The sequence below is a fragment of the Pseudomonas sp. KB_12 genome (assembly GCF_052114545.1).
GTDB lineage: Bacteria > Pseudomonadota > Gammaproteobacteria > Pseudomonadales > Pseudomonadaceae > Aquipseudomonas > Aquipseudomonas brassicacearum.
In genome coordinates this window covers 1-44,911 of the sequence record NZ_JBFREY010000040.1, presented here as the reverse complement: position 1 = coordinate 44,911, position 44,911 = coordinate 1, and the positions used below count along the sequence as shown (strand labels likewise).

Annotated in this window: 48 protein-coding genes; 17 read left to right on the top strand and 31 right to left on the bottom strand. The window is 60.6% G+C overall.

What is annotated here, in order from left to right; translation table 11 throughout:
- From AB4Z20_RS24630 to AB4Z20_RS24615, 4 genes are all read left to right on the top strand, one after another.
- Positions 1–748 (top strand): RHS repeat-associated core domain-containing protein (locus tag AB4Z20_RS24630; protein ID WP_442090746.1); only part of this gene is annotated, 748 nt, incomplete at its 5' end.
- A complete protein-coding gene (locus AB4Z20_RS24625; protein WP_413817782.1) occupies positions 748–1,101 on the top strand; it encodes a hypothetical protein in 354 nt (117 codons plus the stop codon). The genes AB4Z20_RS24630 and AB4Z20_RS24625, both read left to right, overlap by 1 nt.
- 52 nt (positions 1,102–1,153) lie before the next feature.
- The gene (locus AB4Z20_RS24620) at positions 1,154–1,522 is read left to right on the top strand and encodes a hypothetical protein (protein ID WP_320389305.1); all 369 of its coding nucleotides are present in this window, start codon (positions 1,154–1,156) and stop codon (positions 1,520–1,522) included.
- A complete protein-coding gene (locus tag AB4Z20_RS24615) occupies positions 1,500–1,916 on the top strand; it encodes a hypothetical protein (protein WP_442090744.1) in 417 nt (138 codons plus the stop codon). The genes AB4Z20_RS24620 and AB4Z20_RS24615 overlap by 23 nt, the downstream gene beginning before the upstream one ends.
- 228 nt (positions 1,917–2,144) lie before the next feature.
- On the opposite strand, the gene AB4Z20_RS24610 is transcribed toward AB4Z20_RS24615, so the two are convergent.
- Together AB4Z20_RS24610 and AB4Z20_RS24605 are read right to left on the bottom strand one after the other, a co-directional pair.
- On the bottom strand, positions 2,145–3,932 hold the full coding sequence (locus AB4Z20_RS24610) for a bifunctional diguanylate cyclase/phosphodiesterase (protein WP_442090742.1): 1,788 nt from the start codon (positions 3,930–3,932) through the stop codon (positions 2,145–2,147).
- Between the two features lie 118 nt (positions 3,933–4,050).
- Positions 4,051–6,129, bottom strand: a complete 2,079-nt coding sequence (locus AB4Z20_RS24605; protein ID WP_214509814.1) for a carboxy terminal-processing peptidase — start codon at positions 6,127–6,129, stop codon at positions 4,051–4,053.
- Between the two features lie 139 nt (positions 6,130–6,268).
- Between AB4Z20_RS24605 and AB4Z20_RS24600 the strand changes: the two genes are divergently transcribed.
- From AB4Z20_RS24600 to AB4Z20_RS24590, 3 genes are all read left to right on the top strand, one after another.
- On the top strand, positions 6,269–7,231 hold the full coding sequence (locus AB4Z20_RS24600) for a zinc-binding dehydrogenase (RefSeq protein ID WP_063324792.1): 963 nt from the start codon (positions 6,269–6,271) through the stop codon (positions 7,229–7,231).
- A 284-nt stretch (positions 7,232–7,515) separates the two neighbouring features.
- On the top strand, positions 7,516–8,151 hold the full coding sequence (locus tag AB4Z20_RS24595) for a DUF1326 domain-containing protein (RefSeq protein WP_214509609.1): 636 nt from the start codon (positions 7,516–7,518) through the stop codon (positions 8,149–8,151).
- Positions 8,151–8,939, top strand: coding sequence for a DUF2182 domain-containing protein (locus AB4Z20_RS24590; RefSeq protein ID WP_442090739.1), 789 nt, complete (start codon positions 8,151–8,153; stop codon positions 8,937–8,939). Before AB4Z20_RS24595 ends, AB4Z20_RS24590 begins: the two co-directional genes overlap by 1 nt.
- Before the next feature lie 110 nt (positions 8,940–9,049).
- Here AB4Z20_RS24590 and AB4Z20_RS24585 read toward each other — a convergent pair whose 3' ends face one another.
- From AB4Z20_RS24585 to AB4Z20_RS24560, 6 genes are all read right to left on the bottom strand, one after another.
- Positions 9,050–9,703: an HAD family hydrolase gene (locus tag AB4Z20_RS24585; RefSeq protein WP_442090737.1), complete on the bottom strand. Its 654-nt coding sequence runs from the start codon at positions 9,701–9,703 to the stop codon at positions 9,050–9,052.
- Between the two features lie 46 nt (positions 9,704–9,749).
- Positions 9,750–10,739, bottom strand: a complete 990-nt coding sequence (locus tag AB4Z20_RS24580) for an ABC transporter ATP-binding protein (RefSeq protein WP_253477113.1) — start codon at positions 10,737–10,739, stop codon at positions 9,750–9,752.
- Positions 10,736–11,536, bottom strand: coding sequence for an ABC transporter permease (locus AB4Z20_RS24575; RefSeq protein WP_013694043.1), 801 nt, complete (start codon positions 11,534–11,536; stop codon positions 10,736–10,738). Before AB4Z20_RS24575 ends, AB4Z20_RS24580 begins: the two co-directional genes overlap by 4 nt.
- Entirely contained in the window at positions 11,523–12,359 is an 837-nt protein-coding gene (locus tag AB4Z20_RS24570; protein ID WP_442090748.1) for an ABC transporter permease, read from the bottom strand. The genes AB4Z20_RS24575 and AB4Z20_RS24570 overlap by 14 nt, the downstream gene beginning before the upstream one ends.
- Positions 12,360–12,364: 5 nt before the next feature.
- Entirely contained in the window at positions 12,365–13,171 is an 807-nt protein-coding gene (locus AB4Z20_RS24565; RefSeq protein ID WP_320389301.1) for an alkaline phosphatase family protein, read from the bottom strand.
- Between the two features lie 185 nt (positions 13,172–13,356).
- The gene (locus AB4Z20_RS24560; RefSeq protein ID WP_442090734.1) at positions 13,357–14,424 is read right to left on the bottom strand and encodes an ABC transporter substrate-binding protein; all 1,068 of its coding nucleotides are present in this window, start codon (positions 14,422–14,424) and stop codon (positions 13,357–13,359) included.
- A gap of 349 nt (positions 14,425–14,773) precedes the next feature.
- On the opposite strand from AB4Z20_RS24560, the gene AB4Z20_RS24555 reads away from it, so the two are divergent.
- On the top strand, positions 14,774–15,520 hold the full coding sequence (locus AB4Z20_RS24555; RefSeq protein WP_253477104.1) for a UTRA domain-containing protein: 747 nt from the start codon (positions 14,774–14,776) through the stop codon (positions 15,518–15,520).
- A 7-nt stretch (positions 15,521–15,527) separates the two neighbouring features.
- On the opposite strand, the gene AB4Z20_RS24550 is transcribed toward AB4Z20_RS24555, so the two are convergent.
- From AB4Z20_RS24550 to minC, 7 genes are all read right to left on the bottom strand, one after another.
- Complete coding sequence (locus tag AB4Z20_RS24550; protein ID WP_214509616.1) at positions 15,528–15,710, bottom strand: hypothetical protein; 183 nt, start codon at positions 15,708–15,710, stop codon at positions 15,528–15,530.
- A 281-nt stretch (positions 15,711–15,991) separates the two neighbouring features.
- On the bottom strand, positions 15,992–17,281 hold the full coding sequence (locus AB4Z20_RS24545; protein WP_014339686.1) for a M18 family aminopeptidase: 1,290 nt from the start codon (positions 17,279–17,281) through the stop codon (positions 15,992–15,994).
- 100 nt (positions 17,282–17,381) lie between these two features.
- Positions 17,382–18,485: a hypothetical protein gene (locus AB4Z20_RS24540; protein ID WP_320389300.1), complete on the bottom strand. Its 1,104-nt coding sequence runs from the start codon at positions 18,483–18,485 to the stop codon at positions 17,382–17,384.
- A gap of 18 nt (positions 18,486–18,503) precedes the next feature.
- Positions 18,504–19,139: an RluA family pseudouridine synthase gene (locus AB4Z20_RS24535; protein ID WP_003204542.1), complete on the bottom strand. Its 636-nt coding sequence runs from the start codon at positions 19,137–19,139 to the stop codon at positions 18,504–18,506.
- Between the two features lie 185 nt (positions 19,140–19,324).
- Positions 19,325–19,579, bottom strand: a complete 255-nt coding sequence (minE, locus tag AB4Z20_RS24530) for a cell division topological specificity factor MinE (protein ID WP_003179111.1) — start codon at positions 19,577–19,579, stop codon at positions 19,325–19,327.
- Positions 19,579–20,391 (bottom strand): septum site-determining protein MinD, encoded by an 813-nt coding sequence (gene minD / locus AB4Z20_RS24525; RefSeq protein ID WP_025214989.1) that lies wholly within the window; start codon positions 20,389–20,391, stop codon positions 19,579–19,581. Before minD ends, minE begins: the two co-directional genes overlap by 1 nt.
- Before the next feature lie 200 nt (positions 20,392–20,591).
- Positions 20,592–21,329 carry a septum site-determining protein MinC gene (gene minC, locus AB4Z20_RS24520; RefSeq protein ID WP_057452460.1) on the bottom strand — a complete coding sequence of 246 codons (738 nt, stop codon included), beginning with the start codon at positions 21,327–21,329 and terminating at the stop codon, positions 20,592–20,594.
- Positions 21,330–21,447: 118 nt separating this feature from the next.
- Between minC and AB4Z20_RS24515 the strand changes: the two genes are divergently transcribed.
- Both AB4Z20_RS24515 and AB4Z20_RS24510 read left to right on the top strand, forming a co-directional pair.
- Complete coding sequence (locus tag AB4Z20_RS24515) at positions 21,448–22,380, top strand: lipid A biosynthesis lauroyl acyltransferase (RefSeq protein WP_057452459.1); 933 nt, start codon at positions 21,448–21,450, stop codon at positions 22,378–22,380.
- A gap of 49 nt (positions 22,381–22,429) precedes the next feature.
- On the top strand, positions 22,430–23,584 hold the full coding sequence (locus AB4Z20_RS24510; RefSeq protein ID WP_258689090.1) for a patatin-like phospholipase family protein: 1,155 nt from the start codon (positions 22,430–22,432) through the stop codon (positions 23,582–23,584).
- A 211-nt stretch (positions 23,585–23,795) separates the two neighbouring features.
- Here the strand turns inward: AB4Z20_RS24510 and AB4Z20_RS24505 are convergent, their stop codons facing one another.
- The 6 genes from AB4Z20_RS24505 to puuE all read right to left on the bottom strand — a co-directional run bounded on the left by AB4Z20_RS24505 (position 23,796) and on the right by puuE (position 29,752).
- Positions 23,796–24,581, bottom strand: a complete 786-nt coding sequence (locus AB4Z20_RS24505; protein WP_214509621.1) for an outer membrane protein OmpK — start codon at positions 24,579–24,581, stop codon at positions 23,796–23,798.
- A 504-nt stretch (positions 24,582–25,085) separates the two neighbouring features.
- Entirely contained in the window at positions 25,086–26,387 is a 1,302-nt protein-coding gene (locus AB4Z20_RS24500; protein WP_253477092.1) for a urate hydroxylase PuuD, read from the bottom strand.
- A gap of 181 nt (positions 26,388–26,568) precedes the next feature.
- Positions 26,569–27,081 carry an ureidoglycolate lyase gene (locus tag AB4Z20_RS24495; protein WP_253477089.1) on the bottom strand — a complete coding sequence of 171 codons (513 nt, stop codon included), beginning with the start codon at positions 27,079–27,081 and terminating at the stop codon, positions 26,569–26,571.
- 153 nt (positions 27,082–27,234) lie between these two features.
- Positions 27,235–28,230 carry an allantoicase gene (gene alc / locus AB4Z20_RS24490; protein WP_253477086.1) on the bottom strand — a complete coding sequence of 332 codons (996 nt, stop codon included), beginning with the start codon at positions 28,228–28,230 and terminating at the stop codon, positions 27,235–27,237.
- A 68-nt stretch (positions 28,231–28,298) separates the two neighbouring features.
- Positions 28,299–28,814, bottom strand: a complete 516-nt coding sequence (uraD, locus tag AB4Z20_RS24485) for a 2-oxo-4-hydroxy-4-carboxy-5-ureidoimidazoline decarboxylase (RefSeq protein WP_442090729.1) — start codon at positions 28,812–28,814, stop codon at positions 28,299–28,301.
- Positions 28,811–29,752 carry an allantoinase PuuE gene (gene puuE / locus AB4Z20_RS24480; RefSeq protein ID WP_214509625.1) on the bottom strand — a complete coding sequence of 314 codons (942 nt, stop codon included), beginning with the start codon at positions 29,750–29,752 and terminating at the stop codon, positions 28,811–28,813. Before puuE ends, uraD begins: the two co-directional genes overlap by 4 nt.
- 413 nt (positions 29,753–30,165) lie before the next feature.
- Between puuE and uraH the strand changes: the two genes are divergently transcribed.
- Positions 30,166–30,519 (top strand): hydroxyisourate hydrolase, encoded by a 354-nt coding sequence (uraH, locus tag AB4Z20_RS24475; protein ID WP_014339674.1) that lies wholly within the window; start codon positions 30,166–30,168, stop codon positions 30,517–30,519.
- A gap of 208 nt (positions 30,520–30,727) precedes the next feature.
- On the opposite strand, the gene AB4Z20_RS24470 is transcribed toward uraH, so the two are convergent.
- The 3 genes from AB4Z20_RS24470 to AB4Z20_RS24460 form a co-directional block, all read right to left on the bottom strand.
- Entirely contained in the window at positions 30,728–31,354 is a 627-nt protein-coding gene (locus tag AB4Z20_RS24470) for a LysE family translocator (RefSeq protein WP_214509626.1), read from the bottom strand.
- 62 nt (positions 31,355–31,416) lie between these two features.
- Positions 31,417–32,766: an NCS2 family permease gene (locus AB4Z20_RS24465; protein WP_003204513.1), complete on the bottom strand. Its 1,350-nt coding sequence runs from the start codon at positions 32,764–32,766 to the stop codon at positions 31,417–31,419.
- 321 nt (positions 32,767–33,087) lie between these two features.
- Positions 33,088–33,525 (bottom strand): MarR family winged helix-turn-helix transcriptional regulator, encoded by a 438-nt coding sequence (locus tag AB4Z20_RS24460; protein ID WP_442090726.1) that lies wholly within the window; start codon positions 33,523–33,525, stop codon positions 33,088–33,090.
- 82 nt (positions 33,526–33,607) lie between these two features.
- Between AB4Z20_RS24460 and AB4Z20_RS24455 the strand changes: the two genes are divergently transcribed.
- The gene (locus AB4Z20_RS24455; RefSeq protein ID WP_258689086.1) at positions 33,608–34,774 is read left to right on the top strand and encodes an aminotransferase-like domain-containing protein; all 1,167 of its coding nucleotides are present in this window, start codon (positions 33,608–33,610) and stop codon (positions 34,772–34,774) included.
- Between the two features lie 143 nt (positions 34,775–34,917).
- Here AB4Z20_RS24455 and AB4Z20_RS24450 read toward each other — a convergent pair whose 3' ends face one another.
- The 5 genes from AB4Z20_RS24450 to AB4Z20_RS24430 all read right to left on the bottom strand — a co-directional run bounded on the left by AB4Z20_RS24450 (position 34,918) and on the right by AB4Z20_RS24430 (position 37,689).
- Positions 34,918–35,289: a glutathione S-transferase N-terminal domain-containing protein gene (locus AB4Z20_RS24450; RefSeq protein ID WP_253478629.1), complete on the bottom strand. Its 372-nt coding sequence runs from the start codon at positions 35,287–35,289 to the stop codon at positions 34,918–34,920.
- Between the two features lie 104 nt (positions 35,290–35,393).
- Entirely contained in the window at positions 35,394–35,939 is a 546-nt protein-coding gene (gene folE, locus AB4Z20_RS24445; protein WP_003204506.1) for a GTP cyclohydrolase I FolE, read from the bottom strand.
- Between the two features lie 77 nt (positions 35,940–36,016).
- On the bottom strand, positions 36,017–36,574 hold the full coding sequence (locus tag AB4Z20_RS24440) for a Smr/MutS family protein (protein WP_003204497.1): 558 nt from the start codon (positions 36,572–36,574) through the stop codon (positions 36,017–36,019).
- 73 nt (positions 36,575–36,647) lie between these two features.
- Entirely contained in the window at positions 36,648–36,968 is a 321-nt protein-coding gene (locus AB4Z20_RS24435; RefSeq protein WP_258689085.1) for a hypothetical protein, read from the bottom strand.
- A 130-nt stretch (positions 36,969–37,098) separates the two neighbouring features.
- Entirely contained in the window at positions 37,099–37,689 is a 591-nt protein-coding gene (locus tag AB4Z20_RS24430) for a cysteine hydrolase family protein (protein WP_253477075.1), read from the bottom strand.
- 254 nt (positions 37,690–37,943) lie between these two features.
- Here AB4Z20_RS24430 and prmB point away from each other — a divergent pair, with 254 nt between their 5' ends.
- On the top strand, positions 37,944–38,852 hold the full coding sequence (gene prmB, locus AB4Z20_RS24425; protein ID WP_442090723.1) for a 50S ribosomal protein L3 N(5)-glutamine methyltransferase: 909 nt from the start codon (positions 37,944–37,946) through the stop codon (positions 38,850–38,852).
- A gap of 222 nt (positions 38,853–39,074) precedes the next feature.
- Here the strand turns inward: prmB and AB4Z20_RS24420 are convergent, their stop codons facing one another.
- Positions 39,075–39,863 carry a hypothetical protein gene (locus AB4Z20_RS24420; RefSeq protein ID WP_253477069.1) on the bottom strand — a complete coding sequence of 263 codons (789 nt, stop codon included), beginning with the start codon at positions 39,861–39,863 and terminating at the stop codon, positions 39,075–39,077.
- A gap of 106 nt (positions 39,864–39,969) precedes the next feature.
- Positions 39,970–40,935: an alpha/beta hydrolase gene (locus tag AB4Z20_RS24415; protein ID WP_442090721.1), complete on the bottom strand. Its 966-nt coding sequence runs from the start codon at positions 40,933–40,935 to the stop codon at positions 39,970–39,972.
- A 142-nt stretch (positions 40,936–41,077) separates the two neighbouring features.
- Here AB4Z20_RS24415 and aroC point away from each other — a divergent pair, with 142 nt between their 5' ends.
- The 4 genes from aroC to AB4Z20_RS24395 all read left to right on the top strand — a co-directional run bounded on the left by aroC (position 41,078) and on the right by AB4Z20_RS24395 (position 44,188).
- On the top strand, positions 41,078–42,169 hold the full coding sequence (gene aroC / locus AB4Z20_RS24410; protein WP_003204486.1) for a chorismate synthase: 1,092 nt from the start codon (positions 41,078–41,080) through the stop codon (positions 42,167–42,169).
- 34 nt (positions 42,170–42,203) lie between these two features.
- Positions 42,204–43,349: an MFS transporter gene (locus AB4Z20_RS24405; protein WP_214509633.1), complete on the top strand. Its 1,146-nt coding sequence runs from the start codon at positions 42,204–42,206 to the stop codon at positions 43,347–43,349.
- A 34-nt stretch (positions 43,350–43,383) separates the two neighbouring features.
- On the top strand, positions 43,384–43,917 hold the full coding sequence (locus AB4Z20_RS24400) for an acireductone dioxygenase (RefSeq protein WP_442090719.1): 534 nt from the start codon (positions 43,384–43,386) through the stop codon (positions 43,915–43,917).
- 145 nt (positions 43,918–44,062) lie between these two features.
- Positions 44,063–44,188, top strand: coding sequence for a hypothetical protein (locus AB4Z20_RS24395; RefSeq protein ID WP_256211722.1), 126 nt, complete (start codon positions 44,063–44,065; stop codon positions 44,186–44,188).
- Positions 44,189–44,911: the final 723 nt, after the last annotated feature.

The window sequence follows — 44,911 nt, the reverse complement described above, 5'->3', positions numbered from 1 at the left end:
GCTTGAGCAACCGCTGCGCTTCCAGGGCCAATACTTCGACCCCGAAAGCGGCCTGCACTACAACCGGCACCGCTACTACAATCCCGAGACTGGCCGTTACCTGACGCCCGACCCGAGCAAGTTGGTGGGTGGGCTCAATGGGTATCGGTACACCCTGAACCCGACGGGGTGGGTGGATCCGTTGGGGTTGGTGGATTGTCCGGGGAAGGGTGGGTGTAGGCCGGCGGTTGGGGAGCAGGATCCGGCGGTTAAGGTTGGGGTGGATGAGGGGGAACCGCGGCTGCCGATGACGGCGGAGCAGCGGCGGGCGCGGATTGATGAGTTGGCGGAGGCGAATGCCTACCGGCGCTTGGATGAAATGGAGCGATCTATCGACAAAGCGCATTTCTTACAAAAACACGGTGCTCAAACTACGACGGATGCTCAGCTGGAACGCGTTACGACAGGGCGAAATCCTGGAACAGGCGAAATAGAAATTTATACCCAAGGCAATAAAATAGGTCAGGCGAAGATTCCCTCTGCAGCGACACGCTTCATAAGCCATAGAGATCAATTGAACGCTATATATAGGGCGAAACTAGTTTTTAGGCAAAGCGGCCTTCAACAATCTCGCGAGCCGATTGAATTTGGAAAAACGATAGGGGAAGGTTACAAGAAAGAAGGATTGCAGTATGGGCAACAAACGAAAGCAGTAGTGATACTGAATAATGCAGGTTTTCCAATAACTAGCTACACGGAATTTGAATGATGACGAAGTCGTCTGATATGGTTGTGCTAAGAAGTCTCCTTTTTGTATTTGATATTGAAAATACAATAGATGAGGCTAGAGAGGCGTATATCGTTTCGAAGGATGTTAACTCAGACTCTGAGTTGGCGGAATTATTTGATCACTTGCTTAAGCCGGATTTTTTGGCATTTCAAAGTCATGAGCGTGAATGGTTTATCGAAAAAATTTCGTTTTATTTGGAGGGGGGATCCGATTTTGATGAGATCTTTTCTAAGATAACGACCTATTTTGATGATGATGTTAAGGATTCGCGTCAATTTATGAAGATTTTATTGGGTTGTCTGCGTCGATATCATTTAGATTCAGTTCAATGACATGATTTAGGGAGGCAGTTGTTTGAAGAAAACAAAAAGATATGGTTCGTACATGTCTGATGAAAGCTCATCGGAAGCTCGCACCGAAAACGTGAAATTCTCAAGGCAAAGGCAGTGGAGAGCCAACTGTAGCACCAAATTCAATAGTTTTCGAATACAGCATCAAGCCATAAATGAAGCACTGACCCGCGAAGCCAGAGGTCTTCCACGTTTTACCGGCGAAGACAAAAGAGGGAATCCAGTCGTGCGCATGTATATGCCCAAGGTTGGGCAGGGATACATACCCAACGTAAATGACAGAGAGAATCCAATATTTCAAAGCGAAATTAATGTATTCGAAGTCAGATTCGATTACGAAACGCTACGTCCGGTCACCGCTTATCCCGTAGGAGGTTTTGATGTTGATGCATCCGTTTCTTGATCGTCCCTATGATCCTCTGGTCGGACATTTTCTCGGCGGCTTCGAGATATATGACTGTGAAGAGACTCTGGGGGAGGAACTGTCGCAGTTCGATCTCAATAATGCTGACGATCGGAAAGAGTTGATTTATAAGTACGTGATCCATCGTTTTAGAAATCTAAGCTATCGTCACAAATTTTTATTTTTTTGTGTGCTCGCAATTGCACTCGACGATCCGGAGTATGACTTCGGTGAGGTGTTCGAACACGAAGTGGTTTCACATTCAGCCCTTCCGCCGGGATGGGATGAAATGGAGGATTTCAGAGTTTTCTTTGAGGATATCTATAAGTATCTAGCAGAAGAGTGGAGCGAGGAGCTTGATAAAGCCAGCCAGGAAGATCCTGCAACCTGGTAGTTCAGATAAGGCAAATGTTTAATCACCCCACCACCGCACCGTTTTTCGTGCCGAGGGAGCCTTCTCCTACTGGGCCTGTAGGAGCTGCCGAGCGAAGCGAGGCTGCGATCTTTTCCCTGACAGTTGAATCTCAAGCGAAAGAGCAAGATCAAAAGATCGCAGGCTTCGCCAGCTCCTACAAAGCCCAGCGGGAGCAAGCTCCCTCGCCACGGGGCCGCGCCAGATGTTTCACACCGTCAAACCCAACGCCACCACAGACTCCCGCCCAGCCAAACCCTCCACCAAATACACACTCCCTCCCAAAATCTCCTTGGCATGATGCTTGGCCTGCGAAGCCAGTTCCGCCAACTGGCTGGCATCCAATTCCTCACAGGCCTCGGCGCGCAGGTGCACTACCCCAATCGACAATGACAACAACGCGAACTCCTGTCGAACGCCCTGTCGGTTCAACGCTGTAAAGCATCCCGACTCCAGGTGTTCGGGGCGGTAGAAGCGGCGGCAGTGGGTCTGGAAGTCGCTGAGGAGCTGGTCCAGGCGTCTGCGCCAGTCTTCCGGGCCGAGGACCAGCAGGAAGTCGTCGCCGCCGATGTGGCCGACGAAGTCGCGGCTGGGATCGATGCGTTCGTTCAGGCATTGGGCCAGGCACAGCAGGACTTCGTCGCCGCGACCGTAGCCGTAGATGTCGTTGAAGGGTTTGAAACTGTCGATGTCCACGTAGCAGATCACCGATTCCTGCCGTTGTTGCAGCAGGCGCGTGAGGCATTGCTGGATCGGGACGTTGCCCGGCAGCAGGGTCAGGGGGTTGGCGTAGCGGGCCTGTTGGATTTTCAGTTCGGTGATGAGCTTGAGCACATCGATCACCCGGCCCAGGCCCAGGTAACCGCCGTTGAGGGTGATGATGAAGTCTTCTTCGATGCGTTGTCGGGCGCGGCTGGTGATCAGGCGGCTGACTTGTTGCAGCGACTGGTTCAACTCCACGGCGAGAAAGTCGTCGCTCATCAAGCGGCTGATGGGTTTGCGGGCGAACAGGTCGGTGGCGAAGGGCTTGAGCAAGGCATCCGAGAGCGAATGGCGATGAACGATGCCGCAGGGCTGCCCTTGATCATCCAGCACCGCCAGGGAGTTGAGGTTGGCCTGGCGCCGAAATGCTTCCAGCACGGTGGCTGTCGGTGTGTTGTGGGCCACTGCCGGTTGTTCGTTGAGCAGCGCACTGAGGTCGTTGACCTCATCGTTCAACGTCGCCACGCCGCTGTCCTGCTTGGGCATCAGCGCCCTGGCATCGCGTGACGGTTGTTCCTGAGGCCGGGCCAGCAGATAGCCCTGGACCAGGTCGACGCCCATTTCGATCAGCACCGCCAGTTCTTCCGGCAGTTCGATTCCCTCGGCAATCACCTGGGCGCGGGAGGCCCGGGCGATTTTCAGGATCGAGCCCACGAACTCGCGCTTGAGGGCGTCCTGGTGGATGCCGTCGATGAAATGCCGGTCGATCTTCACATAGTCGGGCCGCAATTCAGACCACAGCCGCAGGCTCGAATAACCGGCGCCCAAGTCGTCCAGGGCAATCGAGAAACCCATCGCGCGATAATGATGCAGCGCGGTTTGCAGGAGCTGGAAGTCATCGATAGGGGTTTGTTCGGTCAGTTCGATCACGACCTGGCTGGGGGCAATGCCGAGGTCCTGCAGCAGTTGCAGTGTGCGCCCGGTCTGGTGCGCGGACTCCAGCAGCGACTCGGGCGAGACGTTGAGAAACAGCTTGCCCGGGAGTTTTTGCTCATTGAAGCGCTGGCAGGCGCTGCGGCGGCAGGCCAGTTCCAGTTCGCTGAGGCGGCCGGCCTGGCGCGCCACGGAAAGTAGCGCGATGGGGGAGTGCAACGGGCTGTTGGAGGGGCCGCGGGTCAAGGCTTCATAACCCACGATGCGCCGTTCGGAAAGGCAGATGATCGGTTGGAACAGGCTGTGCAAACCGCTTTGAGCCAGGATCGAACTCAAGGCACTCAGCTGTTCTGTCGTGGTCATGGCAATCTCTGGCGATAAAAAAAGGACCGGGTGCGCGGCACCCAGTCCTGTATTTCACGACAGACTGATGTCAGTTTGATGACGCTCCGACGAGCATCACCATTAAATGGCCATCATCTTAGTGCTTGGCGATCGCCGTGTTGAGTTTCAGGTAATCCAGCAGGATCCGCCCGGTCTCGCTCAGGTAGGCATCGTCTTCCGGCTTGGTTTTCTCTGGCTCGGTGATCAGGTCTTCGTCCTCTTTCTTCAGCTCTTTGAGCGGTTCTTCGCCCTTGGCCTTGCGACGCAGGTTTTCCATGACCAGTTGCTTGGCCTCGATGTCGGCATGCTGCGCGCGACGGTCGGCTTCGTTGAGGGTGACGGTTTTCTCCAGCATCAACTTCTGCGCCAGGGCCAGCTTGTCGCGGATGAAGACAAACTCTGCATCCTGGGCCGTGCGGGTGTCATGCTCGGACTTGAGCTGGGCCAGGAACGGCTTGAACGGATCCACGGCCGGTTTGATCGCAGGCCGGATGGTGTCCCACGGCATGGCTTCGGGCAGGGCGCTTTCACCGATTTCCTTGGTGTCGATGATCGACGGGTAATCGATGTCAGGCAGCACGCCCTGGTGCTGGGTGCTCTGGCCGGAAACCCGGTAGAACTTCGCCAGGGTCAGCTTCAGTTCGCCATGGTTGAGCGGCTGGATGGTCTGCACGGTGCCTTTGCCGAAGGTCTGGCCACCGATGATCAGCGCACGGTGATAGTCCTGCATGGCGCCGGCGAAAATCTCCGAGGCAGAAGCGGACAGGCGATTGACCAGCAAGGCCATTGGCCCCTTGTAGAACGCACCGGGGTTTTCGTCTTCCAGCACATCCACTCGACCATCGGCGTTACGCACGAGCACGGTCGGGCCTTTGTCGATGAACAGGCTGGTCAGCTCGGTGGCTTCCTGCAGGGAGCCGCCGCCGTTGTTGCGCAAGTCGATGACCACGCCGTCGACTTTTTCCTTCTGCAGCTCGGTCAGCAGTTTCTTGACGTCGCGCGTGGTGCTCTTGTAGTCCGGATCCCCGGCGCGGAAGGCCTTGAAGTCCAGGTAGAAGGCCGGGATCTCAATGATGCCGAGCTTGTAGTCCTTGCCATCCTGCTTGAGGTTGAGGACCGATTTCTTCGCTGCCTGTTCTTCCAGCTTCACCGCTTCACGGGTGATGGACACGATCTTGCTGGTCTGGTCGTTCGGCGCATTGCTGGCCGGGATGACTTCCAGGCGCACGACCGAGCCTTTCGGACCACGGATCAGCTTGACCACTTCGTCCAGGCGCCAGCCGACCACGTCGACCATTTCCTTGTTGCCTTGGGCAACGCCGATGATCTTGTCCGCCGGGCTGACCTGTTTGGTCTTGTCCGCAGGGCCCGCCGGGACCAGGCGCACGATTTTCACCTGGTCGTTGTCGCTCTGCAGCACCGCACCGATGCCTTCCAGGGACAGGCTCATGTTGATGTCGAAGTTTTCCGCGTTATCCGGCGACAGATAATTGGTGTGCGGGTCGTAGGACATGGCGAAGGTGTTGATGTACGCCTGGAAAATGTCCTCGGCGCGGGTCTGGTCCAGGCGAACCAATTGGTTCTTGTAGCGCTTGGTCAGGGTTTCCTGGATCTGCTTGGAGTCCTTGCCGGCGATCTTCATGCGCAGCACTTCGTCCTTGACGCGCTTGCGCCACAGGTCGTCGAGTTCGGCTGTGCTTTTGAGCCAAGGGGCATCCTTGCGATCGACCAGCAAGGTTTCCTTGGTATTGAAATCGATTTTGTCGACGCCTTTGTTCAGCTCGGCAATGGCGTAGTCCAGACGCGCCTTCACGCGGTCCAGATAGCGCTTGTAGATAGTGAACCCGGCGTTCAGGTCGCCGCTCTTGAGGAAGTCGTCGAACTGGGTTTTCCACTTGTCGAATTCAGCGATGTCGCTGGCCAGGAAATAACTGCGCGACGGATCGAGCAGCTTCAGGTAGCTGTCGTAGATGATGACCGAGCGCGCATCATCGAGCGGCGGCTTGCTGTAGTGATGGCGCTTGAGCAACTCGACCACGTTAAGGCTGGCAATCACCTCGTCACGATCGGGCTGAAGCTTGTCCCAGCTGTTGGCTGCGAACGTATCGTTCGACAACGGTAACAGGCCGAGGCCAATGACTAGCGCGAGGGCGGTACTGGGGAACAGATGCTTCATGCTGATTCGACGCAGGGACAATTGATAACGCATATTAGGCCGTCTTTGAAGTCGCCGGTTCCATGTGGCCCGGGCGCATAATGCAAGAAAGCCCGGCGTTGAAGCAGCGGGCCCAGTCGAGACTCACTATGGAGGCACCGTGAAAGCATTGCAAGGCGTTGAAGGCCAAGTGGTATGGGCAGATGAGCCGAGCCCGGCGTGTGATGTCGGGCAAGTTCGTATTCGTGTGGCAGCCGCCGGCCTGAATCGGGCCGATTTGCTGCAAAAAGCCGGACTTTACCCGCCGCCACCCGGCGCCAGCCAGGTGTTGGGGCTGGAGTGCGCCGGGGTGATCAGCGAGGTCGGGCCGGGCTCGTCCTGGCAGGTGGGCGACCGCGTTTGCGCGTTGCTGGCCGGCGGCGGGATGGCCGAGGAGGTGGTGGTCGATGGCCGGCATGTATTGCCGGTGCCGGAGGGCCTGTCATTGACTGAAGCGGCCGCGCTGCCGGAGGTCTACGGCACTGCGTGGCTGAACCTGTTCCAGCTGGCGGCGCTCAAGCCGGGTGAAAAAGTACTGTTGCACGCCGGGGCCAGTGGCGTCGGTTCGGCCGCGATCCAGCTGTGCAAGGCGTTCGGCAACCCATGTTGGGTCAGTGTCGGTTCGACCGAGCGGCTGGCCTATTGCGAGGCCCTGGGCGCCCAGGGTGGCGTGGTGCGCACCGACGGCCTGGAGAGTTTGAACGATCTCGGTCCGTTCGACGTGATCCTCGATCCGGTGGGCGGCAGCTACGCCAAACTCAACGTGAAACTTTTGTCAGTTGACGGCCGCTGGGTATTGATCGGTCTGATGGGCGGGCGCTCGACCGAACTCGATCTGGCGCAGGTGCTGGGCAAACGCATCCAATTGCTCGGTTCGACCTTGCGCAGCCGTGACGAGCAGTTCAAGGCCGACCTGATCAGCGAGCTGGGCCAACAGGTGTGGCCGCTGTTTGCCGACAAGCGCCTGAGCCCGCAACTGGCCAAGACCTTCGCCATCAAGGACGCCGAAGCGGCGTTTGCGGAGCTGGCGACCAACCAGGTGTCCGGGAAGCTGGTGTTGGTGATCGATGAGAGCCTGAGCTGATTTCGGCCCTGTGGGAGCGAGCTTGCTCGCGATGGCGGTGTGTCAGCTAAATCAATGCCGGCTGATCCAAAGCCATCGCGAGCAAGCTCGCTCCCACAGATGTCTTTATTTGCAGGAACATTTGCAGGCCCGCGCCGACATGACTGGCAACCTCATCCCTATCGACGGTGGCTTGCACCTTCGGTCGGCAGCCCGTATCCGATGCGCGGGCCCTGCTAGCGTTAACTAATGGGGGATGGGGTAACCGCAGCTTTCATTTCACCCGCCAGGTGAAGAGGTTGATTATGGCCATCGCCGAATGGCGCATGCAGGGCGTCGAATTCATTGCCTGCAACTGCAATTGGGGCTGCCCCTGTCAATTCAATGCACCCCCGACCCAGGGTCACTGCCAGGCGGTGGCGTCGATGCGAGTGGAACACGGGTATTTCAATCAGGTAGCGCTGGACGGTTTGTGCTGGGCCGCCACCTTCGCTTGGCCGGGTGCCATCCATGAGGGCAACGGCAGTTGCCAGGTGTTCATCGATGAACGCGCCGACGAGGCGCAACGCCAGGCCCTGCTGACCATTCTTTCTGGCTTGGAGAGCGACCCCGGGGCCAACGTGTTTCAGGTGTTCAGTAGCACCATGAGTGAAGCGTTCGAACCGCTGTTCGTGCCCATCACCCTCTCCATCGATGTCGATCAGCGCTTGGCGCACCTGGACATTCCAGGCGTGCTGCAGGCCAGCGGCGAGCCGATCCGCAGCCCGGTCGACGGCTCACCTCATCGAGTCCGGCTGTCCTTGCCCAACGGCTTCGAGTTCCTTGAGGCCGAAGTGGCCAGCGGCAGCTACCAGACGCATTCAGCCCTCAAACTGCAATCCCAGGGCAGTCATAGCCACCTCGCCCACGTGCACTTCACCGGCCATGGCATAGAGCCGTAATGGCAGAACCTCAGGCGGTGACGCCGAGCAAGCGACTGACAGGCGAGCAGTGGCTGCTCCTGCTCTGCCTGCTCGCGCTGACCGCCCTGGCCTGGCTGCTGCTGTTGCGCATGGCTCGCGACATGAGTGCGCCGGGTGGCATGGCTGATGCGGCAATGGGCGGCATGCTCATGCCCTGGAGCCTGGCCGATGGGCTGCTGATGTTCGCGATGTGGGTGGTGATGATGGTCGGCATGATGCTGCCCAGCACCTTGCCCATGCTGTTGATCTACCAGCAGATGCTGCGCAAGCGCATGCCGGCACCGCAGCGACACCTGGCCCTGCTGCTGTTCTGCGGCGCCTATGTCCTGGTCTGGGCCGGTTTTGCCCTGGGCGCCACGGCGCTGCAATGGGCGCTCGAGCAGCTCGCCCTGCTCAGTCCGGGGATGCGCAGCACCAGTACCGCGCTGGGCGCCGGCCTGCTGCTGGTCGCAGGCGTCTATCAATGGCTGCCAAGCAAGGCGGTCTGCCTTGAGCATTGTCGCGGGCCGCTGCATTTTCTGCTCAGCTACTGGCGCCCCGACGTGCTCGGCGGCTGGCGCATGGGCCTGGCCCATGGCGCTTACTGCCTGGGCTGCTGCTGGGCCCTGATGGGCCTGCTGTTCGTGGTCGGCGTGATGAACCTGCTCTGGGTGGCAGTGATCGGTGCCTTCATCTTGCTGGAGAAAAACCTGCCGCAGGGACTCTGGCTCAGTCGTCTCTGCGGTGTGTTGTTGCTCGGCTGGAGCCTGTGGCTGCTGTTGGGCTGAACCTGAACCTGAACCTGTGGGAGCGAGCTTGCTCGCGATGGCGGTGTATCAGATAAATCAATGCCGGCTGATCCACCGCTATCGCGAGCAAGCTCGCTCCCACAGAGGGCTTATTTCCAGGTATGGATTGGCCACCCGGCCGATTCGGCATGAGCCTTCAATACCGGGTCGGGGTTCACTGCGTGCGGGTGATCGACCTTGAGCAACAGCGGCAGGTCATTGCGCGAGTCGGAATAGAAACTCGCGCCTTCCAGGTTCTCCTCCTCGGCATCCAGCCAGTCCAGCAGCCGCGCGATCTTGCCTTCGCGGTAGGTCAGGGTGCCCACGGTCTTGCCGCTGTACACCCCATGGGCCACTTCAAGTTCGATCGCCAGGATCTCGTCGATGCCCAGGCGCTCTGCAATCGGCTTGACCAGGTGCGTGCCCGAGGCCGAGATCACCAGGATCCGGTCGCCGGCCTTGCGGTGTTCGGCGATGGTCTTGGTGGCGTCGCTGAAGATGATCGGCTCGATGAAGTCTTCCACCCACGGTGCCACCAGGTGCTCGATTTCTTCCGGTGTGCGGCCGATCATCGGTTCCAGGCTGAAGTCCATGTACTCTTCCATGCTCAGCTTGCCGTGGCTGTAGGCGTCCATCAGCGCGTTGTTGCGCTGCATGAACGACTCGGGATCGACCCAGCCCAGGCGCCCCATCTGTTCGCTCCAGAGGGTGGCGCAGTCGCCGTGGATCAGGGTTTCGTCCAGATCAAAAATTGCCAGGGCCATCAGCGCGTTTTCCTCTTCAAGATCAGCTTCAAAATCGATACAGCCATCAGGCTACCTCACACAGCGCCGACGGATCGATGGAAAGTGACAGGCGTGCGCCATCGGGGTGCAGGTCGGCGGCCGAGCGATTGAGTACATCCACCACCAGTTCCACGCCACGGGCCTCGACCCGGTAGCGAATCACGTTGCCCAACAGGCTGTGGCTGCGGATCAGCGCATCGGCCTCGCCGTTGCGGCTCAGCTCGATGGCTTCCGGACGGATGGCGATACGGCCACTCACCGGCCGTTGCAGCAGTTTGGTCGCGCTGTCGGCGTCCAGCAGGTTGTAGTTGCCGATGAAACCGGCGGCAAAGACGTCGACTGGCGCTGTGTAAAGGGTTTCGGCATCGCCGCTTTGTACGATCTTTCCCTGGTTCATCAGGAAAATCCGGTCAGACATGGTCAGGGCTTCTTCCTGGTCGTGTGTGACGAAGATCGTGGTCAGGCCCAACTCACGCTGGATCTGTCGGATCTGTTCGCGCAAGTGCTTGCGAATCCGTGCATCCAGGGCCGACAGCGGCTCGTCCAGCAGCAACAGGCGCGGCCGGGTCACCAGGGAGCGGGCGAGGGCGACGCGCTGGCATTGGCCGCCGGACAGTTGATGGGGATAGCGGCCGGCAAAATCATGCAGCTCCACCAGGCGCAGGATCTCCAGCACACGCTTGTGGCTGTCCGAGGCGTCGACTTTTTGCATGCGCAGGCCGAAGGCGACGTTCTGTTCCACGGTCATGTTGGGGAACAAGGCGTAGCTCTGGAAGACCATGCCGATCCCGCGTTTCTGCGGGCTCAACGGGACGATGTCTTGCCCGTCCAGGATGATCTGGCCGGCATCCACTGCGGTCAGGCCGGCAATGCAGCGCAACAGCGTGGATTTGCCACAACCGGAAGGGCCGAGCAGGGTGACGAATTCGCCCTTGCGGATCTCGCAATTGATGTCGCTGAACACCGGCGTGCCGGCGTAGCTTTTTTGCAGGTGTTGGACGCTGACGTAGCTCATTGGCTTTTGTCCTTGTTCAAGATGTTGGCCGCCCAGGTCAGGACCAGTACGAAGAAGAAGTAGGAAATCACCAGCGCACTGGTGAAGTGACCGCTGCTGTTGCGCATGTTGTTCAGGTACACCTGCAGCGTTTCATAGCGAGTGCCGACGAGGATGTTGGCGAACACGAATTCGCCGAACAGGAACGAGAAGGACAGCAGCAACGCCACCATCAAGCCCTTGCGCAGGTTCGGCAGCACCACCAGGAATGCGGCCTGGAAGGTGCTGGCGCCGAGCAGTTGGGCGGCGTCCATCAGGTCGCGCAGGTTGATGGCTTGCAGGTTGTTGGTGATCGCCCGGTACATGAACGGCAGGGCAACGGTGAAGTAGCAGCCGATCAGGATCCATGGCGTGCCGACCATCGCCAGCGGCCCGGAGCCATAGAGTTGCAACAGCCCCACCGACGACACCACCGGCGGCACCGCGAAGGGCAGCAGGATGAGGATGTTCATCAGCGCGTCGAGTCTGGGGAAGTGGTAATGCACCACGAACAGCAACGGCAGGATCAACACCACCGAGAGCACCAGCGCACCGACGCAGACCAGCAGCGATTGGCCGAAGGCGTGGAGAAAACGCGGATCGCTCCACAACTGCACATACCATTTGAACGTGAAGCCGCTGGGTAGCACGGTGGCCGACCAACTGCTGGCGATGGAGTAGACGAGCGTGCCGGCCAGGGGCAGCAGCAGGATGGCGAACAGCAGGTACACCACCGCCCGATGATAGAGTCCGACGGAGCCCGGTTCAGCGCGAGACATGGTAGCTCCTCTTGAGCAGCAACTGATGGACGATGGTGACCACGGTCATCAACGCCACCAATATCACGGCCAGGGCACTGGCCATGTTCGGGTCGAGGGAAATATCGCCGGAGACCATGGCGGCGATGCGAATCGGCAACACGTTGAAGTTGCCGGTGGTCAGCGCATAGACCGTGGCGTAGGCGCCGAGGGCGTTGGCCAGCAGGATCACGAAGGTGCCCAGCAGCGCCGGGGTCAGCACCGGCAAGCCGATGTGGCGCCAGAACTGCCAGCCGTTGGCGCCCAGCAGCTCGGCGGATTCGCGCCAGTCTTCGCGCAGGGCGTCGAAGGCCGGATAGAGCAGCAGCACGCCCAGGGGGATCTGGAAGTAGGTGTAGAGGATGATCAGCCCGGTTTTGGAGTACAGGTTGAAATCCTCGATGACCCCCGCCTGTTTGAGCATGATCGTGATGCTGCCGTTGAACCCGAGCAAAATGATGAAGGCGAAGGCCAGGGGCACGCCAGCGAAGTTGCTGGTCATGTTGGCGAAAGCGTTGACGAAGTTGCGCAGCCGCGAATCCACCTGGCGCAGGGAGTAGCTGCCCAGCACGGCGATGACGATGCCGAACACACTGGACCAGAAGCTGATCTCCAGGCTGTGCTGGATCGCTTGCAGGTAGAACTTGGAACTGAAGATCTTGCTGAAGTTGGCCAGGCCCCAGCCGAACTTTTCCGATTCCAGGCTGTTGACCAGCACCCAAAGCAGCGGGGCGATCTGGAACACGATGAAGAAAATCGCGAAGGGCACCAGGCACAACGCTGCCAGCCATTTGCCGCGCGTCATGGCGTTCACTTGAGTAACTCCTGGCAATAGGGTTTGTCGTGGGCGACGCCGAGCAATTGGCAAATGGTGCCGCACAGTTCGGTCTGCCGGGGCTTGGCGGCGGGATCGAAACTGAAGCCGCTGCCCAGGACGAACAGCGGTACTTCCCGTTCTTCGGCCAGCAGGCCGTTGTGGGAACGGTCGTTGTTCATGCCGTGGTCGGAGGTCACCAGCACCTGGTAACCGGCGTCGAGCCAGTCTTGCAGGTAGACCGCCAGGTTGATGTCGGCCGAGCGGGCGCTGTTGCGGTATTGCGGGGTGTCGAGGCCGTGCTTGTGCCCGGCGTCGTCGATGTTCATCGGGTGCACCAGCAGGAAGTTCGGCAAGTAGCGCTGGCGCAGGTGTTCGGCGTCGGCGAACAGATGGGAATCGGGGTAGTGGTCATTCCAATAGAAATGCCCGTACTGGATCGGCAAATCGGGGTTGTCGGTGTGACGATCACGACCGGCCACGAAGGGCGAGACGTTGTAGAGCTCGCTGACCCAGTGATACGCCGCAGCCGCCGTACTCAAGCCGGCCTGGGTGGCGTAGTGGAAAATGCTGCGCTGGTTCGACAGGCGCGAGACGTTGTTGTGCACGATCCCGCTGTCGATGGGCACGACGCCAGTGAGGATGCATTCATAGAGCGGGCGGGACAGGGCGGGCAACTCACATTCCAGTTTGTAGAGGGCCGCGCGTCCTGCGCCGACGTAAGCCTGCAAATGCCCCATGGCATGCCGGGCGACCTCATGGTTGAGACCGTCGAGCACCACCAGGATGACGTTGTGCTTCATGGGTACCGGGACTCCGGGCAGGTATCAATGAGGTCTCGGATTCACCTGGTTTCACTGTGGGAGCGAGCCTGCTCGCGATGGCGGCTGACCTTCAACTATGATGTTGACTGACATGCCGCTATCGCGAGCAGGCTCGCTCCCACAGTTGAATCTTCTCCAGATATCCGAATGGGGGGATTACCCCTTTATTGCATGTTGATGATCACTTCTTCCTGCCACTTCTGCGGCAGCGCCTTGGAAGTCTTCTCCCAAGCATCCGCATCCTTGATCGGGGTCACGCCTTTGTACTGCTCGTTCGGCAGCAGCTTGGCCTTGACCTCTTCCGGCAGGGTCAGGTGCTCGGCGCGGATCGGACGGGCGTTGCCCTTGGCCAGGTTGATCTGGCCGGCGTCGCTGAAGATGTACTCGCGAGCCAGCTTGGCGGCATTCGGGTGCTTGGCGTATTTGTTGATGATGGTGGTGTAGCCGGAGATGACCGAGCCGTCGGACGGAATCAGCACGACGTAGTCATCCGGGTTGGCCATCTTGGCCTTGTAGCTCAGGCCGTTGAAATCCCAGACCACGCCGACTTCGACTTCACCTTTCTCCATCGTGGCGATGGTCGGGTTGGCCATGGACAGGCGCCCTTGCTTGGCGATTTCGGCGAACATCAACAATGCCGGCTGGACGTTCTTCTCGTTGCCACCGTTGGCCAGGGCCGCGGCCAGCACGCCGTTGGCGGCTTGGGCGGCGGTGCTCACGTCACCGATGGAGACTTTGTATTTGCCGGTCTTCAGGTCCGCCCACTTGGTCGGCACTTCGGAACCGTGCAGCAGCTTCTTGTTGACGATGAACGCGATGGTGCCGGTGTAGGCCAATGCCCAGTTGCCGTCCTGGTCCTTGGCCCAGGCAGGGACTTGTTCCCAGGTGCTTGGCTTGTAGGGTTGGACCACGCCCTGCTTGACCGCGATCGGGCCGAACGCTGCACCGACGTCGCCGATGTCGGCGCTGGCGTTGTCTTTCTCGGCGGCGAACTTGGCGATTTCCTGGGCCGAGCTCATGTCGGTGTCGATGTGTTTCAGGCCGTAGACCTTGGCCAGGTCGTCCCAGGTGCCTTTCCAGTTTGCCCAGTCATCGGGCATGCCGACGCTGTTCACGGCGCCTTCCGCTTTCGCAGCGGCTTCCAACGTTTTCAGATCGGTGTCAGCGGCCATGGCGGCGGTGCACATGGCAATGGTCGAGCCTAACAGTGATGCCAGGAAAAGCTGTTTCATCCGAAGCTCCTATGGGCGTTTTCAACGCTGCGATTGCGGTTGTGTTGGTCTAGGTCAGCAATACCTGAGCCAATGTAGGCGAGCCCTGTGACATTTTGATGTCGGTGTTGGAGGGACCAGGAAATGCCCGGCTCGTGGAGGTTGGCTGCAAATTAAGCGTAGACCATGGTTAAACAGCTGATATGAAAGGACTTGGCCGTTAATTTGCACGCTTGCAAAACGACCGTTCGGCGGCTCTGTCATCTGCCAGTCATGTGCAGTGCCTAGGCTTGCTGGACCAAGAAGCGGGTCGATGGACAGTCGATCTTGCCCCGAAACAGTGCTGGTCTAGTCCAGATAGGTAACGTTGATGCGCATCGATGCAACCAAAGCGGTGACAGCCATCGGACAGGTCTTGCAAGAGCAGCTCGACCACGGGTTGCTGGCGCCTGGCAGCAAATTGCCGGCCGAGCGCAAGCTCAGTGAATTGTTCGGGACCACGCGGATTACCGTGCGTGAGGCGTTGTTGCAGCTCGAAGCCCAGGGGCAGATTTATCGGGAGGAGCGCCGGGGCTGGTTCGTCTCGCCGCCGCGCCTGGCCTACAACCTGATGCAGCGCAGCCATTTCCACGCCATGGTCGCAGCCCAGGGGCGTGTGCCTTCTACCCAAGTGATCTCGGCGCGTCTGCAACCCGCTTCGGCGGCGGTGTGCGCCTGGTTGCAGTTGCCGGCATTGTCCAGCGTGATCCAGATCTGCCGCGTGCGGCGTATCGACGAGCGGCTGGTGCTGTACGTCGAGCACTACCTGAACCCGCAGTATTTTCCGGACATCTTGGGGTTTGACCTCGACCAGTCCATCACCGAACTGTACGCCCGCCATTACGACCTGCACTACGGCCGGGTGAAGTTTGAAATCGTGCCCACCTCGTTACAGCCGGAAGCGGCAGCGGCGTTGAAGGTTTCGGTGGGCAGCCCCGGGCTTCGCATCGCACGGGTCAACTATGACCAGCACCAGCGGCTGATCGATTGCGACCTGGAGTTCTGGCGACACGATGCGATCCATGTCGGCGTGGATGTGCCGGAACAACCTGTACCGGAACAATCGCCCGCAGCCTGAGGCAGGGTCAGAGCGACTCGTTGAGCTTGCTCAGGATCTTGATCACCACCGTGGCGAGGATCAGCAACATGCCGATCCACATGGCAAAGACCCCGACGCTCTTGTCACGGAAGTTGAAGCCGATGGCCAGCAGGATCATGCCGGCAATAATGGGCACCAGCATGGCGTTGAACGAAGACATCGAGATCATGGCGACAGCCTTGTCGGGGAAGGATAGGGCCAGTCTAGTTGGGGTTTTGCCGGGATGTGCTGATGTATGTCACGGCCTCCTCGAATCTTGAGGCGGACATCATTGTGGCGAGGGAGCTTGCTCCCGCTGGGTTCTGTAGGAGCTGGCGAAGCCTGCGATCTTTTGATCTTTCGCTTGAGATTCAAGTGTCAGGGGAAAGATCGCAGCCTCGTTGCACTCGACAGCTCCTACGGCCCAGCGGGAGCAAGCTCCCTCGCCACAGGGTTTAGCTGCAACTGCAACTATGGCAACTCGCGAGAGGCGTAGAACGCGCTCAGCACCTTCACCAGATGCGCCAGGTCATGGCTGCCGCACAGTTCGCGGATCGAATGCATGGCGAAGGTCGGTAAACCGATGTCCACGGTGCGCACGCCCAGCTGGCTGGCGGTGATCGGGCCGATGGTCGAGCCACAGCCCATGTCGCTGCGCACCACGAAGCTCTGCACCGGCACTTCTTCTGCCATGCACAGGTGGCGGAAGAACCCGGCGGTTTCGCTGTTGGTGGCGTAGCGCTGGTTGCTGTTGACCTTGATCACCGGGCCGGCGTTGAGCTTGGGGCCGTGGTTGGCGTCGTGCTTGTCGGCATAGTTGGGATGCACGCCGTGGGCGTTGTCCGCCGACACCAGCAGGGATTTCTGAATGGTGCGGACGAACTCTTCACCTTCAGGCAGCAGGCGACGCAGGGTCTGTTCCAGCATCGGGCCGTCGGCGCCACAGGCCGAGCACGAGCCGACTTCTTCGTGATCGTTGCACACCAGCACGCAGGTTTCTTCGGTGTCAGCGTTCAGCAACGCTTGCAGGCCGGCGTAGCACGACAGCAGGTTGTCCAGGCGCGCACCGGCGATGAAATCGCCGTGCAGGCCAATGACCGCAGCGCTTTGCGTGTCGTAGAAACTCAACTCGTAATCGAGTACCACGTCGGCATTCAGGCCGTGTTCGCGGGCCAGTTGATCGGTGAGCACAGCCCGGAAATCAACGCGCTCGTCCCCGGCGAACTGGGCAAGGATCGGCGGCAGTTCATTCTGCGGGTTGATGGCCCAGCCCTGGTTGGCTTCGCGATTGAGGTGGATGGCCAGGTTCGGAATCGTGGCGATCGGCGCCTTGAAATCGATCAACTGGCTTTCGACCTTGCCATCGCGGCGGAAGGTCACGCGCCCGGCCAGGGACAGGTCGCGGTCGAACCACGGCGCCAGCAACGCGCCGCCGTAGACTTCCACGCCCAGTTGCCAGAACCCGTGGCGTTGCAGTTCCGGCTGCGGCTTGACCCGCAGGCAGGGGCTGTCGGTGTGGGCGCCGACCAGGCGGATGCCATCGTGCAACGGTGAGTTGCGGCCGAGCTTGAAGGCGATGATCGAGGAGTCGTTGCGCGTGACGTAGTAGCGACCGTTGGCCTCGGTGGCCCAGGTCTCGCGTTCGTCAAGACGCTGATAGCCTGCCGCCTCCAGGCGTTTGGCAAGGCTGGCGGTGGCATGGAACGGGGTAGGGGAGGCCTTGAGAAAGTCGATCAGGCCCTGGTTCAACTCTGCGCGCATAAGAAACTCCAGACAGCAATGGGCGGCAGTTTACCCCATCGACCGCCTGCATTGCAGACCCAATCCCCCGTCACGGATTGTTCTGTGGTCCGGCGATCGATCAGCCCGAGACAGCGATCCGCTTGCGCAAGTGCGCCATGATCAAGGGCTTGTCTTGTGCCTTGGACGGTTCTGGCAGGTGCTGCGGCCAGTGCTCCAGTTGGCCGAACAGCTGTTGCTGGCGCTCCGGGTCCAGGCGAAGAATCTCCCGCGATGCCGAATCCCACCAATGGTGGCGGCAAAGGTTGTAGTAGGGATGCTCCGGTGCTGCGCTGCCATACAGCAGGTCGCGACCGATCTTGTGCAAGGCGCCGCGCTGGTGGCGCAATTTCCATTTGATCTTCAGCCGCCGCCAGGCAGAGGGGAAAGGTCGGGTGCGCGGTACGTCATGGCAACGCTCGATCAACTGCGCGCTGAACGCCTCGCCGTGTTGGGCAAAGAAGTGCGCCAACATGGTGTGGAAGAAGCGTTTCTCGGCGAAGTAGTGATAGACGTGTTTGTTGGTTTCGTTAATGGTCTGGTTGCGTAGCGTGAACGAGATCGCGATCTGTTCGATGGTGTGGATGTCGAAGCCACCTTCGGTCCATTCATCGATCAGCTCGACGGCCTGGCCCAGCAGCGCAGCGTCGTTGTCAGTCACGCCGCACAGCCCGCTGTTGTAGAGCTTGAAGCTGTTGTCCGGGGTGATGCCGTGGCGGCGCAGGCGCGTACCCAGCTTGAGGTAATCCTCGCGCTTGCAGACGTAGTCCCAGTTGTATTCGAAGCTGTCCATCAGGTATTGCCCTGGCTGGATTTGCTTGAACAGCAGGTCGGGATCGGCGAGGAATAGCGTGTCGGTGTCGACGAACAGGGTTTTTTCCGCCAGTGTCAGGCTGGCCTCGATGGCGCAGGCTTTGCGCCGGTGAATGTAACCATTATTGCCTTGCCACTCGGTCAGCAACTGCGGGCTCAACGCGAGGGTCTCCACCGGCCAGCCCTGATAGTCCTCAGGCCGGTCGGTCAGGATCCTGATGGTGGGCAGGGTCGACGGATTGCCGTGGGCGAGGGCAGTCAGGATGCTGAACTTGGCCTCGTGGCGATAAGCGTCCTTGTCGCCATAGACCAGGTACAGCAACTGATGGCGGACTTTTTTGACGGGCGTTTCCTGAAAATCAATAACCTGCATGCCAAGCCTTTATCGAATTTAGAACGGTGCCGGGCACTCGAAGCGCAAGCGCTCACCGCTTTGCGGATGGGTGAAGCTCAGCATGCTGGCGTGCAGGCACAGGCGCGGCCAGGCAGCGAGGGCCTGCGGGTGGGCGTAGAGTCCGTCGCCCAGCAGCGGATGACCGATGGACAGCATGTGCACGCGCAATTGGTGCGAGCGCCCGGTAATCGGCGTGAGTTCGACCCGGCACCAGTCGCCGCAACGTTCCAGTACGCGCCAGAAGGTCAGGGCGTGTTTGCCGTGCTCATGGTCCACCACATGCCGAGGTTTGGTCGGCGGGTCGTAGCGCAAGGGCAGGTCGATGCTGCCGCTGTCCAGTTCCGGCTGGCCCCAGCACAGCGCCGTGTAGGCTTTTTCGGTTTCGCGATCATGAAATTGCCGGGACAGTTCGCGATGAGTGTCCGGGTCGCGGGCCAACAGGATGATGCCGGAGGTTTCCCAGTCCAGTCGGTGCACGATTCGCGCTTCCGGATAGCCGTTTTCCTGCAGGCGGGTGATCAGGCAGTCCTTGTTGTCGTCGGCCCGGCCGGGCACGGAGAGCAACAGGGTCGGCTTGTCGACCACCAGGACGGCGGCGTCCTGATGAATGATGCGGATGTTGGACAGGGGCATTGAAAACAGTCTCGTTACAAACGCCAACGGCGGCTCGGGCCTGTCGTCCTATATGTAGGAGCTGGCGAAGCCTGCGATCTTTTCCGAGCTTCCTTGAGTTCAAGTCAAGATCAAAAGATCGCAGGCTTCGCCAGCTCCTACACAAGGGCGCTGAGCCCGAGCCGCCGTGGCTACCGCAGGATCTATCAGCGATCCGGCAGGGTGATGTTGAGTTCCAGGATCGAGCAGCTGCCCTGGCTTTCCAGTGCCACATGCACGTCATCGCTACCGATGTTGACGTATTTGCGGATCACTTCCACCAGTTCCTTCTGCAAGGCCGGCAGGTAGTCAGGGGTGCTGCGTTGGCCGCGTTCGTGCGCCACGATGATCTGTAGACGCTCTTTCGCGACCGAGGCGGTACTGGGCTTTTTGTTGGCACGAAAGAAGTCAAAAAGGTTCATTACCTACCTCCAAACAGGCGCTCGAAGAAACCCTTCTTCGTTACATCGAGGAAACGATGCTCCACGGTTTTGCCCAGCAGGCGATCAACGGCATCGCTGTATGCCTGGCCGGCGTCGCTCTGGTCGTCGAGAATCACCGGCACGCCGGAGTTGGAAGCCTTGAGTACCGCTTGGGATTCGGGAATGACACCCAGCAGGGTGACGGCGAGGATTTCCTTGACGTCTTCGACGCCGAGCATTTCGCCATCGCTGACCCGTTGCGGGTTGTAGCGGGTCAGCAGCAGGTGTTCCTTGATCGGCTCTTCGCCCTGCTCGGCACGACGGGATTTGCTCGCCAGCAGGCCCAGCATGCGGTCGGAGTCACGGACCGACGACACTTCCGGGTTGGTCACGACAATCGCTTCGTCCGCGAAGTACATGGCCAGGTGGGCACCTTTCTCGATACCGGCCGGGGAGTCGCACACCACGAACTCGAAGTCTTCCTTGAGTTGCATCAGGACTTTTTCCACGCCTTCCTGGGTCAGCGCGTCTTTGTCGCGGGTCTGGCTGGCGGCCAGCACGTAGAGGTTCTCAAGGCGCTTGTCCTTGATCAGGGCTTGTTGCAGGTTTGCTTCGCCGTTGACCACGTTGACGAAGTCGTAGACCACGCGACGCTCGCAACCCATGATCAGGTCCAGGTTACGCAGGCCGACGTCGAAGTCGACGATGACTGTCTTGTGGCCGCGCAGAGCGAGACCGGTACCGATAGCGGCGCTGGTGGTGGTCTTACCCACACCACCCTTGCCGGATGTAACCACGAGAATCTTGGCCAAGGTGTTTCACCCCTAAGGAAAAAGGACTTTTTCAGCCCCTGAAAAACATCTCTGGAAAACTGCTGCAATTGGACAGGCTTGGCTGGAATCGGATGTCGGGCGGGGTCTACCTCCGGTAAACACTGCCTGATCCTTTTTCCTACGTCGTTTAAGCCGTTTTCGCTCGTTTTAGAGATGCTTGGAAAATGCGGCAGTATCCGTTAAAGCCGAATGATGTTCAACACGTCGCCCGACAGGCTGATCTGAACGCCGGCCCCCCACAACGGATCGCGGCGCAAATCCTCGGAGACCTTGTACTGCCCGGCGATGGAGACCAGTTCAGCGCTCAATTGCTGACAGAAGATCCTGGCTTTCGTATCGCCCTTGACGCCGGCCAGCGCGCGGCCGCGCATCGGGCCGTATACATGGATGTTGCCATCGGCGAGAAGTTCCGCCCCCGGGCTGACCGAGGACACGATGACCAGATCGCCACCCTGGGCGTAAATCTGCTGCCCGCCGCGTACTGGTGAGGTGATGACGCGCGTCGGCTTGATGGTGGGTTCCGGTGGTTTTTCCGGGACTTTCTTGGCTTCGACCGGGCTCAGTTCCAGCACGCGCTCCCGGGCGCCGGACGGCGGCAGGACCGGAATGTCCACGGCGATGGCGGCGGCGATGTCTTCGATGCGGCTGGCGCGGATCGCCAGGGTGCGCAGGCCGTGTTGGCGGCAAACGCGCATCAGGCCTGGCAGGTCCACCGCGCCTTCGCCGGCCGGCAGTTTGTCCAGGGCCAGCACCAGTGGTGCATTGCTGAAGAAGTTCGGCGCCTGGGCGACTTTGGCCGCCAACTGCCGGTCGAGGCCTTCCAGGTCGTTGCGGGCCAGCTCCAGCACCGTAATGGCGAGCATGCTGCCCTTCAACTGGAACACGGGATCTTGGTCTAGCGGTTCGGTTTGGCTCATGGTCGGCGTACAACGGCTTGTCACTAAAAGTGCCGAGACTTATAACGAGATCGTCCGCCAGCCGCAACCCGGGTCGAACAATGTAGAATGCGCGGCCCATGTCTTAATGGAAGCTGTAATGGATCGCCCGCGTTTTCGAGCTGCATTTTTTCATCCGCGTTTCTGGCTGCTGTGGTGCGGCCTGGGCCTGTTGTGGCTGATCGTTCAGTTGCCTTATCCGCTGTTGCTGCGGGTCGGTCGCGCACTGGGTGCGCTGATGTACCGAGTGGCCGGCGACCGACGGCGCATCGCCCGTCGCAATCTGGAGCTGTGTTTCCCGCAAAAGTCCGCCGCCGAGCGCAAGCGTCTGCTCAAGGAAAACTTTGCCTCCACCGGCATCGCCTTTTTTGAAATGGCCATGAGTTGGTGGTGGTCGCGTTCGCGCCTGGCGAAACTGGCCCATGTCGAAGGGCTGGAGCATCTCAAGCAGGCCCAGCGCGAGGGCAAGGGCGTGATCCTGATGGCGCTGCATTTCACCACCCTGGAAATCGGCGCGGCGTTGCTCGGCCAGCAGCACACCATCGATGGCATGTACCGCGAGCACAAGAACCCGCTGTTCGACTACATCCAGCGCCGCGGCCGCGAGCGGCACAACCTCGACTCCCTGGCCGTGGAGCGTGACGACGTGCGCGGCATGCTCAAGCTGCTGCGGGCCGGACGGGCGATCTGGTATGCGCCGGACCAGGATTACGGCGCCAAGCAGAGCGTGTTCGTGCCGTTGTTCGGCATCCAGGCCGCGACGGTCACCGCCACCAGCAAGTTCGCCCGCCTGGGCAAGGCACTGGTGGTGCCCTTCATCCAGGAACGCCTGGCCGACGGTAGCGGTTATCGCCTGGTGATCCAGGCCCCGCTGACGGATTTCCCGGGCGAGACCGAGGAAGCCGATTGCATCCGCATCAACCAGTGGGTCGAGCAGTCGGTGAGTGATTGTCCCGAGCAATACCTCTGGGCCCACCGGCGCTTCAAGAGCCGTCCGCCGGGCGAGCCGAAGCTGTACGACAAACGCGGTTGAGCCGGTAGTCCGCCATTTTTCAGCAGCACCTTGAGCACGGAGCATTGCGATGACCCCAGCTGAACCGGTTACAGGTTTGATTCTTTCCGGCGGCGGGGCTCGAGCGGCGTATCAGGTAGGCGTACTGGCGGCCATCGCCGAATTGTTGCCGGACGGTGCGGACAACCCGTTCCCGGTAATCGTCGGTACGTCGGCCGGGGCGATCAACGCAGTCAGCCTGGCGAGCGGGGCGATGGACTTCAAGACCGCCATCGAGCGGCTGACGGCGTTCTGGCAAGCGGTGCACAGCCATCAGGTCATGCGCAGCGACTGGCGAGGCGTGATCGCCCAGGCGATGCGTTTCATCAGCCACAGCCTGTTGGGCCTGGGGGCCAAGTTGCCGGTGGCGCTGATCGACAGCTCGCCGCTGCGCGAGCTGCTCCAGGCCCAATTCCACGCTTCGGGTATCGAACTGGCCATCGCCGAGCAGCAACTGCGCGCGGTGGCGGTGACGGCATTCGGCTATGAATCCGGCCAGGCCGTCACGTTCTACCAAGGGCGCGGGACCATCGATGCCTGGCTGCGACATCGACGTATCGGGGTGCCGACGCAGTTATCAGTGGAGCACCTGCTGGCCAGCTCGGCGATTCCCTTGTTGTTCGCGCCGGTCAGGATCGGCCCGCAATACTTCGGTGACGGCGCGGTACGGCAATCGGCGCCCATCAGCCCGGCCTTGCACCTGGGGGCCAATCGGGTGCTGGTGATCGGTGTCAGCGGCAACCCCCGTGGCGCTGGTGGGCAGGATCCCGCCGAGCGCAGCTACACCGGCCTGCAACCGACCCTGGCGCAGATCGGCGGCCATATGCTCAACAGCACGTTCATTGACAGCCTGGAAAGCGACATCGAGTTGCTTGAGCGTCTGAACGGGTTCAGTCACCTGCTACCCGACGACGTACCGGCCCACGCCCTCGGCGCGGCGCCGGTGGACGTGCTGGTGATTTCCCCAAGCCAGCCGATCGACGAAATCGCCGCCCGCCATCGCCAGGAACTGCCCCGTGCGCTGCGGTTATTCTTGCGCGGGCCGGGTGCGACCAAGACCAGCGGCGCGGGGGTGCTGAGTTATCTGTTGTTCGAGTCGGGCTATTGCAGCGAACTGATCGAGCTGGGACGCCAGGATGCGTTGGCGCAGCGTGAGGCGTTGAGTCGGTTTTTGGGGTTGTCCTGACTGATGCAAGCAGGTCCACCGCTATCGCGAGCAAGCTCGCTCCCACAAGGGGTTTGCGGTGGACGCTTAAACTGAGCCCAACACACAACCAATGTGGGAGCGAGCCTGCTCGCGATGACGGCGGCACATTCAGCATCGACTCAGGCTGACCCACCGCTATCGCGAGCAAGCTCGCTCCCACAGGGTATTGCTGCGGATGTAGATCCCAGGATCAGAAATGGTACTTCAGCAAGAAGCTGGTATTGCTCTGGTTGGTCTTGAACCCGTCGCTGTCTTCGATCCCGTACTTGTTCTTCCAGTAGTCATACTCCACGCCCACATACAACTGCTTGGCACCGAGCTTCAACGCCTTGCCCAGGTCATATTTGATCTGCGGGTTGATGTGCAGGTTGGCGTGGTAGGTGCCCTTGGAGTTGGTGTCGTTGTCCACCACCCAGTCGATGAAACCGTCGATCAGGAGGTCGGATGAGCCCATGGGGATGGTGTAGGCCCAGGTCGGGGTGATCTGCCAGACGTTGTCGCCGGCGCGTGGACCTTCGGTCTGGCGGTTGTAGAAGTTCAGCTGGAAGTAGTCGAAGCCGGGAATCGCCAGGTCGAAACCCGGGCCGATCAGGTAGGACTCGTTGTCGCCTTCGCCGAATTCATACGTCATGGCCAGCAGCACGTCCTTGATCGGGCCCAGTTCCAGCTTCTGGTCGAAGATCTTGCCGAACGACAGGCGTGGGCTGAACTCGCCGTAGTAGGTGTTCGGGCCGGACTGGCTGTCGTCCTGGCCGTTGTAGAAGATCCGATCGAGGAAGAAGAAGTTGTCCCCGTATTTCCAGGCGTCGGCGTGTTCGAAGGTCACGGTCTGCTGGATGCGCGGGTTGACCTGGAAATCCTTGCCATACAGGTAGGTCAGGCTGTTGTTCTGCCACTGGAACAGGTCGTCGGCCATCGCTTGGCCCCCGGCCAACAAGGCTCCTGCGAGTATCAGGCTGGTGCACGTACGTTTCATTCGGTTTGCTCCCAAAGGTAAGTGGTACCGCTTTTTTTTCAGGTCAGCGCTCTGGTGTGGCGCCTTTTTCCTCGGATAAAAAAACATCCGTTCGGTCAGCTTTTTGCGCGTGGCAAATGCTGATAGCAAGAGCTGAGCCAAGGCCGGGGCAAACCCGGAAAAGACTCATCCAGCTGTTTGGAACAGTCGAAAAAGGTGTGTTCAGAAGGGCGCTTATTCTATCCGCCGGCGCCTGGATAAGTTGGCGGGCCGGTCAGGATCGGAGGGGGTTTTTGTGTCGGCCGGTTTCGAACGGCCGCGCAGGATACGGGCTTGCCTTAAGGGGCTCAAGTGCCCTGCAACGGCGCATCCGTGGCGAATTTGGGGCGTACTGGCGGGACTGGATCATCAGGTGCTTTGCTCTTGTTTTTATTGTTGAGGCGCAGGCAGTCGCTGACGGGCGACCGGTGGTGTGCCGGCCGGCCTGTCAGCGGTATGACGTGTGACGTTATTGGCGCGCGAGGCTCAGTTGGTCCGCGCGCCCTGGTTGATCCACGCGCCGATCAGATCGCGTTCCTGCTGGGTCATCTGGGTGATGTTGCCCAAGGGCATGATCTGGTTGGTCACGGCCTGGGCCTGGATGCGCGCGGCCTGTTGCTGGATCTGCTCTGGCGTATCGAACATCACTCCACCCGGCGCGGCGCTGAACAGCGGGCTGGTGGGCTTGGCCGAATGGCAGACCGAGCAGCGTTCCTGGATCACGCTATGGACCTTTTCGAACGACGGGCCCTGGGCGTTGGCGGCCTGGGTGGGCGCCGCTGTCGGTGCGGCGGGGGCTGTCGCCGGTTTCGCGCCACCACCCACCGCCGTTTCCGGTAGCGGTTGGTACTCGATGGCGGCGGGTGCCTTGGCCACGTCGGGTGCGCTGGAGATGGGCTTGGGACCGGTAACGTAAGCCAGGCAGATCATCGCCAGGGCACCGACCGGCAGCGTCCAGGCAAACCGGTTGCTGTCATGGCGGGTGTTGAAGTAATGGCGCACCAACACCGCCGCCACGGCGATCCCGGCCAGGATCAGCCAGTTGTACTGGCTGCCGTAGGTGCTCGGGAAATGGTTGCTGATCATGATGAACAGCACTGGCAGGGTGAAGTAGTTGTTGTGGCGCGAACGCAACAAACCCTTGGCCGGCAGTGCAGGATCGGGCGTGCGGTTCTCGGCGATGGCCGCCACCAGCGCACGCTGGGCCGGCATGATGATGCGGAACACGTTGCCGACCATGATCGTCCCGATGACTGCCCCGACGTGCAGGTAGGCACCGCGACCGCTGAACACCTTGCTGAACCCGTAGGCCGCGGCGATCAACAGCACGAACAGGATCACGCCGAGCAGGGCAGGGCGCTTGCCCAGGGCCGAGTCGCAGAGGAAGGAATAGACGAACCAGCCGACGAGCAACGAACCGAGGCCCAGGGCGACGCCTTCGGGGCCGCTCAGGCTGCTGCCGGGAGCCAGCAGGTAGACGGTCGGGTTCCAATAGAACACCACGCACAACAGCGCGATGCCCGACATCCAGGTGAAGTAGGCTTCCCACTTGAACCAGTGCAGGTTGTCCGGCATGGACGGTGGCGCGAGTTTGTATTTTTCCAGGTGGTAGATACCGCCACCGTGGATGGCCCACAGGTCACCGGCCAGGCCGCTCCTGGGGTTGACGCGATTGAGGTTGTTTTCCAGCCAGACGAAGTAGAACGACGCGCCGATCCAGGCCACGCCAGTGATCATGTGAACCCAGCGTACGCTCAGGTTCAGCCATTCCAGCATATGTGCTTCCACAGTCTTTACCTCTCGCCCGTCACGCTTGTTTTCGCGTGATCGGACCTTCTCTTGGGGACGGTGTGAAAACGTAGCGAGCGAAGGCAAGACAAGGCGAAAACTGGCGAGAAAGCGGAGTTGACTTTAGTCAATGAGCATTTCGAGTCAGTTTTCAACGCAGTATTGCCGAGCGCAGTAGTTTTCACTCCGTCCGCTGGTGGGGGGCGAGGATCAAATACTCATCCTCTTTGAAAAAATGCTCATCGCAGTTATTGCCTGTGCCACTGCGATCAACCACCAGGAAGTCATCCCGCTTTTCGATCGTCAGCACCGGGTGGTGCCAGACGCCGCGATGGTAATTAATGCCCTGCCTGCCGTTGGTGACGAAGGCGCGGACCAAACCTGATACAGGTGCATCGCCAAGTGGCGCGACCACGATCAGAAAGGGGTTGCCGAGCAGCGGAATGAACGCCTGGCTGCCCAGCGGATGGCGCTCCAGCATGCGTACGGTCAGCGGCATGTCCAGCGCGTCGGCGCGGAAAATGCTGATGATCGCCTTGTCGTCCGGCGTGGCGGTTTCCACCGTCGCCAGGCGATGGAAGCGCATGGTCGAACCGTTGTTGATCATGAAGTGATCGCTGCCATCGGTTTCGATCACGTCACCGAATGGGGCGAAGGCTTCTTTGGTCAACGGTTCGATCTTGAGTGTGCGCATGCTGGTCTTCTTATCCAAAAATTCTGTGTTGTGGTTCAGCTTTTGTGGCGAGGGAGCTTGCTCCCGCTGGGTTGCGAAGCGACCCCGCTTTTCAAAAAATGGGACTGCTGCGCAGTCCAGCGGGAGCAAGCTCCCTCGCCACAGGTGCGTCGTTTACTTCGATACCTTGCCAAGCACCCGCAGGCGACTCACACCACCATCCGGGAACACGTTCAGGCGAATGTGGGTAATCGGCCCCAGGGCCTTGATCTGCTCGGCGAAGGTGTGTTCGGCGTGCATTTCCAGTTTCTGGCTGGGCAACAGCTCACGCCAGAACAGCGATTGGGTTTCGATCTGGCTGTCGGTGCCGCCCTTGACGAACGCGCCCTGGATCGAGCAGCTGTCGGGGTAGTTGCCCTTGAAGTGCAGGGTGTCGACGATGACTTTCTCGACTTCGCCGGCATGGCCCAGGGCGACGATGACCCAGTCATTGCCCGGGGTACGACGACGGGCGGTTTCCCAGCCATCACCCATGTTGACGCCACGACCCGGGTTGAGAATGTTGCTCATGCGGCCGAAGTGTTCGTCGGAACAGGCCAGGGCACGGCCACCATTGAGGGCTGCGGCCAGGTCGATCTGTTCGTTGTCACCCACGGCTGACCAGTCGCGGTACGGAATGCCGTAGACCCGCAACCGGGCCACGCCGCCATCGGGGTAGATGTTGAAACGCAGATGGCTGAAGGCCTGGTCGTTGTTGATTTCGTGATAGTGGTGGCTGTTGCCTTGCAACTCGACGGCCGACAGCACTTCAGTCCATTGGGTGTTTTCGTCTGGTTCGCCTTCGGTCAGGAAGCAGGCTTCCAGGGAGGCCGACGGTGGGTAGTTACCGGTGAAGAATGAGGTGTCGATGTCCACGCCTTTGATCGAGCCGGCCACACCCAGGCGGATCACCGCGCTGTCGTAGCCTTCGAAGCGCTTGCGCCGCGATTCCCAGCCGTCCATCCACTTGCCGTTGTCATCGAACACGCCCTCCTTCCATACGGCTGGGGTCGGTTGGAACAAACGGTTGGCGTCGGCGAACCAGTCATCGGTGACCGAAATGATCTTGGTGCCGAGGCGGGCGTCGGCCAGGTTGACGAACTTCTCGAAAGGTACGGCGTAAGCTTTCATTCTTCTTGTCTGCCTTTAAATAAGTTGGCTGGGGATGCTTGCAGGACCTGGGGTAGCAGGGCTGCTCGCTAAAGGGTCAGTAATCGGAACAACGCGATCTTGTTGATCTCTGCCAGCGCGCATTTGAATTCGGTGTCTACCGAGTGATGGATGCGCGTTTCGAACGCCGCGAGGATCTGATGCCGGTTGCTGCCTTTTACCGCCATGATGAAGGGAAACTTGAACTTGGCCTTGTAGGCGTCGTTCAGCTCGGTGAAGCGCTGAAACTCATCGCTCGAGCATTGGTGAATACCGGCGCCGGCCTGTTCGTTCGTGCTGGCTTCGGTCAGCTGGCCCTGGACGGCGGCTTTGCCTGCCAGGTCCGGGTGAGCGTTGATCAGCGCCAGTTGGCTGGCGTGATCGGCACTGAGCAGGATGTCGCTCATGCGCTGGTGCAGGGTTTCGATCTGGTCAATCGACGGGTCCTGGCCCAGGTCGAAAGCCTTTTCGGCGACCCATGGCGAATGTTCGTAGATATCAGCGAAGGCTTTAACGAACGCTTCGCGGTTCAAGGTGGAAGGCTTGAGAGTCTGGAAGTCCGTCATTTCGAAGCTCCTGGTTTCGAAGCTTGCGGGCACGGGTGAGTCTGTTGCCAGTGGCGGGCGATGTCGACGCGGCGGCTGAACCAGACCTGTTCATGACCCTTGGCATATTCAAGGAAGCGCTTGAGGGACGCGAGGCGGGCAGGGCGGCCGATCAGGCGGCAGTGCAGGCCGATGGAGAGCATCTTGGGGGCTTCGGCGCCTTCGGCATACAGCACGTCGAAGGCGTCCTTGAGGTATTGGAAGAAATCGTCGCCCTTGTTGAAACCCTGCACCTGGGTGAAGCGCATGTCGTTGGTATCGAGGGTGTAGGGGATCACCAGGTGCGGCTTGCCGTTGGGTGTGTTCGGTTCCCAGTAGGGCAGGTCGTCGTCGTAGGTGTCGCTGTCATAGAGAAAACCGCCTTCCTCCATGACCAGCCGGCGGGTATTGGGGCCGGTGCGACCGGTGTACCAACCCAGCGGACGCTCGCCAGTGATTTCGGTGAGGATGCGGATCGCTTCGAGCATGTGCTCGCGCTCCTGGGCCTCATCCATGTATTGGTAGTCGATCCAGCGATAGCCGTGGCTGCAGATTTCGTGACCAGCGGCAACCATGGCGCGGATCACGTCCGGATGGCGCTGGGCGGCCATGGCCACGGCGAAAATGGTCAGCGGGATATCGAATTCCTTGAACAGCTTGAGGACCCGCCAGACCCCGGCGCGGCTGCCATACTCGTACAGCGATTCCATGCTCATGTTGCGCTCGCCCTGCAGCGGTTGCGCCGCGACCATCTCCGAGAGGAACGCCTCGGATTCCTTGTCGCCATGCAGGATGTTGCGCTCGCCGCCTTCTTCGTAATTGAGCACGAAGGACAGGGCGATGCGGGCATTGCCCGGCCACTGGGGATGGGGAGGGTTACTGCCGTAACCGATCAGGTCGCGTGGGTAGTCAGCGCTCACTGCAGTTTTCCTTCTTGTTCGAACCATGTGGGTGGCGCCCTGGCGATGGATCATAGGCTGGCGTCACGACGATGGAGTGATTGTATACAACTTTATGTGCGATTTGTAAGCCTGATTTTTTGCATTTTTCACCGCTGTCCCTGGTTTGTCTACACTGCAAGAAACCTGCCCACCTGGTCAATTAATGGCTTCAAGAATGGCGTATCCGTTGGTTTGGCTTAAGATTGGGCAGGAACCTTTGTCGGAACGCGCGTGGACTAAATATCTGTTTTTTATTGTGTACAATTTTCTTTTAAAGTGTCTTAATTCTCTCATCGCCGTGGCGTTTCGTGCTCCGAAACGGTGCGGCCTGTCTTTCAACTGATTCAGGAGGCGTCGGGCCGGACTGCACAGCAGCGAGGCGCGCACAATCAATGGGACGTTTGACTACTCACGTTTTGGATGCTGCACACGGCTGCCCGGGCAGCTCGATCAAGGTCGAGTTGTACCGCGTGGAAGGTTCGCAACTGCAGCTGGTCGCCAGTGCGCTGACCAACAGCGACGGTCGCTGCGACGCGCCGCTGCTGCAAGGGGATGACTACCGTTCGGGCGTCTATCAGATTCAATTCCATGCCGGCGATTACTACCGCGCCCGTGGTGTCCAGTTGTCCGAGCCGGCGTTCCTGGATGTGGTGGTGCTGCGCTTCGGCATTTCGGCCGAACAGGATCATTACCACGTGCCCCTGCTGATTTCGCCTTACGCCTATTCCACCTATCGAGGCAGCTGACCCCAAGCGGCTGCCTTGTCCTGGAAGCGACTGCGCATGGCGCTTCTTTGGTTTTTCGCCCGCTCACACTGCGGGCTTTTTTTCGTCCGTGGATATGTGGCGTCTTGGAGAGCCTCATCGCGAGCAGGCTCGCTCCCACACTGGATTTTGCCGCTCACAAAAAAACTGTGGGAGCGAGCTTGCTCGCGATGCTTTTGCTTTTGCTTTTTTAGCGGCTCAACAACGACGCCGCCCCCGCACCGCCAAACAACCCGGCACTGACCCGGTTGAACCAGCCCTGGCCCTTACCCGTACGCAGATACCGCGCGGCGCCATGGGCACCAAGGCCGTAGGCCAATTTGCACAGCAGGTCGAGTACGGTCCAGGTGGCGATCATGATCAGCAGTTGTGGCAGGAACGCTTGTTCGGCGCTCAAGAATTGCGGCAGGAACGCGGCGAAGAACAGGATGTCCTTCGGGTTGCTGGCGCCCAATACGAACGCCCGGCCGAAGAGGGCGCGAAAGCGCGGGACGGCGGCGGCCTGGGGCACATCGGCGCCTTGGGACGGTTGGCGTGATTGCTGCCAGCTCTGCCAGGCCAGGTAAAACAGGTACAGGGCCCCGACAATCTTCAGGGCACTGAACAGCTGCTCCGAGGCCATCAACAACGCACCGAGCCCCAGCGCCGAGGCGCTCAGCAAGCAGATCGAAGCGATCACGCCACCCAGGAATGCCGGATACGAGCGGCGCAGGCCGTAGTTCAGGCTATTGCCGATCATCAACAACGACAACGGGCCGGGGATGAGGATCACCACCAAGGCGGCACCGCTGAACAACAGCCAGGTTTCCAGATTCATTGCTTTGCTCCTGATGTACAAAAGCCTCACCCATTGGGTGAGGCGGGTGGATATGTTGTCGCTTACAAGAAGATGAACTTGGCGATGAAGATCGCGCAGAGCACCCACAGGCTGACGGAGATTTCCTTGTGTTTACCGGTGCCGGCCTTGAGCACCACATAGGTGATGAAACCCAGGGCGATACCGTCGGCGACCGAGAACGTCAGGGGCATCATGATGGCCGTGACAATGGCCGGGATGCTGTCAGTCGCCTCGTCCCATTCGATGTGGGCCATGCCGCCCATCATCAGCATGGCAACGTAGATCAAGGCCCCGGCCGTGGCGTAGGCCGGGATCATCCCGGCCAGCGGTGCGAAGAACATGGCGGCAATAAATAGCACACCGACGGTCACGGCGGTAAGCCCCGTGCGGCCACCTGCCGCCACGCCGGCGGCGCTTTCCACGTAGCTGGTCACCGGCGGCACGCCGACCATGGCGCCAAATACGCTGGAGGCGCTGTCGGCTTTCAGGGCGCGGGACAGGTTCTCGATCTTGCCATCGGCTTTCACCAGGCCGGCGCGCTGGGCAACGCCCATCAGGGTGCCGGCGGTGTCGAACATGTGCACGAACAGGAAGGCCAGCACCACGCTGATCATGCTGACGTTGAACACACCGGCCACGTCCATCGCCATCCAGGTGGGGGCCAGGCTCGGCGGTGTCGACATGACGCCGTTGTACTGCACCAATCCCAGGCCCCAACCGGCCAGGGTCACGGCGATGATGCTGATCAGGATCGCGCCGAACACGCGGTGATAACTGAGCACGGCGATCATCAGGAAGCACACCGCGGCCAACAATGGGCCGGGCTCCCGCAACGAGCCGAGCTTGATCAGGGTGGCGGGGCTGTCGACGATGATCCCGGCGGTTTTCAGGCCGATCAGCCCGAGGAACAACCCGACCCCCGCGCCCATGGCGAACCGCAGGCTCACCGGAATGCTGTTGAGCAGCCACTCCCGTACCCGTGACAGGGTCAGGACCATGAACAACACACCGGAAACGAATACCGCGCCCAACGCGGTCTCCCAGTTGTAGCCCATGGTGCCGACCACGGTGTAGGTGAAGAAGGCGTTCAGGCCCATGCCTGGCGCCAGGCCCACCGGCCAGTTGGCGTACAGGCCCATCAGCAGGCAGCCCAGGGCCGCGGCGATGCAGGTGGCGACGAATGCGGCGCCGTGATCGATGCCGGCGTCGGCCATGATGTTGGGGTTGACGAAGATGATGTAGGCCATGGTGATGAAGGTCGTCAGGCCGGCAATCAGCTCGGTCTTCACCGTGGTGCCATGCAAGCTGAGTTTGAAGATGCGCTCCAGCCAGCCACTGCGTAGTGGCGGCGAGAGGTCCAGCGTCCGGGCTTCGGGTTTGCGGCTTTCCACAGCGAGTACTCCTCAAGAGTCTTATTGTTATTTCCAGCACCGCATACGCCCTGGGGGTGGCTGCGATGCGCTGAGGCAGGTAAGGCTGGCGAAGTATGTTGACCTGATGGTCAGGAACTCGCACGAAGCGAATTATGCTTTTGTATACAAATAAAGCAAATAATGTTTTCTATGTTGTCGACGAAATGTCGGGCGATAGGGGTATATCGCCCTTGAGGGCGCTATCGCGAGCAAGCTCGCTCCCACAGTGGACTGTGGTGAAATGCAGGAATGAACCCTGTGGGAGCGAGCTTGCTCGCGATAGCGTCGGATCAGACGCCTTCACTCACTGGATTTCCCCAATGCCAGGTTCACCGCCAGCCACCCATCCACCGCCGCTTCCCCGGCCTCGGCAAACACCCGCTCCAGCAATTTCACCTGCTCACGCCGCAACGCCTGCTCGAAGCGTTCGCCCTCGGCTGTCAGTTCCAGTAGTCGCTTGCGCTTGTCGGTCTCGGACGCGACGCTGTTCACCAGGTGCATTTCCATCAGCTGCCGCAACGGCATGTTCAGCGCCTGCTTGCTTACCCCGAGCAATGCCAGAAGCTCCTTCACGCTCAATGATGGGTAGCGGGCGATGAAAAAAACGATGCGCTGGTGCACCCGGCTCAACCCGCGGCGCTCGAGCATTTCATCGGCCTTGGCGGTGAACGCCTGGTAACCGAAGAAGAACGCTTCCATGGCCATTTGTTGGGAAGTCGGATTTTTAAGGTCAAGCATATTGACGTATCCACGGAGGTCGGCGTAATTTCGGTCAACCAGTTTGACTCATTCCTCCCGTGCCCCGCTACAGGTGACCTCCATGGCTTTTTCCGAACGTGTCTCGCGCCTCAAAAGTTCTTTGATTCGAGAAATCCTCGCAGCGGCGCAGCGCCCTGAAGTGATGTCGTTCGCCGGCGGCCTGCCGGCCGAAGCCATGCTGCCGAAAGTGGAATGGGCGGCTATGCCGTTGTCCATGGGCCAGTACGGCATGAGCGAAGGCGAACCCGCCCTGCGCGAAGCCCTGGCGGCCCAGGCGCGGGCGCTGGGTGTGGCCTGTGAGGCGAGTCAGGTGCTGGTGGTCAGCGGCTCGCAGCAAACCCTTGACCTGGCGGCCAAGCTGCACATCGACGTCGGCACGCCAGTGATGCTCGAAGCGCCGACGTATCTGGCGGCGTTGCAGATTTTCCAGCTGTTCGGCGCCGACTGCATCACCGTGCCCCTGGAGGCCGACGGCCCGGACCTGAAACAGTTGCGGGCCCGGCTGGAGCAGCATCGGCCTGCGTTCATCTACCTGATCCCGACGTTCCAGAACCCCTCGGCGGTGCGCTACAGCGAGGCCAAGCGCGATGCGGTGGCGGCGCTGTTGGACGAGTTTGGCGTGACCCTGATCGAGGACGAACCCTACCGCGAGCTGACGTTCGATGGCGGCAGTGCCACGCCGATTGTCAGTCGCTTGAAGAAGGCCAGCTGGATCTACACCGGCACCGTGTCGAAAACCCTGTTGCCGGGGCTACGGGTGGGCTACCTGATCGCCAGCCCGGATCTGTTCCCGCATCTGCTGCGACTCAAGCAGTCGGCGGACCTGCACACCAATCGCATCGGTCAGTGGCAGGCGCTGCAATGGATCGGCACCGAGCAGTACCGCAGCCATTTGAGTGAGTTGAGGGATTTCTATCGGGACCGTCGCGATCGGTTCCAGGCGGCATTGCAAAAGCATTTCTCTGATATCGCGGACTGGAATGTGCCCCAGGGCGGGTTGTTTTTCTGGCTGACCCTCAGGCAGCCGCTGGACACCCGCACCTTGCTCCCCGCTGCGCTGGCGGCCGACGTTGCGTTCATGCCAGGGGAGCCGTTCTTTCCTGAACCGGACCAGCACCCGGGGCACTTGCGCTTGAACTTCAGCCACATCGACCCGGCGCGGTTGGATGAAGGGCTCAAGCGGTTGGCGGGGGTGGTGCGGGAGGCGTTGGCTGCAAAAGCAGCCTGACTTATGCGGTGACTGGGCTGGCGCCATCGCGAGCAGGCTCGCTCCCACAGGGACAGTGGTGAATACAAATCCAGTGTTCACCAAGGCCCCCTGTGGGAGCAAAGCTTGCTCGCGATGAGGCCAGTCGCCACACCAGAAAACTATCAGGCTGCAGAGAACCGCTTATCCAGATAATCAATGATCACCTTGGACTCATACATCCAGGTGGTCTCGCCATTTTCTTCAATCCGCAGGCACGGCACTTTGATCCGGCCACCTTGCTCCAACAGTGCCTGGCGATCCTGTTCGTTGTTTTTCGCATCGCGCAGGGCCACCGGCACATTGAGGCGGCGCAGGGTGCGGCGGGTCTTCACGCAGAACGGGCAGGCGTGGAACTGATACAGCGTCAGGCTGCGAGCGGCCTGCTCGACCTGCGCCTGGGCCTCGGCCGGGCGCTTTTGCTTGCCCGGGCGGGTGATGAAGTCGATGAAGATGATGAGCTGGCCCAAGCCAACCCGAAGCGCTTTGACGATCACGGTATTAAGCCTCGCGGCAGGGAAGAAGAGGGCGCGCAGCTTACCTGATTTTTCACAGGCGAAAAAAAACCGGCGATCAATGCCGGTTTTCTTCATGCGGCGGATTACTTGATGAGGCTGAGGAATTCGCTGCGAGTGGCGGCGTTTTCCCGGAACTCACCGAGCATCACCGAGGTGATCATCGAGGAATTCTGCTTTTCCACGCCACGCATCATCATGCACATGTGCTTGGCCTCGATCACCACCGCCACGCCCAGGGCGCCAGTCACTTGCTGGACCGCATCGGCGATCTGGCGGCTGAGGTTTTCCTGGATCTGCAGGCGACGCGCGTACATGTCGACGATGCGCGCGACTTTCGACAGCCCCAGCACCTTGCCGCTCGGGATGTAGGCCACGTGAGCCTTGCCGATGAAAGGCAGCAGGTGATGTTCGCACAACGAGTACAACTCGATGTCCTTGACCAGCACCATCTCGCTGTTGTCGGAGCTGAACAAGGCACCGTTGGTGACTTCTTCCAGGGTCTGTTCATAACCGCGGCAGAGGTACTGCATGGCCTTGGCAGCACGCTTGGGCGTGTCGAGCAGGCCCTCGCGGGAAACGTCCTCGCCCAGTTGGCCGAGAATCGCGGTGTAATTCTGTTCCAGAGACATGAAACTACCTGTGGGATTTTACGCAAAGGGCAAGGGTACGGTGGCGGACACGGCGCTGCAAGCTCGGCAATCGAGGGCTATTCGTCGCGACCTTCCATCATGGTGCGCTTGAGCATCACGTAGACCGCCCCGGCGCCGCCGTGTTTTGCCTGGCAGGAGGTGAAGCCCAGCACTTGCGGGTGCTGGCGCAGCCAGGTGTTGACGTGGCTCTTGATCATCGGCCGCTTGCCGTCCAGGCGCACGGCTTTGCCATGGGTGACGCGCACGCAGCGGATTTCGAACTTGGTGGCTTCGGCCAGGAATGCCCAAAGGGTTTCCCGGGCTTTTTCAACGCTCATGCCGTGCAGGTCGAGGCTGCCCTCGAAGGGGATCTGGCCGACCTTCAGCTTGCGCATCTGGCTTTCCTGGACACCGTCGCGTGCCCACATCAACTCGTCTTCCGGCCCGACGTCGATCACGAACTGATCGGACAAGCCATCCACGGTCGTGGCGTCGGTACGCACGGTGGCGGCCTGGCGCAGCTTGGCGATTTGCGCGCGATCGGCCTTGGGCTTGCCGGTCTCGGCACGGTCGTGCTTGATCGGTTTTACGCCCTGAATCGCACTTTTGAACAGGGAAAAGTCATCGTCTTGCATGTCAGCCTCCGCGAAGCCGGCCAGTTTACCCAACTCTGGCGGGATCAGGCGCGACAAAACGTCGGATGGCGGGTCAGTCGTGCTTTCTCATCAGGTGCGGAGCCATGGCCAGCTCCAGGGATTGGCGGGCGCGACGGCGGCAGCGGCGCCAGAGCCAGACGCCCAGCAACAACACGAAAAGACCGACTGCCAGGATGATCGCCGAACCCATTGGGGTGGCATTCAACTCGCCCAGTGCGGGCGGGCGGCCCAGCAGGCTGGCGGCACCGGCCATGGCCAGCAGTACCCCGAGTGTTGCCAATAGCGCGGCGATCGCCGCGCCAAAACGAAACCGCCAGTTGCTCGGGCCCTTGGGCCGCAAGCGACGTGCGTCAAAACCATCGGATAACTTCATTCCGACCTTCCTCAATGGGTATCGGCCCTTCGACCGGAAGATGTTCGGGTTGTTCCTGATACTCCGGTAATTGCGGCAAATGAGAGGCTTTTGCGGATGAGCGGCGCAGTGGGCCGCTCATCGAAGGACATCAGGTGAAGTCGCGGGTCAACGCCAGGGTGGCGAAGTTGTCCGCCATGATCGCCATTTCGGTCTGCTGAACGTGTTCGGCACTGAGGACGCCGCCCTTGTACGGCAGGTCGCGCGTGGCACAGGCATCTTCCACCAGGGTACAGCGAAAGCCCAGGTTCTTGGCGGCACGCACGGTGGTGCTGACGCTGGAGTGGCTCATGAACCCGCACACGATCAGGTCCAGGGGGCCGAAGTCTTCCAGGCGCTTTTTCAACTCGGTGCCGTGGAACGCGCTGGGCAGCAGCTTTTCGATCACGGTTTCGTCGGCCTGGGGTTCGAGGCCGGGAATGAACTCCCCGCGCTCGCCTTGTGGATCGAACAGCCCGCCATGGGTGCCCAGGTGGCGCACATGCACGATCGGCCGACCGGCTGCACGGGCCGCACCGAGCAATTGCTTGATGTTCGCGACGGCTGCATCCATGCCGCTCAGGGCCAGGGGGCCGGCGAGGTATTCTTTCTGGGCATCGATGATGATCAGGGTCGCTTGACTCAGGTTGGCCGCTGCATAACCACGGCCGCTGAGTTGAAACATCGTTTTTGGAACGGACATTCTGGGGCTCCTTCGAGTGGGGCTTTTGCGACATTCTCCTCTGGCTGAGCGGTTCTGTGAATCGCTTCCATCGCAAGGGCCGCCGTTGCTGGCCTACAGCCTTGTCAAGATGCTCGTCTTGTTCAATAGGCGGATCAAAAAACGGATAATTCCTACGATTGGTCCGGGGTTTTTCGTTCGTCATCGGGGCGTGTTTGGGTGGGGCCGCGTTTGGCTGGTAGACTCGCCCGTCGATTTTTCTGGAGTTTGCCGCCGTGATCACTTCCCGTCTCCGTACCCTGCGCGACCATATCCGTTGGGCCGTCAGCCGTTTCCATGGGGAGGATCTGTTTTTCGGTCATGGCACCGACAATGCGTGGGACGAAGCCCGGCAACTGGTGTTGGGCGCTTTGCACCTGCCATGGGAAATTGCCGACAGCTACCTGGACTGCCGTCTTGAAGACGAAGAGTTGGTCCATGTGCAGCGTCTGCTGCGTCGGCGTATTGCCGAGCGCATCCCGACAGCCTACCTGTTAGGTGAGGCCTGGTTCTGCGGGATGTCTTTCATCGTCGACGAGCGCGTGCTCATTCCGCGCTCACCCATCGGCGAGTTGATCGAAAAGCATTTCGAGCCGTGGCTGGGCCAGGAACCGGCACGAATTCTTGATCTGTGCACCGGTTCCGGCTGCATTGGCATTGCCTGCGCCTATGAGTTCCCGGAGGCCGAGGTGGTGCTGGCCGACCTGTCGTTCGAAGCGCTGGAAGTAGCCAACCAGAACATCGAGCGCCATGGCGTCGACGAGCGCGTGTTCACGGTCCAGGGCGATGGCTTCGACGGTCTGCCGGGGCAACGTTTCGACTTGATCGTGTCGAACCCGCCCTACGTCGATGCGGAAGATTTCGCCGACATGCCGCAGGAATACCAGCATGAGCCGGAGCTGGGCCTGGCCTGTGGCGATGACGGCTTGAACCTGGTGCGCCGAATGCTGGCCGAGGCGGCCGATCATCTGACCGAGAAGGGATTGTTGATTGTCGAGGTGGGCAACAGCCAGGTGCACGTCGAGGCGTTGTACCCGGAAGTCGATTTCGCCTGGCTCGACTTCGAACGCGGTGGCCATGGAGTGTTCATGCTCAGCGCCGAACAGTGCCGCGAGCACCAGGGATTGTTTGCTTCGCGGGTTTGATCTGTGGCTAGGGAGCTTGCTCCCGCTGGGCCTGTAGGAGCTATGTAGGAGCTATGTAGGAGCTGTCGAGTGAAACGAGGCTGCGATCTTTCCCTTAACACTTGAGTCTCAAGTGAAAGATCAAGATCAAAATCAAGGTCAAAAGATCGCAGGCTTCGCCAGCTCCTACAGCGCTATCGCGAGCAAGCTCGCTCCCACAGGGTTATTCAGGCGCTGTCGGGCTTAGTGCCGTGTCGCAATCCAGATCAGCAATCCCGCCTGGAACATGGCGAAGGCCACCAGGCAGGTGATGGTGAAGCGCAGGCCGGCGTCTTCGCGCTTGAACTTGGTGACCTTTTCGTCCTGCTGCTTGAGTTTGACTTCCTGTTCCGCCAGGTTCTGCTCGGCCTGTTGCAGCATCTGCGCCGCTTCAAGGATTTCCACGAACTGCAGCTTCTCGGTGTTCCAGTCCCCGAGCAGGTCGCCAACGTGGGTTGGCTTGACGCTGCCCTTGAGGTGCTGGGCGTCGGCGTAGACCACCTCGAAACCCTGGGCCTTGAGAAAGCGGTCGCGGCGCAGGCGAGTGTCTTCGTTCAGGGCGTCCTTGTTATCCAGGTCGGTGCCGTGCACCTGGTAGGCCGACCAGCGTTTCTTGGCCCAGGTAATACCCTGGGCCGCCAGGAAACGGCCGATGCCTCGGTTGGACGGCTCGACTTGCAGGTTGTCCGGGGAAAAAAACAAGCGTTTCTCGACGTGGTCGGCCCAGACGTCCAAGTGATTCTGTTCCTTGCGCACGCGCTGGTTCGGCAACAGGATGCTCATGCGCAGCAGGCTGCGTTCCTTGCTGTGGCGCTCGGCATAGCTGAACTCGACAAACCGCAATGGCCGCGCACCGGTGGCGCGGTCGGTCTTGAGCGGCGCCAGCCGGAGCATTTTGTGATGCTCGGTATGCACGTCGGCCCACGGCAGCTCTACCGCAGGCGAGGCGGGGGCTTCGGCGGCGGTGTCGGGGGAAGCTTGAGTTTCAGTCATAACGGCAAAATCCTGTCCAGGCCGGCTGGTCGGCAGCCATAGCGCTGCCCGACACCGGGCTATCGGCCGTTTTTGCCAGTCCTGAAGCTAAATCGACTAAAACCGCCTAACGCGCGGCTAACGAGTCAATAAAACGCAGAACTCGCGCACCGAGCTCGGCCGCCAGGGGCAGATTGGGATCCTTGTAGGACGCCAGTTGCCGTTTCACGTCGTTGGGCACGATACGCATCACGTGGTTCATGCCCTCGATCAGCGCCAATTCAGCGTCGGGCTTGGCGGCTTTCAACTGCCTGGCGTCATCGACGCTGACCTGGATATCGTTGCTGCCCTGGATGATCAAGGCTGGCACTTTCAATGCTGCGAAGGCCCGGGCCGGGTCCTGGCGGAACAACGAGATCAGGTAGGGCTGTACGCTGGGGCGGAAAATGACCTGCAGTTGCGCCGGCACGTTATCGTCGAGCCGACCGGCCTTGAGACTGTCGAGCAACTCGTTGCTGCGCAACATCAGCGGCGGTGGCAGGCGGTTGCTCAGTTGTTGACGCAGCACCTGGTCGATCGGCCGGGCACTGCCAGACAACGAAATCACCGCCGCCGCGTTGGCCTGGGGCGCGGCGAGGCTGGCGATCAACGCGCCTTCACTGTGACCCAGCAGGATCAACGGGCCCAGTCGCGAATCGGCGGCGAGCTTGTGGCTCCAGGCCACGGCATCGGCCACATAGGCCTCGACGCTCAGGTTGCGTTCGTCCGGTGTCGCCGCGAGGCTGGCCGCTACGCCGCGCTTGTCATAACGCACGCTGGCAATGTTGTGCCTGGCCAGGACCCAGGCCAGGCGCTTGAGGCTGTCGTTGCGCCCGCCCTCGGGGTTGTTGCCGTCGCGATCCGTAGGACCTGACCCGGAAATGATCAGGACAACCGGCACCGGCGTGTCGGACTTGGGCAGCAACAACGAGCCGAAAAGCTCACCATTGCCCGTGTCGAGGCTGATCGGGCGTTGCAGCACCGTGGCCTGGGCCAGGCCGCAAAACAGGCCGGTGAACAAAGTAAGGCTTAAGGCAAGCAGCTTTAACATCATCACGCCATTAGTTGCGAAGGTGCCGGTTGGACTGGTGGTCGCCGATAAGGTTCGAGGATGAACTACGCGGGGAGCCTGCGTATACTGGCGCGCATTACGAATCCAAGGTTGAGTCTCTCAGCGATTTCACGGAGCACCCTGCATGTCCGGCAATACCTACGGCAAGCTGTTCACTGTCACCACCGCGGGCGAAAGCCATGGCCCGGCGTTGGTCGCCATTGTCGACGGCTGCCCGCCGGGCCTGGAGATTTCCCTGGACGACCTGCAACGTGACCTGGACCGCCGCAAGCCCGGCACCAGCCGCCACACCACCCAGCGCCAGGAAGCCGATGAAGTCGAAATCCTCTCCGGCGTGTTCGAAGGGCGCACCACCGGCTGCGCCATCGGCCTGTTGATTCGCAACACCGACCAGAAGTCCAAGGACTATTCGGCCATCAAGGACCTGTTCCGCCCGGCCCACGCCGACTACACCTACCACCACAAATACGGTGAGCGCGACTACCGTGGCGGCGGTCGCAGCTCGGCGCGGGAAACCGCCATGCGCGTGGCGGCCGGGGCGATCGCCAAGAAATACCTGGCCAGCCAGGGCATCGTCATCCGTGGCTACATGAGCCAGTTGGGCCCCATCGAAATCCCGTTCAAGACCTGGGACTCGGTGGAGCAGAACGCCTTTTTCTGCCCCGACCCGGACAAGGTGCCGGAACTCGAGGCCTACATGGATCAACTGCGCCGGGACCAGGATTCGGTCGGTGCGAAGATCACCGTGGTCGCCGAAGGGGTGATGCCGGGCCTTGGCGAGCCGATCTTCGACCGCCTCGACGCCGAGCTGGCCCACGCGCTGATGAGCATCAACGCGGTGAAAGGCGTGGAGATCGGCGCCGGTTTCGCCTGTGTCGCCCAGCGCGGCACCGAGCACCGTGACGAACTGACTCCGCAAGGTTTCCTGAGCAACAATGCCGGCGGCATCCTTGGCGGCATTTCCTCGGGCCAGCCGATCGTGGCGCACCTGGCCTTGAAGCCAACGTCCAGCATCACCACGCCGGGCCGCTCCATCGACATCCATGGCAACCCGGTGGACGTTATCACCAAGGGCCGTCATGACCCGTGCGTCGGCATCCGTGCCACGCCCATCGCCGAGGCGATGATGGCGATCGTGCTGATGGATCACCTGCTGCGTCATCGCGGCCAGAACGCCGACGTTCGCGTCAGCACTCCGGTGCTGGGGCAGCTTTGATGGTTGGCCTGCCGACCGCCGTGGCCTGACGACCGTGGCGGCACTGCCGTACTGGCGGCTCTCCAGTTTCTATCTGTTCTATTTCGCGCTGCTCGGTTCGACGGCGCCGTTCCTGGCGCTGTATTTCGATCACCTGGGGTTCAATGCGGCGCGCATCGGCGAGTTGGTGGCGATTCCCATGCTGATGCGCTGCGTGGCGCCGAACATCTGGGGCTGGCTGGGGGACTACACCGGCCGGCGCCTGGCGATCGTGCGTTTTGGCGCGATCTGCACGCTGCTGGCCTTCTCGCTGATCTTCATCGATAAAAGCTACGCCTGGCTGGCGATGGTCATGGCGCTGCATGCGTTCTTCTGGCACGCGGTGTTGCCGCAGTTCGAAGTCATTACCCTGGCCCATCTGGGCGGGCAGGCCTCGCGCTACAGCCAGATCCGCCTGTGGGGTTCCATCGGTTTCATCATCACCGTGGTCGTGCTCGGCCGCTTGTTCGAATGGCTGAGCCTGGATATCTACCCGGTGGCGCTGGTGTTGATCATGGCCGGCATCGTGCTCGCCAGCTTCTGGGTGCCCAACGCCCAGCCACTGCAGGGGCCGCGCATCGCGGGGGAGGGCTTCCTGCGGCAACTGCGCAACCCTGGCGTGCTGGCGTTCTATACCTGTGTGGGCCTGATGCAGGTGAGCCACGGGCCGTATTACACCTTCCTGACCTTGCACCTCGAACACCTGGGCTACAGTCGCGGGTTGATCGGCCTGCTCTGGGCCCTTGGCGTGGTGGCGGAAGTTTTGGTCTTCCTGCTGATGAGCCGGATCCTGACGCGGTTTTCCGTGCGCCGGGTGCTGCTGGCGAGCTTCCTGCTGGCGGCGTTGCGTTGGTTGTTGTTGGGCTCGCTGGCCGAGTTTCTCTGGGTATTGTTGTTCGCCCAGGTGCTGCATGCGGCGACCTTCGGCAGCTTTCACGCCGCGGCCATCCATTTTGTGCAACGCAGCTTCGGGCCTCGCCAGCAAGGCCAGGGGCAGGCGCTATATGCGGCGCTGGCCGGCACGGGCGGGGCCTTGGGCGCGTTGTATTCCGGCTATAGCTGGAACACCTTGGGTGCCAGTTGGACGTTCAGTCTCGCCAGCCTCGCGGCTTTCGCGGCAGCCGTTATCATTGCCACACGTATGCAAGAGGACCGGCCATGAGCCTTCGAACCGTTAATTTGCTGGAGCCTTTGTCATGAGCAGCCTGTCCGTCTATCACGTTTCGAGCCCTGACATCCCGAACAAGGTGTTGACCCACGTCGAGGACATTGCCGCGACCCTGGCTGAACAAGGTATTCACTTTGCCCGTTGGGAAGCGGCGGTGAAAATCCAGCCGGGTGCCAGTGAGGAGGGCATCATTGCGGCTTACCAGGCTCGGATCGATGGGTTGATGACTGAGCGGGGTTATGTGGCAGTCGATGTCGTCAGTGTCAGCAGTGATCAGCCGGAGCAGGCTGGGGAGCTCCATGAGTATCGCCATAGCCAGGATGAAGTGCGATTTTTCGTTGCTGGTCGTGGCTTGTTTAACCTGCACGTTGGGGATTATGTCTATGCGGTGCTGTGTGAAAGGAGCGACTTGATAACGGTGCCAGCTGGTATGCCGCATTGGTTTGACATGGGGGAGCGGCCGCATTTCGTTACGATTCGTTTGTCTGGTGATTTGCAGGGGTTGGTTGCTGAGGTTACGGGGGATGATATTGCTCGGCGGTTTCCTCGTTTGGAGGATTGACCTGCGTTCTTAGGGGGTGTGTATATCCGTTATTTCGGTAACGGCGGCTTATGGTTCCGCCCTTACGGCGGCTCACTTTTGGAAGAGCGCCAAAAGTAAGCAAAAACGCTTTGCCCCACCACTCGGTGCCTCGCCTAGGCTCGGCATGCCCTCACTTCGGCATTGCTCCGTGGGCCGCCGCGAAGGGCCATCCATGGCCCAGCGCGGCTACCTCGGCATCCATGCCGAGGTGCCCACTGCGCAATGCCTGCGTTCGGCCAGCGTGGTTTAACGGGGCGCCCAGATCAAGATCAAGATCAAGATCCAAAGCAAAGCAAGAGCGGGGCATGTCCGGCATTTTTATGTGGCTGAGCTACTGCTATCGCGAGCAAGCTCGCTCCCACATTGGATCTTCATCAGATACAAAATCCATGTGCACCGCAAAACCTGTGGGAGCGAGCTTGCTCGCGATGAGGCCGGCACATCCAACATCTTCATCGACTGTGACATCGCCTTCGCGAGCAGGCTCGCTCCCACAATGGGCTGCAGTGAACACATAACTCATGAACATCCAAGATCCCCTGTGGGAGCGAGCTTGCTCGCGATGAGGCCGGCACATCCAACATCTTCATCGACTGTGACATCGCCTTCGCGAGCAGGCTCGCTCCCACAATGGGCTGCAGTGAACACATAACTCATGAACATCCAAGATCCCCTGTGGGAGCGGGCTTGCTCGCGAAGAGGCCGGCATATCCAACATCACCGCAAACTGACCCAGCGCTTTCGCGAGCAAGCTTTGCTCCCACAGATCTAACGGGTGTACGACCGGGAGAGACAGGTCGGCTGTTAGGCCGCCTCGGCGTGGACGTTGATCTCGGGCGCCCCGTTAACCACGCTGGCCGAACGCAGGCATTGTGGAGTGGGCATCCCGGCATGGATGCCGGGATAGCCGCGCTGGGCCATGGATGGCCCTTCGCGGCGGGCCCACGGAGCAATGCCGGAGTGAGGGCAGGGC

Coding starts and splice junctions, on each gene's coding strand:
- AB4Z20_RS24560 (WP_442090734.1), bottom strand. CDS start 14,424: ATGAAACAGCTTTTCCTGGCATCACTGTTAGGCTCGACCATTGCCATG.
- AB4Z20_RS24610 (WP_442090742.1), bottom strand. CDS start 3,932: ATGACCACGACAGAACAGCTGAGTGCCTTGAGTTCGATCCTGGCTCAA.
- AB4Z20_RS24585 (WP_442090737.1), bottom strand. CDS start 9,703: ATGGCCCTGGCAATTTTTGATCTGGACGAAACCCTGATCCACGGCGAC.
- AB4Z20_RS24470 (WP_214509626.1), bottom strand. CDS start 31,354: ATGAATCTGGAAACCTGGCTGTTGTTCAGCGGTGCCGCCTTGGTGGTG.
- AB4Z20_RS24435 (WP_258689085.1), bottom strand. CDS start 36,968: ATGAAGTTATCCGATGGTTTTGACGCACGTCGCTTGCGGCCCAAGGGC.
- AB4Z20_RS24625 (WP_413817782.1), top strand. CDS start 748: ATGACGAAGTCGTCTGATATGGTTGTGCTAAGAAGTCTCCTTTTTGTA.
- aroC (WP_003204486.1), top strand. CDS start 41,078: ATGTCCGGCAATACCTACGGCAAGCTGTTCACTGTCACCACCGCGGGC.
- AB4Z20_RS24495 (WP_253477089.1), bottom strand. CDS start 27,081: ATGCGCACACTCAAGATCGAACCGTTGACCAAAGAAGCCTTCGCCCCA.
- AB4Z20_RS24510 (WP_258689090.1), top strand. CDS start 22,430: ATGACCCCAGCTGAACCGGTTACAGGTTTGATTCTTTCCGGCGGCGGG.
- AB4Z20_RS24580 (WP_253477113.1), bottom strand. CDS start 10,739: ATGAGCTACGTCAGCGTCCAACACCTGCAAAAAAGCTACGCCGGCACG.
- minC (WP_057452460.1), bottom strand. CDS start 21,329: ATGAGCCAAACCGAACCGCTAGACCAAGATCCCGTGTTCCAGTTGAAG.
- AB4Z20_RS24605 (WP_214509814.1), bottom strand. CDS start 6,129: ATGAAGCATCTGTTCCCCAGTACCGCCCTCGCGCTAGTCATTGGCCTC.
- alc (WP_253477086.1), bottom strand. CDS start 28,230: ATGAAAGCTTACGCCGTACCTTTCGAGAAGTTCGTCAACCTGGCCGAC.
- AB4Z20_RS24515 (WP_057452459.1), top strand. CDS start 21,448: ATGGATCGCCCGCGTTTTCGAGCTGCATTTTTTCATCCGCGTTTCTGG.
- AB4Z20_RS24505 (WP_214509621.1), bottom strand. CDS start 24,581: ATGAAACGTACGTGCACCAGCCTGATACTCGCAGGAGCCTTGTTGGCC.
- AB4Z20_RS24590 (WP_442090739.1), top strand. CDS start 8,151: ATGGCAGAACCTCAGGCGGTGACGCCGAGCAAGCGACTGACAGGCGAG.
- AB4Z20_RS24395 (WP_256211722.1), top strand. CDS start 44,063: ATGCCCTCACTTCGGCATTGCTCCGTGGGCCGCCGCGAAGGGCCATCC.
- AB4Z20_RS24540 (WP_320389300.1), bottom strand. CDS start 18,485: ATGCAGGTTATTGATTTTCAGGAAACGCCCGTCAAAAAAGTCCGCCAT.
- uraD (WP_442090729.1), bottom strand. CDS start 28,814: ATGACGGACTTCCAGACTCTCAAGCCTTCCACCTTGAACCGCGAAGCG.
- AB4Z20_RS24415 (WP_442090721.1), bottom strand. CDS start 40,935: ATGATGTTAAAGCTGCTTGCCTTAAGCCTTACTTTGTTCACCGGCCTG.
- AB4Z20_RS24565 (WP_320389301.1), bottom strand. CDS start 13,171: ATGAAGCACAACGTCATCCTGGTGGTGCTCGACGGTCTCAACCATGAG.
- AB4Z20_RS24595 (WP_214509609.1), top strand. CDS start 7,516: ATGGCCATCGCCGAATGGCGCATGCAGGGCGTCGAATTCATTGCCTGC.
- AB4Z20_RS24615 (WP_442090744.1), top strand. CDS start 1,500: ATGTTGATGCATCCGTTTCTTGATCGTCCCTATGATCCTCTGGTCGGA.
- AB4Z20_RS24555 (WP_253477104.1), top strand. CDS start 14,774: ATGCGCATCGATGCAACCAAAGCGGTGACAGCCATCGGACAGGTCTTG.
- AB4Z20_RS24575 (WP_013694043.1), bottom strand. CDS start 11,536: ATGTCTCGCGCTGAACCGGGCTCCGTCGGACTCTATCATCGGGCGGTG.
- AB4Z20_RS24460 (WP_442090726.1), bottom strand. CDS start 33,525: ATGCTTGACCTTAAAAATCCGACTTCCCAACAAATGGCCATGGAAGCG.
- AB4Z20_RS24430 (WP_253477075.1), bottom strand. CDS start 37,689: ATGTCCGTTCCAAAAACGATGTTTCAACTCAGCGGCCGTGGTTATGCA.
- minE (WP_003179111.1), bottom strand. CDS start 19,579: ATGAACCTTTTTGACTTCTTTCGTGCCAACAAAAAGCCCAGTACCGCC.
- AB4Z20_RS24455 (WP_258689086.1), top strand. CDS start 33,608: ATGGCTTTTTCCGAACGTGTCTCGCGCCTCAAAAGTTCTTTGATTCGA.
- AB4Z20_RS24620 (WP_320389305.1), top strand. CDS start 1,154: ATGTCTGATGAAAGCTCATCGGAAGCTCGCACCGAAAACGTGAAATTC.
- AB4Z20_RS24400 (WP_442090719.1), top strand. CDS start 43,384: ATGAGCAGCCTGTCCGTCTATCACGTTTCGAGCCCTGACATCCCGAAC.
- AB4Z20_RS24550 (WP_214509616.1), bottom strand. CDS start 15,710: ATGATCTCGATGTCTTCGTTCAACGCCATGCTGGTGCCCATTATTGCC.
- AB4Z20_RS24440 (WP_003204497.1), bottom strand. CDS start 36,574: ATGCAAGACGATGACTTTTCCCTGTTCAAAAGTGCGATTCAGGGCGTA.
- uraH (WP_014339674.1), top strand. CDS start 30,166: ATGGGACGTTTGACTACTCACGTTTTGGATGCTGCACACGGCTGCCCG.
- AB4Z20_RS24570 (WP_442090748.1), bottom strand. CDS start 12,359: ATGACGCGCGGCAAATGGCTGGCAGCGTTGTGCCTGGTGCCCTTCGCG.
- AB4Z20_RS24545 (WP_014339686.1), bottom strand. CDS start 17,281: ATGCGCGCAGAGTTGAACCAGGGCCTGATCGACTTTCTCAAGGCCTCC.
- AB4Z20_RS24420 (WP_253477069.1), bottom strand. CDS start 39,863: ATGACTGAAACTCAAGCTTCCCCCGACACCGCCGCCGAAGCCCCCGCC.
- AB4Z20_RS24535 (WP_003204542.1), bottom strand. CDS start 19,139: ATGCCCCTGTCCAACATCCGCATCATTCATCAGGACGCCGCCGTCCTG.
- folE (WP_003204506.1), bottom strand. CDS start 35,939: ATGTCTCTGGAACAGAATTACACCGCGATTCTCGGCCAACTGGGCGAG.